The sequence below is a fragment of the Flexivirga sp. G2 genome, from assembly GCF_055397625.1.
The window spans coordinates 1-57,520 of record NZ_AP039675.1; the positions used below are offsets into that span (position 1 = coordinate 1).

Below are 57,520 nucleotides of genomic sequence, written 5' to 3' on the forward strand. Positions count from 1 at the left end.
GCCTGTGGATAACTATGTGGATGAACGGCGTAGCATGTCCGTCGGCGGCCATGTCTCGCCGAATCTGCATACTGCACACTGTCAGGGAGGACGCAGCGTTGTGAGCGATCCGGACATCGACCTCGCTCACGTTTGGCACGGCGCGATGCTGGGCATCGAGGACTCCGGCATCCCGGCGCGGGACCGCGCGTACCTGCGACTGGCCCGACTCGCCGGACTCGTCGGAGACACGGCACTGTTGGCGGTCCCCTTCCCGCAGACGAAGGTCTTCGTCGAAACCACGCTGAGCGACCCGATCTGCCGGGCGCTCGGCGAGCAGCTGAACACCGACATCCGACTCGCGGTCACGGTCGACGAGAGTCTGCAGCCGACGGACGACGACACCACCGACATCGCCCCCCGCCCGGCCGAGCCCGAGACTCCTTCCGACGTGGAGGAGGACCTCTTCACCAGCGCGGCCGCGCGGAACCGCCAGCCGGTCACGACCGAGCCGATCCAGGACGCTCGACTCAACCCGAAGTACACCTTCGACACGTTCGTCATCGGTGCCGGCAACCGGTTCGCTTGCGCCGCGGCGCAAGCGGTCGCCGAGACGCCGGCCCGGTCCTACAACCCACTCTTCGTGTATGGCGACAGCGGCCTCGGCAAGACCCACCTGTTGCACGCCATCGGCAACTACGTGCGCAACTACTACCCGCACATGCGGGTCCGCTACGTGAACTCCGAGGAGTTCACCAACGACTTCATCAACTCGATCCGCGACGACAAGGCGTCCAGCTTCCAGAAGCGCTACCGGGACAACGTCGACGTCCTGCTGATCGACGATGTGCAGTTCCTGCAGGGCAAGGACGGCACGCAGGAGGAGTTCTTCCACACGTTCAACGCGCTGCACAACAGCGAGAAGCAGATCGTGCTGACCTCCGATCAGCCGCCGAAGATGCTCTCCGGCCTCGAGGATCGGATGCGGTCCCGCTTCGAATGGGGGCTGACCACCGACGTCAAGCCGCCGGACCTCGAGACCCGCATCGCCATTCTGCGCAAGAAGGCGGTCGCCGACTCGATGCAGATGCCCGACCAGGTGCTCAGCCTGATCGCCAGCAAGGTGCCGAGCAACATCCGTGAACTGGAGGGCGCGCTGATCCGGGTGACCGCCTACGCGTCGGTCTCCAACCAGCACGTCACCGAGGAACTCGCCGGCCGCGTGCTGAAGGACCTCATGCCCAGCACCGGTTCCGGGCAGATCAGCGCCACCGCCATCATGCGGCAGACCGCGAAGTACTTCGGCCTGTCCGTCGAGGAGCTCTGTGGGTCGTCACGATCGCGGACGCTGGTCAACGCACGTCAGATCGCGATGTACCTCTGTCGAGAGCTGACCGACCTGTCCCTGCCGAAGATCGGCCAGCAGTTCGGCGGCCGCGACCACACCACGGTGATGCACGCCGATCGCAAGATCCGGCAGCTGATGGGTGAGCGAGCACACCTTTACGAGCAGATCAGCGAACTCACCACCCAGATCCGCCGCGCGACCGCCTGAGCGCCGTCGGCGCGTCCCCTTCCACACCGATTTCCACAGCTTCTGTGGAAATCGGTGTTCGTATGTCGCCCCTCAATTCCGTGACGGCAGCTCGCTGATCGTGCGACGCAGCACTTCGGGACATGTCGCACGCCGACCCCACAACGGTCGATTCTCCACAGCCTGTGGATAAAGGTGTGGGCAGACGGTCGGATGTGACGGGTGTGGTGACTGTCGTCATCCACATCGACCAGTGGGCGAAGCACCGCAATCTGTGCATAACTGCCCGTCGACCGCAGCACCCGACTGCGCACAACCTGTGGACAGATTCCGCCGTCCACCGTTGGCCATAGTTATCCACAGGCGCATGCCCAGGTCCGTCCACATCCCGAACCCGCCGTACGACGCCACTCACGACGGTTCTCCACAGAATCCACAGCAGTTACTACGACTACTTCCCGGAGAAAGATGGCGTTTTCGCCATTGCCGACTGGGGATCTCGTGTGGCATCCCAGCTCGAACCACGGTGGCGGCTCACGGCAGCGGGAGACTAGGGTCATCCTGCGCGCGCCGGTGTCGCTGCAGTCCACTGCCAGCGAGACGATCAATGGCGTGCCGAACACCCGCATCACCTCGCCGGGTATGACGTGCCGTCATACTTTGGCGAGCACCTCGAGTCTTTGTGCACACCGGCACAGGAGGACGTGCGATGCGTCGTACGACGCGCAGCTGCGCTGCCGCTCGTCGCGCCGTGTCGCAGGGCTCCCAGAACAAGGATGGTTAGTACGTGAAGCTCATCGTCGATCGCGATGTCCTGGCCGAAGCTGTGACCTGGGCCGTGCGCGGCCTGTCCAACCGGCCGCCCGTGCCAGTCCTCGCCGGTGTGCTGCTCGATGCGAGCACCGACGGACTCACACTGAGCGCCTTCGACTACGAGGTGTCCGCGAAGGTCACCGTCGATGCCCAGGTCGACGAGCCCGGCCAGGTGCTCGTGCTGGGCCGGCTGCTCGCGGAGATATCCCGGTCGCTGCCGAACAAGCCGGTCTCCATCACCGCCGACGAGCACAAGGTCGAGCTCACCTGCGGGTCCAGCCGCTTCTCGTTGCAGCAGATGCCGACCGCCGACTACCCGACCCTGCCCACCGCGCCCGAGCCCACCGGTGCGATCTCCGGTGACGTCTTCACCCAGGCCGTCTCGCAGGTGGCGATCGCCGCGGACCGCAGTGACACGCTGCCGATCCTGACCGGTGTCCGCCTGCAGATCGACGGCGACAAGGTGAGCCTGCTGGCCACCGACCGGTACCGCCTGGCCCTGCGCGAGCTCAGCTGGAACCCCACCGACGCGAGCGCCGAGCAGACCGCGCTCATCCCGGCCCGCACCCTGCTGGACACCGCCAAGGCGCTCGGTGCCTCCGGCTCCGTCCAGCTCGCCCTCGGCTCGGCCGCCGGCGGCGACGGGCTCGTCGGATTCGAGGCCGGCCAGCGACGCGCCACCACCCGTCTGCTCGACGGCGAATACCCGAAGGTCTCCTCGATCTTCCCCACCAGCGTCGACTCCGTCGCGGTCATCGAGACCGCCGCGCTGACCGAGGCCGTGAAGCGTGTATCGCTCGTCGCAGAGCGCAATACCCCTGTGCGACTTCGGTTCTCGGAGGGTCAGGTCGCGATCGAGGCCGGCCAGGGCGACGATGCGCAGGCCTCCGAGGCGGTCGAGGCGACACTCACCGGACCAGCCATCGAGATCGCGTTCAACCCGCAGTTCCTGCTCGACGGACTCGGCGCGCTCGGCACCCAGTTCGCTCGCATGTCGTTCACCCAGCCCAAGAGCCCGGCCGTGTTGTCGGGACAGCCCGAGGCCGACGGTGACGCCGACGAGTCCTACCGCTACGTCCTGATGCCGGTCCGTTTCGCGAGCTGACCGGGGGACGACCGTCCCCACGCATCCGGAGTAGCGTCAGAGCGAATCACGACATACACGAACGAAAGGCGCGGCATGCAACTCGGTTTGATCGGCCTGGGCAAGATGGGCGGCAACATGCGCGACCGCCTCAAAGCCGCAGGTCACGACGTCGTCGGCTACGACACCAACCCGGACATCTCCGATGTCAAGGACCTGAAAGAGCTGGTCAGCAAGCTCGACGCCCCCCGCAACGTGTGGGTGATGGTGCCGGCGGGCAAGGTGACCCAGTCGGTCATCGACGAGTTGAAGGGTCTGCTCGACAAGGGCGACCTGATCGTCGACGGTGGCAACAGCAAGTTCACCGATGACGCCAAGCACGAGGCCGAGCTCGCCGAGCAGGGCATCGAATTCGCCGAATGCGGCGTCTCCGGTGGTGTGTGGGGCAAGGACAACGGCTACGGCCTGATGGCCGGCGGCAGCAAGGCCAACATCGACCGCTTGATGCCGATCTTCGACGCGCTGCGCCCCGAGGGCCCGCGCGAGGAGGGCTTCGTGCACGCCGGCGACGTCGGCGCCGGGCACTACGTGAAGATGGTCCACAACGGCATCGAGTACGGCATGATGCAGGCCTACGCCGAGGGCTACGAACTGCTCGAGGCCAAGGAGATCGTCAAGGACGTCCCCGCCGCCTTCAAGGCGTGGACCCGCGGCACCGTCGTCCGCTCCTGGCTGCAGGAACTGACTGCCGATGCACTCGAGAAGGACCCCGGCCTCACCCAGATCGAGGGCTTCGTCAACGACTCCGGCGAGGGCCGGTGGACCGTTCAGGAGGGCGTCGAGTACGGCGTCCCGATGCCGGTCATCACCGCTTCGCTCTTCCAGCGGTTCTTCTCCCGCCAGGGCACCGAGTCCCCCGCCATGAAGGCCGTCGCCGCCATGCGCAACGAGTTCGGTGGGCACGCCGTCACCAAGAAGGGTGAGAAGGGCGTCGTCACCGACCACTGAATCCTTTGGCTTCGACTCCTCGCAAACACGGGGGCGGGCTACACCGAGCGAGCTCGGGTAGCCCGCCCCCGTGTTTGGTCGTCGTCGTATCCGCGGGCGTCCGCTTGTCGTGCGCTTGGCTTGTCGTGGCCGGTCGCCGGGGACTTGTCGTCCGGCTGACTGATCCAGGCCCCGTTCCGCATGCGCTCGGTCGTCGTCTCGCGTGGCGATTGCCCACCTAGACTCAGGCGTGTGTTCGTGCGGCATCTGACTCTGAAGGACTTCCGGTCCTACGAGTCCGCCGACCTCGAATTCACCGACGGAGTCAGCACATTCGTCGGTCTCAACGGGCAGGGCAAGACGAATGTCGTGGAAGCGATCGGCTACCTGGCGTCCTTGTCCTCGCACCGGGTCGCGCAGGACGCGCCGCTGGTCCGGGCCGGCACCGACCAGGCCATCGTGCGCGGCGCGGTCGTCCACGACGGTCGCGAGAAACAGATCGAGTTGGAGATCAACCCGGGCAAGGCCAACCGTGCCCGGCTCGGCAAATCGCCGGTGACCCGGCCGCGCGACGTCCTCGGCACGCTGCGCACGGTGCTCTTCGCCCCCGAGGACCTGGCGCTCGTCAAGGGCGACCCGAGTGAACGACGACGCTTCCTGGACGACCTGCTCGTGGCGCGGCAACCACGCTGGGCCGGCGCACGCGCGGACTACGACAAGATCCTCAAGCAACGCAATGCACTGCTGAAGACGGCCCGGACCGCTCCGGACCGGGCCGCAGCGCTCGCGACCCTCCCGGTCTGGGACAGTCACCTCTCCGCCGTGGGTGCCAACCTGGTCTACGCGCGACTGCGACTGTTGCGTGACCTGCAGCCGTACCTGCGGCTGGCGTACGACGAGGTCAGCGCCGGCCAGTCTGACGCGAAGGTCACCTACAAGAGCTCCCTGTATGACGAACTGGCCGACCAGCTCGCCGCCGGCGAGGTCCCCGACGTGGCCGACCTCGAGGCGGGCTTCGCCAAGAGCTTCGAGCAGCAGCACCGCGCAGAGGTCGAGCGCGGCCAGACCCTGGTCGGTCCGCACCGCGACGAGATGGTGCTGCGCCTGGGCACTCTCCCGGCGAAGGGCTACGCGAGCCACGGCGAGTCCTGGTCGTTCGCGCTGGCGCTGCGGATCGCCGCGTTCCAGCTGCTGCGGCACGACCTGGGCACCGATCCGGTGCTGGTGCTCGACGACGTCTTCGCCGAGCTGGACGCCGGACGGCGGCGCCGGCTGGCGCTGATGGTCGCCGACTGCGAGCAGGTACTGATCACCGCAGCGGTCGACGACGACGTACCGGACTCACTCACCGGCAAGCAGTTCAGCGTCACGCTCGGGCGGGTCGAGCCGACATGACCTCCTCACGAACTGTCGCCTGCCCTCCGGCGTCGTCCCACCCGGAGCGCGGATGAGCGACGAGACACCGGACCCGGAGACGCCGGACCCCGAGCCTGCGGACGCGTTGCCGGACCCGGCCGACGAGATCGACCCGATCGATGCCGTGCGGGACGCCATACGGCGGGCGCGAGTTTCGGCGCGGGAGAAGGGTTTTCGACCCGGAGCACCGGCGCAACGACGGCCCCGCAAGGCGGGCGACCTGGGCACCCGACGAGCGCGCGACGACGGCCGTGACCCGGCGATGATCGGAGACCAGCTCGACCGGTTGCTGTCCGACCGCGGCTGGCAGGTGGACGTCGCGGCGGGATCGGTCATGGGCCGGTGGGACGAGATCGTCGGTGCGGCGGTCGCGGCACACGCGCGGCCGGTTTCGTTCACCGACGGCGAACTGACGGTGCGGGCCGACTCGACCGCCTGGACCACCCAGCTGCGTTTGCTGACCTCCACCCTGCTCGGCAACTTCGAGCAGGCCGTCGGTGCCGATGTGGTGCAGTCGCTACGGATCGTCGGTCCGAACGCCCCGAGCTGGAAGAAGGGCCCGCGCACCGTCCGGGACGGCCGCGGACCACGTGACACCTACGGGTGATCGATTTCGCCCGGTGAGCATTTGGCCGCAGCCCGCCCTGCCCACGTACAGTGGGGCGAGTTTTTGCACAGCCATCGACCCCAACCGGCAGGAAGCAGTTCAAACGTGAGTCATGACCAACCAGGTCAGGGCGACCCGAGCGGGGGCCGGGACGAGTTCGACCATTTCTTCAGCGACCGCAACGGATCCACCTCCTCGCCGCGGGACCCGGACACCACTGCCTGGGCCGACCCGGCCGAGGCCGATGCGGACCGCACCCAGGCGACCGGCCACGCGCCGTACGTGCGCCCGCCGCAGCCGCAGCAGTACGACGAGTACGCCCCTGCGGAGCAGACCGGTTACTACCAGCCGGCGGCCTACTACGAGGAGCCGCCGCAGCGGCGCGGCGCCATCTGGGCACCGGTCGCAGTGATCGTCGCCTCGCTGGCCATCGTCGCCGTGGTGATCGCGATCATCCTGAACAACTCCAGCGGCAAGATGTCGGGTGGCGCCTTCACACCGACCCAGACGGTCACCCAGACCTCGTCTCCGCAGTCGTCGCAGTCCTCGGGGTCCTCCTCGGCGCGGAGTTCGAGTTCCAGCCCGTCCTCGTCGGCGAGCAGTTCGAGCTCGTCGAAGCCGGCCTCGAAACTGCCCTCCTCGGCGTCGGCCTGCCCGGGGACCGACTCCTACGGGACCGGCCCGAAGACGACCTGCAGCTTCGCCGGTGTCGTCTCGACGCTCTACAACGCGAAGAAGCACAAGGACGGCAGTGCGTCCTTCCGTGCCAAGTCGCCGGCGACGCACGACAATTACAAGGTCAGCTGTCAGTCGGGCTCCTACGTCACCTGCACCACCGAGACCGGAGCGGTCATCTACATCCTGAGCAAGTGACGGATGCGCGAACGAGTCACCAACGCGTCGTGGACGCGCTGACGGGCCGGGTCAGGTGTAGGGAGTCGCGATGCGGTCGGTTCGACCGCCACATTGCCGTTCACGGCACGGCAACAGTGTTTCTGCGGACCGGACAAGGTATGCTAAGAGGCAGATTCTGAGCACCTGATGGTGACGTGTGCGGCTCGCCTCCCGGCGGGCCGCAGGTGTGCCCGGCTCAGCTTCCATTGGCGTCCCATCGACGTCCACTCCGCGTCACCTCCGCACCACCTCGAGGAGCACTGTGTCCGACACCGCTGCGCAGCAATCACCTGACGAGCAGAACCCGGCGACCCCGCCGGCAGTGCAGGACAACGGCGGTTCGACATACGGTGCCGACGACATCCAGGTGCTCGAGGGCCTGGAGGCGGTCCGCAAGCGGCCCGGCATGTACATCGGGTCGACCGGTTCACGCGGTCTGCATCACCTGATCTGGGAGATCGTCGACAACGCGGTGGACGAGGCGATGGCCGGCTACGGCGATCACGCCGAGGTCACCCTCCTCGCCGACGGCGGTGTGCGCGTCAAGGACCACGCCCGCGGCATACCCGTCGAGATCAACAAGGCGTATGGCGTCTCCACCGTCGAGCTGGTGCTCACCCAGCTGCACGCCGGTGGCAAGTTCGGTGGCGGCGCCTACAAGGTGTCCGGCGGTCTGCACGGTGTCGGGTCCTCGGTGGTCAACGCGCTGTCGACCAAGCTGACCGCGGAGGTCCGCCAGGACGGCAAGATCCACTACATGGAGTTCGACCACGGCGAGCCGCAGGGCGCGCTGGAGGTCGTCGGCGAGACCGACAAGGACGACACCGGCACCACGATCACCTTCTGGGCCGACCCGGAGATCTTCGACACGGTCGACTACGACTTCGAGACGATCCGGGCCCGTTTCCAGCAGTACGCCTTCCTGAACAAGGGCCTGGCGATCACGCTGACCGACGAGCGGGTCCAGCAGATCGACGAGGGTGCCGAGGAGGAGGCACTCGCCGGCGCCACCGCCCAGGACGAGGTCGAGGACGCGTCGGGCAAAGCCAAGACCGTCACCTACCGGTATGACGACGGGCTCATCGACTACGTCAAGCACCTCAACGCCTCCAAGCGCAGCGAGCCGGTGCACGACGACATCATCGCCTTCGAGCACGAGGACGCCGACCGTCTGCTGTCGGTCGAGATCGCGATGCAGTGGACCACGGCATACAGCGAGTCGGTGCACACCTACGCCAACGCGATCAACACGCACGAGGGCGGCACCCACGAGGAGGGCTTCCGCACCGCGATGACCTCGCTGGTCAACAACTTCGCGCGAACCCAGAAGCTGCTCAAGGAGAAGGACGACAACCTCACCGGCGACGACATCCGCGAGGGTCTGACCGCCGTCGTGTCGGTCAAGCTCGGCGAGCCACAGTTCGAGGGCCAGACCAAGACCAAACTCGGCAACTCCGAGGTCAAGGGATTCGTGCAGAGCGCGGTCCGTGACGAGTTCGAGCACTGGCTGGCCCAGCACCCGCGCGAGGGCCAGGCGATCGTCCGCAAGTCGATCCAGTCGGCGGCCGCCCGGATGGCGGCGCGCAAGGCGCGCGAGGCGACCCGACGCAAGGGTCTGCTGGACTCCGCGGCGATGCCCGGCAAGCTCAAGGACTGCCAGAGCAACGACCCGACCGTCTCCGAGGTGTTCATCGTCGAGGGTGACTCGGCCGGCGGCTCCGCGGTCCAGGGACGCAACCCGTTCAACCAGGCGATCCTGCCGATCCGCGGCAAGATCCTGAATGTCGAGAAGGCACGCATCGACAAGGTGCTGGCCAACAACGAGGTGCAGTCGCTGATCTCGGCGTTCGGCACCGGTTTCGGTGAAGAGTTCGACATCGAGAAGGCGCGCTATCACAAGATCGTGCTGATGGCCGATGCCGACGTCGACGGCATGCACATCCGCACGCTGCTGCTGACCCTGCTGTTCCGCTTCATGCGTCCGCTGATCGAGGCCGGCTACGTCTACCTCGCGCAGCCACCGCTCTACCGGATCAAGTGGAGCAACCGCGACCACGAGTTCGCGTTCTCCGACAAGGAGCGCGACGGGCTGTTGAAGATCGGCCAGGAGAACGGCGGCCGGCTGCCCAAGGAGAACCCCTACCAGCGGTACAAGGGTCTCGGCGAGATGAACTACCAGGAGCTGTGGGAGACCACCATGGATCCCGACCACCGGACCCTGCTGCAGGTGACCCTGGACGACGCGGCCGCCGCCGACGAGATCTTCGCGGTGCTGATGGGTGAGGACGTGGAGAGCCGGCGTGGGTTCATCCAGCGCAACGCCAAGGATGTTCGTTTCCTCGACATCTGATCCCCCTGCGGATCGAGTAGCGACGAAGGAGCGTATCGAGATCCTGGTTTCGATACGGGCTCGTACCTCGCCCTACTCAACCCGCTTCGACTTCTGAACTGCAGTGAGAATGAAGGAAATTCATGACTGACGACACGACGCCTCCGGGTGGTCCCACCGACGGCGACGGGCCGCGTTCGAACGTCGACCCGATCGACCTCAACACGGAGATGCAGCGCAGCTACATCGACTACGCGATGGCGGTCATCGTCAGCCGAGCGCTGCCGGACGTGCGCGACGGCATGAAGCCGGTGCACCGTCGCATCGTCTACGCGATGTTCGACGGCGGCTACCGCCCGGACCGCGGCTACAACAAGTGCAGCCGGGTCGTCGGTGACGTCATGGGTCAGTACCACCCGCACGGCGACAGCGCGATCTACGACGCGATGGTCCGCCTCGTGCAGCCGTGGTCGATGCGTTATCCGCTGGTCGACGGGCAGGGCAACTTCGGCTCGCCCGGCAACGACGGTGCGGCCGCACCCCGATACACCGAGTGCCGGATGGCGCCGCTGGCCATGGAGCTGGTGCGCGACATCGAGAAGGAAACCGTCGACTTCGAGCCGAACTACGACGGCAAGACCATGCAGCCGACGGTGCTGCCGGCGCGCTTCCCGAACCTCCTGGTCAACGGCGCCTCCGGCATCGCGGTCGGTATGGCGACGCAGATCCCGCCGCACAACCTGCGCGAGGTCGCCGCGGGTGCCCAGTGGCTGCTGGAGCACCCGGAGTGCCCGCGTGAGGAGCTGCTGGAGAAGCTGCTCGAGATCATCCCCGGCCCGGACTTCCCGACCGGCGCGCTGATCATGGGTCGCAAGGGCATCGAGGACGCCTACCGCACCGGTCGCGGGTCGATCGTCATGCGTGCGGTCGTCAACGTCGAGGAGATCCAGGGCCGGCAGTGCCTGGTCGTCACCGAGCTGCCCTACCAGGTCAACCCGGACGCCCTCGCGGAGAAGATCGCCACCCTGGTGCGGGACGGCCGCATCGCGGGCATCGCCGACCTGCGCGACGAGACGTCCGGTCGCACCGGCCAGCGGCTGGTGATCGTGCTGAAGCGCGACGCCGTTGCCAAGGTCGTCCTGAACAACCTCTACAAGCACACCCAGCTGCAGCAGAGCTTCGGCGCCAACATGCTGGCGCTGGTCGACGGCGTGCCGCGCACGCTGCCGATCTCGGCATTCATCCGCTATTGGGTCGAGCACCAACTCGACGTCATCCAGCGCCGGACGACCTACCTGCTGCGCCGGGCCGAGGAACAGATCCACATCCTGCGCGGCTACCTCAAGGCGCTCGACGCGCTCGACGAGGTCATCGCGCTGATCCGGCGCAGCCCGTCGGCGGACGAGGCGCGTGGCGGCCTGATGTCGTTGCTGGACGTCGACGAGATCCAGGCGACCGCGATCCTCAACCTGCAGTTGCGCCGACTGGCCGCCCTCGAGCGTCAGAACATCGTCGACGAGCACGACAAGTTGCAGCGCGAGATCGAGGACTACCGGGACATCCTGGCCAAGCCGGAGCGGCAGCGGCAGATCGTCGGCGACGAGCTCAACGGCATCGTCGAGCGGTATGGCGACGACCGCCGCACCCAGATCGTGCCGTTCGACGGGGACATGTCCATGGAGGACCTGATCCCCGAGGAGGACGTCGTCGTCACGATCACCCGTGGCGGTTACGCCAAGCGCACCAAGACCAGCGAATACCGGTCGCAGCGGCGCGGCGGCAAGGGCGTGCGCGGTGCCAACCTGCGCGGTGACGACGTGGTGTCGCACTTCTTCACCACCACGACGCACCAGTGGCTGCTGTTCTTCACCAACGCCGGTCGCGTCTACCGGGCCAAGGCCTACGAGCTGCCGGAGGGCAGCCGGGACGCCAAGGGGCAGCACGTCGCCAACCTGCTGGCCTTCCAGCCGGACGAGCAGATCGCCCAGGTCATGGCGTTGCGCGACTACGACGCTGCGCCATACCTGCTGCTGGCGACGAAGCGCGGCCTGGTGAAGAAGACCAAGCTGACCGACTACGACTCGCCGCGCAGCGGCGGTCTGATCGCGGTCAACCTGCGCGACGGTGACGAACTCGTGGGAGCCGGTCTGGCCAGCTCCGACGACGATGTGCTGCTGGTCTCCCGCAAGGGTCAGTCCGTGCGCTTCCACGCGACCGACGACACGCTGCGCCCGATGGGCCGCTCGACCTCCGGTGTGACCGGCATGAAGTTCCGCGACGGCGACGAGCTGCTGTCGATGAACATCGTCGCCGAGGGCACCGACCCGGACGTCTTCGTCGTCTTCGAGAACGGCCTGGCCAAGCGCACCGCCGCCTCGGACTACCCGGTCAAGGGCCGGGCGACGCTGGGCGTGAAGGTCGCCTCGATCTCCGATCGTGGCGGCGACCTGGTGGGCGCGCTGACGGTCGACGAGACCGACGAGGTGCTCGTGGTGATGGAGAAGGGCAAGATCGTCCGCTCCCCCGTCATCGAGGTACGACGCACCGGCCGGTCCACCCAGGGCGTGCAGTTCGCGACCCCGGACAAGAAGGACTCGATCGTGGCGGTTGCGCGGAACGCCGAACGCGAAGTCGAAGAGGATCAGGATGATGGCGTACCGTCGGGCGAGTCGTCGACTGACGCACTGACCGACGACACGGACGCCGAGGCCCCGGTTCTCGACCAGCCGGTCGAGGGCCAGCCGGCCGACAGCGACCAGACTGGAAACGACCAGACTCCGGACGAGCCGGGAGACGATGAGTGAGCACTGACGGATCCGACGCCAACAAGGGCGCCGGGACGACCGCGACCGATGCCGGTGGTGCGGTCCGTCTTCCGGGCGCCGCCGCCGGCGGCAAGAAGCGCACGACACCGCCACGGCCGGCGCCCAGGGCCGGTGCCAAGGGCGGCACGGCCGGCGCGAAGGGTCGGCCGGTTTCGTCCGGCCAGCGACGCCCCGCTCCGCGGACCGGTGGCGCACCGGGCCGACGGCCCGGCGGCCGCAGCACCCCGCGCCGGGTGCGCCTGACGCTGTCCCGGGTCGATCCCTGGTCGGTCATGAAGATCGCCTTCCTGCTGTCCGTGGCGATCGGCATCGCCATGGTCGTGATGATCGCGATGCTGTGGATCGTGTTGCAGGGCATGGGCGTCTGGGACAACGTCAACGAGTTGCTGCGCACGCTCGAGACCAGCGGCAAGACGTTCGACATCATGGACTACGTCGGCTTCGGTCGGGTCGTGTCGCTGTCGGTCGTCATCGCCGTCGTCGACGTGCTGCTGATGACCGCACTGGCCACCCTCGGAGCGTTCCTCTACAACATCTGCTCCTCGCTCGTCGGCGGCGTGCAGATGACACTGTCCGACGAGTAGCCGCACGTGGCAGGCGCCATACTCCCTCGTTTTGGTGCTGCCCGCATTGGTGAGATAGTCTCGTCCGGCGCCTGCGGCATTCTGCTGCAGCCGCCGGACGGTGCACGGGCCTATAGCTCAGTCGGTTAGAGCGCTTCCCTGATAAGGAAGAGGTCACAGGTTCAAGTCCTGTTAGGCCCACCACCCGCCGTCCCGCAGTCGATCGGAGCAAACATGTTGAAGAAGCTCGTCCTGCTGGTCGGTCTCGCCGGCGCGGCCGTCGTGGCCAAGCAGAAGCTCGCCCAGAAGAACGACTCCAAGGACTTGTGGGCGCAGGCCGCCGACAAGCCGGCCGACACCAACAAGTGATCTGATCGGCCGCCCGCCGGCGGCCCTCAGCTCCGGGGACTTAGCTCAGCTGGTAGAGCACCGCCTTTGCAAGGCGGGGGTCAGGGGTTCGAGCCCCCTAGTCTCCACGTGAAGCGACCCAAGGTTCTTGGGTCGCTTTTTGCATGCCTGACGGCCGCCCGCCAACGCACCGCACCGGCCGGCCGTTGACCACCGAAATGCACCGCGCGTACTTTTGATGCGCGAGCCGGTCGACGGGCCCACCCGGATCCGGGCACGACTCACGACGCGTCGGCACCGGCCGGACGCCGAGGAGGTGCCTGCTGATGAGTGACCCCGGGGCTCCGAGTGCCTTCCACGTGAGCGGCACCTCGTATGACGACTTCATGGGCAGATACTCCAGCCTGCTGGCGCCCCGATTCGCCGACTTCGCACTACCCCGCTCGGACGCCCGCTTCCTGGACGTCGGGTGCGGCCCGGGCGCGCTCACCGCGGTCGCGGCGGCCCGGCTCGGCGCCGACCGGGTGGCCGCTGTCGATCCATCCCCCGAGTTCGTCAGCGCCTGTGGGCAGCGCTGTCCAGGTGCGGATGTGCGGCGTGCACCAGCTGAAGACCTGCCATTCGCGGACGCTGAATTCGATGCTGCCGCAGCGCAGTTGGTCTTCCACTTCGTCACCGACCCCATGCGTGCGGTCGCAGAGATGCGGCGGGTCGTGCGGTCGACGGGCACCGTGGCGGCGGCCGTGTGGGACTCCTCGGACGGAATGCAGCTCCTGCGTTCGTTCTGGGATGCCGTGGCGTCGGTCGACCCCGAGACTCCGTCGGAGACGCTGCGCTTCGGCGCGCCGGGTGAACTCACCGCGCTCTTCCTCGAGTCCGGACTCGGTGACGCCGAAGAGGCCAGTGTGGAAGTGGCTTCGACATACGACGGCTTCGACCAGCTGTGGAACACCTTGCTGGCCGGTGTCGGGCCGGCCGGCGCCTACACGGTCCGGCAGCCCGCACCGCAACGTGCCCGACTCCGTGCGGCCCTGCACCACCGGTTGGGCGAGCCGGACGGTCCGTTCACGCTGACGGCCGTTGCCCGCATGACGCGCGCTTACGTCCCGTGACGTCGCGAGAATTCGTATGACGCCTGCCGAGTGCCGCTGCTAGCGTCCGCATCATGAACCTCGACCGGCCGCTTGCGCCGAATCCCTATGACCTGCACCCCGCACCGGCCGACTTCACCGTCACCAGTGACGACCTGACCGAGGCCGCCGCGATGCCCCTGGAGAACGTCGCGGACGGGGCCGGTGGCCAGAACCGCAGTCCGCACCTGTCCTGGTCGGGCGCACCGGCGGAGACCAAGAGTTATGTGGTCACCTGCTTCGACCCGGATGCACCGACGGTCAGCGGGTTCTGGCACTGGATCGCGGGCGACATACCGGCGACCGTCACCGAACTGGCGGCCGGTGCGGGTGCGGCCGGTGGCGCCGCACTGCCGGACGGCGCGGTCCAGTTGCGCAACGACGGTGGATCCGACGGTTACATGGGTGCGGCGCCGCCTCCCGGCGATCGCGAGCACCGCTACATCTTCGCGGTGCACGCGCTGAGCGAGGCCGACCTCGAGCTGGCGGCCGACGACCCGGCAGCCGGCGTCAGCTTCGCGACCCTCGACAGTGAGCTGGCGCGTGCGACGTTGACCGTCACCTATCAGCGCTGACCCACTGCGCACCGCCCGGCGGAACCGTCACGCCGGGTGGTTGCCGTGGCGTCGCTGTCGAACGTCGACCTGCTTGTGCACCAGGGTGGAGATCGCCTCGCACAACACCGCGCGGGTCTCGCCGGGATCGATCACGTCGTCGACGAGTCCGCGCTCGGCCGCGTAGTACGGGTGCATCAGCTCGTCGCGGTAGCGCCCGATGTAGCGGGCCTCCTCCGCCTCTGGATCGGGCGCGGCCGCGATGTCCCGCCGGAAGACGACACGCGCGGCACCCTCCGCGCCCATCACGGCGATCTCGTTGATCGGCCAGGCATACGAGAGGTCGCACCCGATCGAGCGTGAGTCCATGACGATGTAGGCGCCGCCGTACGCCTTGCGCATCACGACCTGGATGCGGGGCACGGTGGCATTGCAGTAGGCATAGAGGAGTTTGGCGCCGTGCCGGATGATGCCGGCATGTTCCTGGCCGACACCCGGCAGGAATCCTGGCACGTCGACCAGCGTCACCAGCGGTATGCCGAAGGTGTCGCACATCGTGACGAAGCGCGCCGCCTTCTCCGAAGCGGAGATGTCCAGGGCACCGGCGAGCACCATCGGCTGATTGGCCACGATTCCCACGACGTGGCCGCCGATGCGACCGAGCGCACAGACGACGTTGCGGGCCCAGTGTTCGTGGACCTCGATGTAGTCCTCGTCATCGACGAGTGCGGACACGACCGCCGTGACGTCGTACGGGACCTTCGGGTCGGCCGGCACGAACGTGGTCAGTTCGTCGACCGACCGGTCGAGCGGGTCGATGCGTCCCTCGTCGTACGGCGGGGCCTCGTGATTGTTGGCGGGCAGCAGGGACAGGACGTAGCGGACGTCGGAGAAGCACGCCTCCTCGTCCTGGTGGATGAAGTGAGCGACGCCGGACACGGTCGCGTGCACGTCGGCACCGCCGAGTTCGTTCATCGTGACCTGCTCACCGGTGACGGTCCGGACGACGTCGGGACCGGTCACGAACATCTGGGAGACATCGGCGACGCTGAAGACGAGATCGGTCAGTGCCGGTGAGTATGCCGCGCCGCCGGCACACGGCCCGACCATCACACTGATCTGCGGTATGACGCCGGACGCGGCGACGTGACGGCGGAAGATCTCGCCATACCCGGCGAGCGCCGTGACACCTTCCTGGATGCGGGCTCCCGCACCGTCGTTGATGCCGACGACCGGGCAGCCGGATCGGGTGGCCAGGTCGAGCACCTTGCAGATCTTCTGGGCGTGCGCCTCACCGAGCGCGCCGCCGAAGATCCGGAAGTCATGGGCGTAGACGAACACCTTGCGCCCGTGCACCAGTCCCCACCCGGTGATCACGCCGTCGGTGGCCGGCCGCCGGTTCTCCAGTCCGAAGCCGGTCGCACGGTGTCGTCGGAAGCGTTCGATCTCGTGGAAGGTCCCCTCATCCACGAGCAGCTCGATGCGTTCGCGCGCGGTCAGCTTTCCCTTCGCGTGCTGCCGCTCCGTCGCGTCCTTGCCCGGCCCGTCGGCGATGCTCGCGCGCAGCCGGTGCAGCTCGGCCGTTCGTTCGGCCAGTGTCGGGCCGGCCGGCTCGACGAGGCACGCCTCGAGCGCGACGAGGGTGCGATCACTGATCTCGGTCATCGCTGCGCAGTCCTTCGGGTCGAACGATCGATGGTGGTGGGTTCGCGGTGGGTTCGCGGTGGTTCAGGCGACCGCGGGCACGACGCTGAGCGAGTTCAGCGCGCTCTGTCGGCGCAGCAGCTTCGGGTCGTGGGTGAGGATCGCCTGGTGCATGTGCCGCAGGCGCAGGCTCGGTTCGACGCCGAGTTCGTGGCGCAGGCGGTTGCGAACCCGGCGGAAGACGTCGAGTGCCTCGGTCTGTCGGCCGTCCAGGTAGAGCGCCACCATCAGCAGCTCGTTGAGGTGTTCGCGTTCCTGATGGATCTCGACCAGGTGGCTCAGATCGCAGATGGCGGACCGCAGCTCGCCCGCGGACAGCCGCATACCGGCCAGCAGCTCCAGCGCCGTCGTGCGGTGCTCCTCCAGCCGCACCCGCTCGGCACGCAGCTCCGGTGCGTCCGCGACACCGTCGAGGGCCGGACCGCGCCATACCTGCACGGCACTGGTGATCATCCGGGCGCCGCGCGCCGGGTCGGACTGGCCGATCGCCTCGGCGGTGCTGATCGCCGCCGTGAAGTCGAACGCGTCGACGTCGGCCGCGCAGATGTCGAGCAGGTAGCCCCCGTCGACCGTGCGCAGCAACTGGTCCTCCCGGCCGGCATCACCCATGCCGGCGCGCAGCGCGCGGCGCAGTCGGGTGACCGTCGCCTGCAGGGCATTGCGCGCGTTCGCCAGCTCGCTCTCCGGCCACAGTTGGTCGATGAGTCGCTCGGTGCTGACGGCGCGTCCCGGAGCGAGGGCCAGCAGGGCGAGCAAGGTGCGCGCCTGGCGGGACATCACCGGCACCGTCTTGCCGTCGTGGTGGATCTCGACCCACCCGAGGAGTTTGATCTCCATCGTCATTCCTTCGCTTGAGTGTGGTGGCCGTTCCGTCGTGTTCGCCACCGCTGATGGGTCAACTATGGGTGCCGCTCGACGCGAAACGAAGCAGATCTCGCGGGGCAGAAGCTGACATGGCAGCGTGTTCAGGGCGCCTCGCGGGAGGCTTCCGACGTGCTCGAGAACGCACGAAACCCCTGGTCAGAGGCCTGACCAGGGGTCACCCCCGTGCGTACCGAAATGTTGTGCCCGACACCGGCCGGCGGGGGTTGTGCCGCCCGGTGCCGGGTGTTTCAGGGCCCGCTGGTCAACATGCGGCGGCGAGCTCGGGAGCGTTCGCGCGTATGTCGGACAGCTCGGCACCGACCCAGTGCAGGTCGAGCGTGATCATCCGCGTGTCGACGACGGCGACCGCTCCGCGCGATCGGGCATCGACCGCGGCCAACGCCTCCTGCGGCACGTCACGGCATGCCACATGACCGGGGTCGAGACCGTCCGGGACCGAATCCGGATTCCAGGACAGCAGTTGCGCCGGCCGCCCGGCCGGGGACACCCGCAGATGCCGCATCGGGACCGACAGGCCGACCTTGGCCGCCTTGAGGATCGCCTCCTTGCGCACCCACCGCGTGAGCAGCGCGTGATGCCGATCGTCGGCGGCCTCGTCCTCGGCATACTCCTGCTCACCGCACAGCAGCGGTTTGATCCGGTCGATGGTCGCCAGATCGGCCACCTCGACGTCGATGCCGACCGGACGGTCTCCGGGGACGATCGCCACCGCGACCAGGTCTCCGCTGTGCGACACCGACAGCGACCAGGCGTCGGCGTGGGGACCGGCGGCCGAGAGCGGCCCGTGGTCGACGCCTGCACAGTCCGGACAGCGGCGGGCGATGTCGGCCTCGGCGTCATACGTGCGGTGCCGCAGGGCGAAGCGGGCCAAGGTCGCACCCGTGGTGAAACGCTGTCGATCCTCTTCCTGCTGGTACCTGTTGCGGCGCACCAGTTCGGTTGCGCTCAAACAGGATTCGTGGGCGCTCTCGCGGTGAGCCAGCCAGACGTGGGCGTTCATGAGGTTCCTCTCCTCTCCGACGGGAGGTTGGCGTGAGTCACGGCAGTCGTCGCACGTCGTGGTAGAAGTCCGGCACCTCTCGCAGCCGACCGCTCGTGGCCAGGTCGTCATAGATCTGTTTGGCGAGTGCCAGGTCCAGCACGCCGAGACCGAACGGGGAGAAGATCGTCGGCCGGTCGGCGCGCAACGTCACCGTGCCCCGCACCACCTGGGCGAGGGTGCCGGTCAGGAAGTCCCGGTTGCCCAGGTGCTGCTCGGCCAGATGCACCGACGTGTTCGCCTTCAGGCAGTGCTCGACGTCGTCGACCACGTTGTCGGCGGCCAGCACCATCGAGACGCCCAGGTCGCGCAACGACAGATTGAGCACCAACGGCCGATGGCCGAGCAGTGCCGGGTCGTCGAGATACGGCTCGGGTGCGACGGTCGTGAACACCACGAGATCGCTGGAGCCGATGGCCTCGGTGACGTCGTCGGTGAACCGCGCCGAGCTTCCCGGGTGCGTCCGTCGGAGGTGATCGACGAAGGACGCTCCGTGCTCCGCGGAGGTGTCGTGAACGACGATCTCCCCCGGGGCCACTCCCGCCGCGAGGAGATACCGCACGACATACCGGGCGATCAGTCCGCCCCCGACGATCGCGACCCGATCGAAGGACCGGCCGTCGCGCAACTCGACGGCCGCCAGGGCGGCCGAAGCAGCGGTCCGGGTCGCGCTGATGATCGCGGACTCCACACAGGCCAACGGGTATCCCGTCACGGGGTCGTTGATGATGGTCACCGCGGACGCTCGGGGAACGCCGTGGGCGACGTTGCCGGGCACGCTGGAGATCCACTTCACCCCGTCGATGCCGACGGACCCGCCGACCGAGGCGGGCAGCGCGATGATGCGGTTGTCCGGCCGGTCCGGGAAGCGCAGGAAGTATGACGGCGGGTTGACCGTCTCCCCGGCGTCGTGCAGCAGGTAGGTGCGACGGATCACGTCGATGGTCTCGGCCTCGCGACCCGCCAGGTGGTCGTCGACCTCGTGGCCGCCGATGACGGCGAACGTGGGGACCGCCACCTCGGTGATGGTGGAGTCGATCTCGGAAGTTGCCGGTGCGGTGAGTGTCATGGTGATGCTCCTTCAGGGGTCTCAGCTGCGGGTTTCGCGGTCCACGAACGCGGTCAGGGTCGCGACGGTTGCGAAGTCGCGCATGCGCAGCTGCTCGACGTCGAACTCGACTCCCAACTCGTCGGAGAGGCACATCAGCAGGTGCATCACCCCTGTGGAGTCGACTCCGATCTGGTGGAACAGGGAGGTCTCGGGAGTGATGTCGGTGAGCTCGTGGCCGCAGACGTCCTCCAACACTCGCAGGACCGTCTCGTACGTGGTTCCGGTTGTCGGAACGGGCGGTGCAACAGACATGGTGACTTGCCTTTCGAAGTAGTGGTGACGAACGCGGTTGTGTGACAAGCGATTTCAGGTGGTGGGCGACATGACGTTCTGCCGGTTCAGCAGATATTCCGTCGTGGCGGCCGATCGGATGGAGACCGCTCGGCCGTCCACGACCAGCACCTCGGCCGGCACGCCGTGGCTGAGGATGTGACCGACCGGCAGTGGCAGGTCGAGCAGGCCGGCGCCGGCGGTGGCGACGAGGTCTCCCAGGCGCAACTCCGCCGCATCGAGGTTCCGGGCGGTGCAGTCGTCCTCGTGTCGCCCGGTGTCCTGCTCGGCGAGGAGCGCGTACGGGCGAGCACCATCCGGCAACGGGCAGTCGAACCTCACGGGAGCCCCGCTGGGCGCGGTGTGCACCACTCGGGTCAAAAGGGTCGCTGCCTGCTGCAGTTGCGGATGACCGGTCGCGATGACGACACGGCCGAGGTCGGCCAACGACGCGACGCGCCCGACCTGCTCGGCCGCGTCCGGCTGCAACACCACCAGTCGGTCCTCCGGCGATGCGCCCGTGAGGTGGCCGAGCAGGCGCGTGAGCAGTTCGACGGTCTCGGAGGTGACCGCACCGCCCGGCACGCACACGCCGATCGGGCGGACCTGGTCGAACGGGCGATCGGTCAGCGCGGTCAGGAAGGCTTCCGCGCCGGCCGGCGCGGCCGGGTCGACCCTGGCGACGACGGCAGCCGGGCGGCCGGCGACAGCGGCGGCATCGTCGAGCAGCGCGACCTGCGCCATGTCGGAGACCGCGAAGGCACCGATGCCGGCGTGCAGGGCAGCATCCACCAGGTCGGCGGAGCTGAGCGGACCGTCGAGCACGATGGTGTCCGCGTCATACCCCGACAGCAACGCGCTGGTGAGCTCGGTGTGAGTCCCGACGACCGCCCCGGCGCACCAGGTGCGCGTGGTCGCGGTGATCGAGACGTTCGGGTTCGCCGACAGCAGGTATGCCGCCTCGATCGGCCCGGGGTGTGCCGCCTGCCAGGTGCGCCACTGGCGGCGCAGCTCGTCGGCGTCATACACGCACACGGGGGTGCCGAACCGCTCCGCGATCTCGTGCAACGGCACGCCTTGAACAGCTGTGGCGCAGTCGGCGTCCGCTGCTGCTCGGCTGTCGGGAATCGGCATGGAAGTGCTCCTCGGGGCAGATCGTTATTCGTCTGGCATCGACGCTAGGCAGCGCGCGTGACCGGCCGCTGACAGGACGCTGACGGGCGATACCGGGTACGAAAACGGCTTCCTATGCTCGGGATTCGACAACAGGACTGATGAAAGGTGACCTCGATGGGGACCGCAGAGTTGATCGTCGATCCGCGACGGCTGATCCAGCACGAGCGAGTGCAGCAGGAACGATTACGTCAGGTCGCCGCAGCATTGGCGAGGGACGGGATCCGCGTTCCGATCGCCGTCACACCGGTCGGTGAGGACCGCTATTTCGTACTCGACGGCGCTCACCGCTCGACCGCCGCGGCGCAACTGGGCATGGCCGGTGTCCCGTGCACGGTCGTCGAACTGGGCGAGGAACCACGGATCGAGGGCTGGACCCATCGCGTGGGTGGAGTCCGGCTGTCGGCCGCCGTCGAGACCTCCGTGCTGACCGGACGCGGAGACGGCCCGGTGGTGGCGACCGTCCGGGCGTTCGGACGGTGTTGGCGTGCGCGGGCCGCCGACGACTCGCCGATCGCCGTGCATCGTGCGTTCCATCAGGTGGGTGAGCTCTACCGGCACCTGCCCTATGAGCGTGAGCGGGTACCGGTCGCCGGGGCGTGGGGGCAGGTGACCTGGAGCATCCCCCGCTGGGACGACCTCGTCGAGTTGGTCAGCAGGTTCGGCCCGTTACCGGCCGGGGTCACCCGGTTCGAGATCGAGCGTCGGGTCGCCGAGCTGCCGATCGCCGCGTGAGATCGGATCAGAGGAAGCCGCGCTGCATCGCGCGGACCCCCATCTGGAAGCGCGACGACGTGTCGAGCTCCTCGCTGATCTTGGCGATGACGCGACGGACGGAGCGCAACGACATACCGACGCGGCGAGCGATGGACTCGTCCTTGTGACCGCCCGCGAGGAGGCGAAGCACTTCCGACTCCAGCACGCTGGGCGTCCAACCGTCCTCGGTGGATTCCTCGGCGCCGCTGCGGGAGGCGACATACTTCTGCAGCGGTTGGGAGGCGTTCTCCCAGGTCCGTTCGAAGGTCTGCACCAGCGCGTCGACGAGGCCGGGCAGCGTCGTCAGACAGGCACCGGTGCCGGGCGACAACGGATCCGTCGGCAGCAGCGCCGCCGACTTGTCCCAGAGCGACAGCCGGGTCGGCAGCGTCGAGGCCACATGGACGTAGGCTCCCGCCTCGACCATCTCCAACTGGTAGTCGAGCAGTTCACGGGACTTGCGCAGATGTCCCGCGAGCACGATCGTGCGCATCTGGATGCCGCGGCCGATGAGCGCCAGATCGCCGGCCCGCGCCGCCTGCAGCGCCTCGGGTGACTGCTCGGTGGTGACCATGGACGCGACGTCCGAGACGGTCGACCGCATCAGATCGTTGATCCGATCGATGACGGTGTGCCGGTCCTTGAGGATCTCGACGGCGTCGTCGCGGAAGACGCGGGTCCGGTCGAACTCCTGCGCGAGTCGCTCGGCGGCGGTCCGGCTGGTCTGCAGCTCGGCCCTGCGGCGGGCCAGCGACGCCTCCTCGTCCTCGATCCGCGCGATCAGTCCGGCACGCGGCGATTGCGGGTGCACGATGCCGGCGCTGACCTCGAGCAGGTCCTCCTCCAGCAGCTTGTCCAGCAGTGGCTGCGGTTCGCTGACGTTGAGCAGGGACCTGAGATCCCCGACCGGACACGCCCCTCGCCGGACGAGCGTCGCGTACGCCGACCACACCTGGGGCGAGAGTCCGGTGCCGGTCAGATCGGCGGGCAACTCGAGGTCGCCGTCGCACACGTCATCCGGATCGGTCATCGACATTCAGTTTCCTCCCGCACGATCAGCTGCCCCCCATCGCGCAGACTGCCGTCTGCAGCATAGGTCGGTCGCGAATAACGACGGGATAACTGGACGAAAAGGTTCCTCGACATTCTCCTCGAGTAGTCAGGCGCGGGACTCGGTGGAACGGACCACGGCCCGCCGGGCACCAACTCAGGGAGTAGCCATGACATCCACAGCTTCCGCCGCGATCGGCCGCTCGGCCGCGCTCGTGGCGGCGATCCTGGCCGTATCCATGGTCATGATCGACCAGACCATCGTCGCCATCTGCGGACCGGCCATCGAGACCGGCCTGCAGATCTCGCACGGATCCCTCGAATGGGGCATCAACTGCTATCTGCTGGCCACTGCGGCGACCTTCGCCCTCGGCGGCAAGCTCGCCGATCACGTCGGGCACAAGCGCATCGCCATGCTCGGCGTCGCTGGATTCCTCATCTCGTCGGTGCTGTGCGCGGTGACACCTTCGGGTGGCTCGGCGGGTACCTGGTTCATCGTCGCGCGCGTCCTGCAGGGGGCGAGCGGCGGATTGATGTTCCCCGCGGCCCTCGGTGTCGTCGTCGCCACGGTCGACCCCGCCCGCCGAGGTCGGGCGATGGCGACGTTCTTCGCGATCACGGGTGCGATGACGGCCATCGGACCGATCGCCGGTGGCTACCTGGCGGTGCACGATTGGCGAGCCGTCTTCCTCATCAATGTGCCGATCGCGCTGGTGTCGCTCGCGGTGTTCGCCGTCACGCCGGTGCACAGTGAGCGCCGCGTCGGGCGACTGGACGTGCCGGGAGCCGTGCTCGTCGCGGCGGGTATGACGCTGACCATCCTCGGTCTGCAGCAGTACAACAGCTGGGATCACTCGAAGGCGCTCGCCGTCGGTCTCGTCGGTGTGGCGCTGCTGATCGGTGCCGCTGCGCACATGATGCGGGCCGCAACGCCGCTCATCGAACTGCGTCGTTTCTTCGACCGCGGCTTCCTGGCGTCGGCGCTTGCCGCAACGGCGTGCTCCTTCGCGTTCCTGCCGTTGTTCTTCTTCCTCAGCGTCTACGGACAGGCGGCACAAGGCATCTCGGCACAGGACTCCGGTCTGGCGATGCTGAAGTTCTTCATCGGTTTCGTCGTCGGCAGCCGCTTCGGCGCACGCATCTTCGACCAGGCCGGCGCGAAGCGCCCCATCGTGCTCGGCGGTGCGATCGGTGCAGCCGGGTTCATCTGGTGGGCAAGCACCCTGACGGACCTGTCCATCGACGGCTCGGCGTTCTCCAACGGTCAGTTGTGGCCGGCGATCGTCGCCGGACTCGGGATCGGCCTGGTGCTGACACCGGTCAGCACGGACGGCCTGAACCGGGGCGACTCCGCGTCATACGGGGAGATCACCGGGACGTTCCAGACGCTGCGGAACTTCGGTGGCGCTCTCGGCCTCGCGGTCATGTCGACGGTCGTGTCCCAGCAGTTCGACGAGCGGATCACCGCCGGCTTCGCCCGACTCGGCGCGCCGCGCAGTGCCGCTGAGTGTGTCGTGAACAGCGTCGCCGGCGGCGAGTCGTGCGGACGCGGATCCGGCGGCACGAGCAGCCCGGACGAGCGCTTCACCCACGTGGTGCAGGTCGGCTACGCCGAGGCGGTGCAGCACGCGTTCTGGATCATGGCCGCCGCGATGATCCTGGTCGCCGTCATCGGTGTGGTGCTCCACCCCGGGGACCGCGGGCAGTTGGCCGGCCACGCCACCAAGGACACCGCGCCGGCGAAGGCACCGCGCGAAGGTCGTCGGGTCGGCGCACTGCTGAGGGCCATCGGTGGCACCACCCAGCGCGCACCCCGTGCCGCTCGCCTCAGCACGGTGCGGCGATGACCGGCGCCGGGACGACCGTGGTCGTCGCACCGGGCCAGGGCTCGCAGGCACCGCGCATGCTCACGCCGTGGCTGCGCGACCCGGAGCTGAGGGCACTCGTCGAGTCCTGGTCCCGGGACAGCGGCCTGGACCTCGTCGACCTCGGCACCAAGGCACCCGCAGCAACGATCGTCGACACCGAGATCGCCCAGCCGCTGCTCGTGACCGCCGGACTACTGGCGCTGCAGACCCGGTCCGCCGTCGACCTCGCCGGGGACGCCACCGCGCTCGTGACGGCCGGCCACTCGATCGGGGAGCTGGTCGCAGCGGTGGGAGCAGGAGTGTTGCGCCCGGAGCAGGCGGTACGGCTGGCCGCCGTGCGCGGCCGTGCGATGGCCGCGTCCTGCCGCCGCGCCGAAACGGGTATGACGGCACTGCTCGGCGGCGATCCGGATGAACTCACCTGTGTCATCGAGGGATTGGGCCTGCAGGTTGCCAATCGCAACGCTCCCGGTCAGCTCGTCGTCGCCGGCCCGGTCGCGGCCCTCGCGCAGGTCGAGCAGGTCGTCCCCGACCACGTGAAGGTGCGACCGCTGCAGGTGGCCGGCGCGTTCCACACCTCCGCGATGTCCGCCGCACAGGAGGAGTTCGCCGCTGCGGTGGCCGACGAGGATTTCGCGGACCCGATCTGCCCCTGGCTGTCGAATGCCGATGGTGAGCCGCTCGAAACCGGAACGGCAGCAGCAGACTCGCTGGTCCACCAGATCGTGTCACCCGTCCGCTGGGACCTCGTCACACGGGGTATCGCGGCCAGGGATCCTCGCGTGCTGATCGAGCTACCGCCGGCGGGAACGCTCACCGGCATCGCGAAACGGGAGTTGCCGCAGGTGCGCGCCATACCTGTCGCGTCGCCGGCGACACTCCGACGCGCCGGCGCAAAGGCCGCCTGACCGCACCGCACCACACGAATCTGACCGGGGCCATCGGCCCCGGTCAGATTCTTTTGTGTCCGCTTCGCCGGTGTTGAAAACGGCGATAACAGAACGGAATAGCCGTCGGTTCGACTGTATGCCGTGACAGATCAGACACAGCGCCCGAACGAGTTGGTGTCGGGCCCCGGTGCAGCGGAGGAGAACCACGTGGCGACCATCGACCATTTGCTGGACAGTGCGGTGTCCACCCGTCCGGATCACCCGGCGGTGATCGACAGCGAGGGAACCCTCTCGTATGCCGAGCTCGACCTGCTGGCGAGGCAACACCAGGCGGCACTGACTGCCGCTGGAGTTTTCGCCGGCGACCGCATCGTCGTCACGGCTCTGAGCGACCGGCACACGGTGGCCCTGGTCTTCGCTGCAGCGCGTGCCGGCGTGATCTGCGTCCCGGTGCACCTGGACCTGCAGGTCGCCCAGCTGGTGCAGATCGCGGGCAACGCGGAGGCGGCGATCGTGCTCGCGCAGGACCCCTCCGACGAGTTGCGGCACGCGGTCGGAGGTGTCATCGACCGCTCCACGTGGTGCGCTCAACTTCCGGTGGCGACCACGGCGACCGGTCCCGTCGGCACGCGGCCCGAGCCGGCCCTGTTGCTCTACACCTCCGGCACCACGTCCGCGCCGAAAGGCGTTGTCTGTCCGCACGATTCGATCCTTGCTGCGACCGACTCCATCGGGCAGGTGCTGGAATACCGCCCGGAGGACGTCGTCCTCGTGCGGCTGCCCCTCGCTTTCGACTACGGGCTCTACCAGATCTTCCTCACGGTGGCCGCCGGAGCGACACTCGTGCTGGCCGGCCGGGAGTCGGACACCTCACTCGTCGAGCTCATCATCGAGCGCGAGGTGACGGTCGCGCCACTGGTCCCGTCGCTCGCCCAGATGTTGCTGATGCTGACCGGCGGGCACGCCGTGGACAGCCGCCTGCGCCTGGTCACCAACACCGGCGCGCGCATGGGTGAGTCGACCTGGCGCGACATCCTGGCCGCGTTCCCCGGCGCCCACTACGCGTCGATGTACGGGATGACCGAGTGCAAACGGATCAGCATCCTGCACCCGCACGAACTCGCCGAGCGGCCCACATCGGTGGGACGGCCCATCCCCGGCAACACCGTCCGGATCGTCGACGAGAGCGGAGCGACGTTGGCATCGCACGAGATCGGCGACATCGTCGTCCGAGGCCGCACGATGATGAGCGGCTACTGGCAGGTGCCGCTGGATCAGCAACGACAGTACGTCGAGTACGACGGCGGGCTGGAATTGCACACCGGCGACCAGGGCTGGCTGGACGAGGAGGGCTACCTCTACTTCAGCGGCCGCGACGACGACATCGTCAAACGGCACGGCATCCGAGTCAGCCTGACCGAGATCGAGGCCGCGGCCGAACGCATCGACGGGGTGGACGAGGCCGTCGTGCTCAAGCCGGGCGCCGACGGGCGGTTGGTCCTGTGCGTCGTCGGCGACCGGCCGATCGGCGAGATCCGCGACGAGCTGACCCGGACGCTGGACCCGGCCCGCCGCCCCACCCATATCCGCACGATCGAGCGAATCCCGCTCACCCGCAACGGAAAGCCGGACCGCAAGGCCCTCGACGCAGCAGTGAAATCAACCGATCACAAGGAGAAGAACAATGGACACGAACTTCGCGCAGTTGCTGGCTGACCACCTCCCCGAGGAGCAGCAGTCCCCTCAGTCGTCCGCCCGCTTCCTCGAGCTCGGCATGGACTCGATGGCCACGCTCGGTCTCTACCTCGCGGTCGAGCGGCACTACGGGATCCGCTTGAATCCCCAGGACATCGCGAGCGGTCGGCTCGCCTCCATCGACGGCTTGTGGGAGGCGGTCCAAGAGGCAACGGCCGCCGCCTCGGTGGCATCGTGATCACCCGCGAGAAGGTTGCCGCCCCGGACCTGTTCAGTGAACAGTCGGGAGTCATCTCCTTCGCCGGCGGGATGCCGAACCTGTCCGTCATCCCGTGGCACCAACTGGCGGACGACACCGACCGTCTGCTCCGGCTGGGCGGCCCGACGGTGCTGCAGTACACGACACCGACGGTCAGCCGTGGGCTGCGCCGAGCGATCGACGCACTCATGGCGATGCGCGGTGTGCCGCGCGACCCGCGCTCGGTCATCACCACGGCCGGGTCGCAGATGGGCCTGGCCGCGGTCGCCCAGCTGCTGGTGCAGCCCGGTGACGTGGTGATCTGTGAAGCACCCACCTATCCCGGTGCCATCTCGGCGTTCACCGCCGCGGGTGCCCGGATCGTCCCGGTCGACATCACCGCCGGCCTCACCGTCGAGTCCGTCACCGCGGCGCTCGAAGGAGCCGGTGCACGGGTCGCGTTCTATTACACGAATCCGGTGCTGCACAACCCGACCGGACGCACCCTGACGGCGGACGAACGCGCCGCCGTGGTGTCGGTCTGCCGTTCCAAGGGCGTCCTGATCGTCGAGGACGATCCCTACGGCCTGCTCGGCTTCGATCCCGAGACAGCACAACCCGATTCGTATGTCGCGGTGGCACCCGACACGATCTACCTGGGCACCTTCTCCAAGGTCTTCGCACCGGGACTGCGGGTGGGCTGGATCAGCGCGCCGGACCACCTCTGCGACGACCTGTCCTTCGTCGTCGAGGCGATGACGCTGGCGCCGCCGACCCTCAATCACGCCATCGTAGCGGGGTTCTTCTCGCTGGGTGACTGGCGAGGACTCATCGACGATTACCGAGCGGCATACCGGCGGCAGGCGCAGGCGATGACCGACGGCCTGACCGAGCTGTTGGGCGCCGAATCGCCCTGGCACTGGGAGAAACCCAGCGGCGGCTTCTATGTGTGGCTGACCCATCGAGACGCCGATGCCGACACCCGGGACCTGCTGCCCGTGGCCACCTCCGCCGGCGCGAACTTCGTGCCGGGAGCCTTCTTCGGCGCCGACGGTGCGTACCGCAACTGCATCCGGCTGTGTTTCAGCGCCAACGACGAACAACAGACCGCCGAAGGTGTCCGGAGGCTGGCCCCGGTGCTGCGTGATTTCCAAGGAGCGACACGATGACCGACCTGCAGAATGCACCGGCGCGGACGCTGGGCGACGTACTGCCGCTCGGCGGGACCGACTGGCGCATCTGGAGCGACTACGTGGTGCGCAGCGCCGGCTTCGCCATCCAAGGTATGGCGCCGTTGGCAGCACCCGCGCTGGAGGAGGCCGATCGCGCGGTCGTTGCCGGGCGACTCTCCGAGCAGGATTTCGCGGCCCTGCATCGCGACGAAAGCGTGCGGTGCGGTGCGTTCCTGCAGGACGTGTGTCGCGACCCGGCCTTCCGCACGGCGATCGCCTGGCAGAACCGACCTTTCGTGGAGTATCTCGACAAGGTGGCGAATCGCCCTGTGGAGCAACGCAACGCCAAGGCGCGGTATCGCGAGCGCATGGTGGCCCGCTACTGGCAGCGGTACTGCACCAAGGCGGAGACCATCGGCTTCTTCGGGCCCGTGCACTGGAGCTCCATCGAGCCGGACCACGAGACCGTCACCTATCGGCCCGGGAAGTCACTGGTCGACGAGCGGCAGTGCGCACTCGAGACCTGGGCCGTCATCGAGATCGGGGAGGCGCTCGCCGCGCGGCCCGGTGTCCGACGGCACCTGCCCGCCCTCCTGCGTGCGGACCTGACGCTGCGGACCACTCCCGAGGGTGGCCAGATCGTCGTGTCCGGACGCCGGCCCGAGCGTCTGACTGCAGAGGAGACGCGAATCCTGGCTCTGTGCAACGGATCTCGCACAGCAGCAGATGTCGCGTCGATCATCGCGGACGACGACCGGCAGGAGAACCGGCAGGAAGCCACCGAGCGGATTGTGGCGCTCTTCGAGCGACTGTCCCGGAAACGGCTGTTGACCTGGGGTGCCAACATCCCGATCTTCGACGATGCCGAGGAGATGCTCGACACCCGTCTCCTGTCGATCAGTGACGCCCGGATCCGCGCGGAGTGCCTGGCCGCCTGGGACGAGATCAAGGCAGCTCGCGACGGCGTGGCCGCTGCCGGATCCGACACCGAACTCGTCGAGGCGCTGCGTGTCCTCGACGAGAAGTTCGAGACCCTCACCGGTTCGTCGTCCTCACACGGTGGCGGACGCGCCTATGCCGGTCGCGCTGTCTGTGTCGAGGACACGACACGGGACGGACAGCTCACTCTGGGTTCGTCGGCCTTCGACCAGATCGCGGAACCCCTTGCCATGCTTGCTGGTTCGGCGACGTGGTTCTCCCGCCGGCTGGCTGCGGAGTATGTCGCGGCGATCGGCGGGCTGGCCGCCAAGGCCCAGGGTCGTCATACCGACCGACCCGTGCCGCTGGCCCGCATCTGGGCGGAGTCGCTGCGCCTCTTCTGGGGTCCGGGTGAGCTCCCGCTGCACCGTGCGGCGGCCGCCCTCGCGGCGGCCTGGTCGGAGGTGCTCGACGTCACCGACACGGATCTGCAGCGAGCACGGCTCGACCTGTCGGTCGCCGCGTGCCGCGAACGATTCGAGCGCGTCTTCGGCACCGACCCGACCCCGGGCTGGCTGCAGGGTGGTGTGCACAGCCCCGACCTGCAGGTGATCGCCCGGGACATCGAGGCCTTCCGGTCCGGTGACTTCACCGTCGTCGCGGGCGAACTGCACGCGTGCATCGCGTCATTGGACACTCCGGCGATCGCCTGGCCCAAGGGCACGACCACGGTCCATTCGGCGGTCAACGAGAGTTTCGGATCCGGCCGCGTCGTTCCCGTCTTCCCGCTCGGGTGGCGCCGCAACACCGGGCGATTCGTCCCTGCCGTGGCCGGCGCGGGCGACACCCTGTTGGGGTTCAGCAAGGCTCCGGTCCGTGACCGCGACCAGTTGGTCGCGATCGATGACCTCGACCTGCACCGGGACGGCGACGACTGGACGGTGGTCGCCGGTGACGGTCGCCGCTGGGAGCTGGCGGAGTTCTTCGGTGTGCCACTGTCCATCGTCGCGGCCGACGCCTTCAAGGTCGGACTCGGCGGCGATCACATCCCCCGGGTGAGCCTGGACAAGCTGGTGATCTTCCGGCAGACGTGGCGGGTCCGGCCGACCGACATCGCACTGACCACACGCTCGAAGGACGAGGCCGACGACTACCGCGTCATCCGCCGCTGGGCGCGTGAAACCGGTCTACCTGCAAGGGTTTTCGTCAAGGCGCCGGGTGAGGACAAGCCGGTGTATGTCGACCTCACCAGCCCCGTCTACGTCGCGACCCTCGCCGGCCTCGTTCGCCGGCTGACCGACGACCAACTGCTCACCGTCGGCGAGATGCTTCCCGACGTCGACCAGACCTGGCTGCCCGGCGCCGCCGACAGCGACGACACCTATGTGAGCGAGCTGCGCGTGCAGCTGGTCCACGAGGCGAGCATCAGCCGCCCGCAACGAACCGACACCGACCACGAAGGAATGACGTCATGATCAAGTACGCCGAGGGAACCAAGGCGCTGGTGACCGGCGCCTCCAAGGGCATCGGAGCCGCCTGCGCGATCGCTCTCGCCGAGTGCGGGTGTGATGTGGCCGTTCACTACAACAGCGACAAGGAGGGGGCCCTCGAGACCGCCGACCGCGTGCGGGCGCTCGGCCGGGAGGCCTACGTGGTCCGGGCGGACATCGCGGTCGAGGAGGACGTCACGGCGATGTTCTCCGAGCTCTCGTCGAACTTCGGCCGCGTCGGCGTCTCGGTGCTCAACTCCGGTGTGACGGCCGACGGCTTCATCGCCGCGATGTCGTCCGCGAAGTGGTCCCAGGTCATCGACACCAATCTGACCGGCACGTTCCTGTGCGCTCGCGAGTCGATCAAGCACATGTACCGCACCGGCGGTGCCGTGGTGATGGTCGCCTCGACAAGCGGTGTCGCGGGCCGACCCGGCCAGCCGAACTACTCGGCCAGCAAGGGCGGCATCATCTCGCTCGCCAAGTCCATGGCCGGCGAGGTCGCGGCACGCGGCATCCGGGTGAACGTCGTCGCACCGGGGTTCATCCAGACCAAGATGACCCGCGCCGTGCCGAAGAAGGCGCTGGACCAGGCCCTCGGCGTGATCCCCCTCGGCCGCATCGGCGAGCCGGAGGACGTCGCGGCGGCTGCCGCCTTCCTGGCGTCCCCGCAGGCGGCATACATCACCGGCAAGGTGCTGACTGTTGACGGCGGAATGATCAACGGATAACGGTGCACGCCAGTCTTTTTCACGACCGGGCCGGCATTTCCTGACCGGCCGCAGAACCACGACACACCATCACTGAAGGAGAACCTGTCATGAGCTACGACACCATCAAGGCGACGGCGCAGAAGCGCTTCGACAACAGCTGGACGCTGAAGTCCCGGATCATCGACGGGCTCGGCCTGGAGACCTCCCCGGAACTGATCTCGGACAACCAGCCGCTCTTCGGCCGCGGTCTGGAGATGGACTCCCTGGACACCCTCGAGATCGTCGTCATGGTCGAGGAGGAGTTCGGCGTCGGCATCTCCGACAGCGACACCGCCGCCTTCGGCTCGATCAACGCGATGATGGACTTCATCGAGGCGAAGGCCGCCTGATGACCGCCCAGCCCCAGCCGGCCGTGCGGCGGTACGGCGCGGACGAGCTGCTCACCATGCTCCCGCACCGCTGGCCGATGCTGATGATCGACAAGGCGTATGACGTCGACCCGGGCCGCAGCGGCAAGGGTGTCAAGAACGTCACGATCTCCGAGCCGTACTTCGCCGGCCACTATCCGAACCACTCGATCATGCCCGGCGTGCTGATCGTCGAGGCCATGGCACAACTGGTCGCGGTCGTCTACATCGCCGAGCACCTCGAGCAAGCCAAAACCGGTGCGGCAGAAGATGTTTCGGAGAAGGTCGGCTACCTCGGAGCGATCAACAAGGTGAAGTTCGCCGCCTTGGTGCGCCCGGGCGACCGACTGGATCTCACGGCCAAGCTCGGCGAGCGCTTCGGCGCCCTGCGCTCGGTCCAGGTGCGTGCCGAGGTCGACGGCAAGGTCGTCGCCTCCGGCTCCCTCACCGTCACCGAACGCGTAGCCGAAGCAGCTGCCTGAACGAAAGGAAAACGCACCATGGCGACCCTCGTGCGTGACTATGTCCCCGCCGACGCCGAGGCCGTCGCAGCCTTGTTCAACCGGCACCGGGACGTCCCCAACCCGATCGACGGCGGCATCACCGCGGCCCAACTCGTGCAGGAGCTGCAGGACCGGGACACCCACACCTTCCTGGTCGCCGTCGAGGGCGACCGGCTCATCGGCACCTTCGGCCTCTTCCACTCCGACGGCCGGCGGGTTGCCGGTCCGGGCGAGCTGATCGCCGACATGTTCTTCGTGGCGCCCGCCCATCGCGGGGGCATGCTGACCGCCGAACTGTTCGGTGCTGCCGTCGAACGGATGGTGCACAGCCCCTACTCGGTGCTCCGGTTGACCGTGAACCCGGCGAACGGCCCGGCATACACGCTCTATCGGCGGGTGGGTTGCCTCGCGGTGCATCGCACCGTGCCGGGTGCCGACGGGAACGTGCAGTTGCACAACTTCCTTCCGCTCGTCCTGCGTCAGGTGCTCCCCGCCCTGCCGAAGGATCTGCTGGATGCCGTTGTGACGCAACGGACCACGTCGTTCATCCCGCGTGCATTGCCGAACGACATGGACCAGGACGTCACGGTCGTCGCCGGCCGCCGGGTCGTCGCCGTGCCCTTCGCCATCGGCACCGTCGAGATCGACACGGTGATCGACATCGACAACCGTGTCGTGCTCAGCGCGGAGCTACCGGGCTTCACCTACCGTCCGGAACCACACCTGGTGCCGCCCCCGATGCCGGTCGACGCGGCACAGCCCGCGCCGACCGTCCTGCGCGCCGGTGACCTCGAACTTCGAGCCGCCGTCGACGGGACCGTCGAGGTATGGCGGGAGGGACATCTCGGGCCGGTGTGGACCGCACTGTGGCCGACCGCGGGTCGCGGCCGAGTCACCGGGTGGCGGGCCGGCAACCCGCGCACCGTCGACGTCGCGCGGTGTGACGCCGACTCGCTGAAGCTGACCGAGGTCATCGACGACACCACCGTGACGGCGACGGTCACGCTCGACGCCTCGGGTCTGTCGCAACGGTTCCGGGTCGACGGAAGCGAGCAGCCGTTACTGCGCGCCTACCACCTGGTCGGCCTGCGCAGCGGCCGGTTGCGGATCGACGATGCGGACTCCCCGCTGGGAGACGGCCTGGGGGTGCGCGACGCCGGCCAGCTACCGGCCGCGCAGACTGTGCTCGACGAGGGAGCCCAGCTGTGCTGGTCCTCTCCCGGAGACACCGCGGTGACCGTGCAGTCCCCCGCCGGCTTCGGCCTGATCAGCGGCATCGTCGCCGAACATCGGAACCTCAAGAACGGCAGCGCTTTTCGAGTCGACATCGGAGCTGCCGAAGCCGACCTGAGGACTGGTCAGCAGTCGGCTGCCGACGCCCACCACGACGAGTCCGCCCGGCAGCCATCGGACGAGACGGTCCGGCTTGCCGCGGAGGCAGGCGGTGTCGTCGCCTGGAAGCCGTTCGGGCGTAACGTTTTTCGCGCGCCATACCCACGCACCCGTGCCTTCGCCAACAATCCGCGCTGGTCGGCCGGCCTCTGGGCCGGCGGTGAACTCGACAGGTTCGACCGTTGCTACGGACCCGGCTGGGGCGTCGCCACCCCGCAGAACTGGACGGCGACAGGTTCGGAACTCAGCTCGACAGCTCAGCGCCTGCGTGTCACGGAGGACAACGACGCCGGCACGGCTCGCCTGACCGTGCAGGTCGACGGGCACAGCGACCCGGAGACGGTCGTGTGGCTCACGCCGGACGCCGCCCCGTCCGGGTTGGTCACCTGCTTCTCCCCGTATGACGACACGGTCGACCAACACGACCTGAAGGAGCGCTGGCAGCGCTGGACCTCCGCGGTGTGCGTGCCGCTGCGTGGCAACCGCACCCTGACGGTGACCTCCGACCCGAGGTCGGCGGCACATCCCGAGATCCTCGTGCGCTGCACGGATTCCGGAGTGCTGATCGGGGCATTCGCCCGGACCGGTGCGACGGCTGCCACCTGGTCGCTGCAGGTCAGCGACCGCACGATCACCGCGTGGTCGCAGGTGCAGCAGGCCGGTGTGGCCGGCACTGCCGCGTGAAATCCCGGCGATATCGACGCCATACAGCAGGTCCGTAGAAATCAACCATCGGACCACTACTCAGGACGAACCCAGAACCAAGGAAGGCACCGATCATGACTTCGCAGATGACCATTGTCACCGAGAACGACACTGCCGCAGCTCCGGGCAACGCCCAGGCGGCTGCCGCCGACTACACCACGATCCGGGAGTCCGTCGGCTGCTACCAGCCCAGCGGTGTGCTGGTGCGGATCAGCGGCGCCGACCGACTGGACTACCTCGACTCGATCATGAGCAAGGGCACCGAATTCGTCGAGCCCGACCAGGTCCGCGAGGTCATCCTGCTCGCGGACGACGGCGCGCCGTTCGCCGTCGTCACCCACTTCGAGATGGAGGAGGAGTCCTGGCTGCTCACCCAGACGCCGACCACCGTCGAGGCGGTCGAGGACTACTTCGCCGGTGCCGAGGGCGCCGAGGTCGAGGTCGGTCCGGCCGGCTGGGCAGCCTTCGCGTTCGAGGGTCCGGCCGCCTGGCGGGTTGCGGAGGGCTACGTCGACTTCGACATCTCCGGCCTGATCCTGCACCAGAGCGCACCCGTCGAGCTCGACGGGATCGAGGGCACCCACTACATCGCCCGGGTGGGAACGACCGGCGAGTACGGCTACCTGTTCCTCACCGACGCCTTCGAGCCGGTTCGCCTCCGGGTGAGTGCCGACGTCGTCGAGGCCGGGGGTCGCCCGGTTGCCGAGTCGGGCCTGGCCCGTGTGCAGGCCGAGGTCGGAAACCCGCTCTACCACAACGGATTCAGCGCGCTGCAGGTGCACGATGCCGACCTCGCGTGGCTGGTCGACTGGGAGCGCATCGGCGAGTTCCGCGGCTCGGACAACCTGACCCGTCCCGAGGCCGGCGATGCCAAGCTCACTCCGGTCGTGCTCGACGGGGACGCGCAGATCGCGCCCGGCGATGAGGTTCTCGCCGGTGACACCGCGGTCGGCACCGTGCTCTTCGAGGCCAGCCCGGGCAACGCCGACGAGCGACTCGCCTTCGTGCGGGTCGAGGCACCGTTCTGGGTTCCCGGCACGCCGCTGCAGGTCGGCGCCACCGGCGCGACCACGGTCAGCATCCCGCGCAAGGTCGCCAAGTCGACCACCGAGAAGATGGGCTGAGCGGGCCATGTCACGAGTCGTCGTCACCGGCCTCGGCCTGATCTGCGACGCCGGCAGTTCGGTCGCCGAGTGCTGGGAGAACCTCACGGCCGGCCGGGCCGGCATCCGCACGAACACGCTCTTCGACACCACCGGTATGCCGACCGACCAGGTCGGCCGGGTGGAGATGGAGACCCCCGAGGGCACCGATCGGTGTTACGCACTCGGCGAGGTCGCGGTGGCCGAAGCGCTGCAGGACGCGGGTCTCGACCCGCGTGCTCTCGGCGAGCGGGCCGGGTTCATCGTCGGCAGCAGCCTCGGCGCGATGCCGTCCCTGCAGGCCTTCCACCGCAGCTACGTCCAGCAGGGCGCCGAGCAGGCGCCGGATGCGCAGGCCGCGACCTCGGTCATCCACGTGGTGGCCGACGCCTTGGCCGCGAAGTTCGGCGTCACCGGGCCGCGGTCGGTCACCTCGAACGCGTGCGCGGCCAGTGCCGTCGCGATCGGGTACGCCGCCGAGTTGCTCTGGAGCGGCGAGGTCGACGCGGTCGTCTGCGGCGGGGTCGACCCGCTGGCGTCCTTGTCGGCATACGGCTTCAGCAGCCTGGGCGCACTCGCGGACGGGCCGTGCTCGCCGCTGTCAGGTTCGGACGGACTCACCCTCGGCGAGGGCGCCGCCTTCCTGGTGCTGGAGACCGAGGAAGCGGCCGCCGCCCGCGGAGCCACGGTGTATGCCGAGATCAGCGGCTACGGGTTGACCTGCGACGGCTACCACCAGACCGCGCCGGATCCGTCCGGTGACGGCGCGGTCCGTTCGATGAGCGAGGCGCTGCGCAGCAGCGGACTGGAAGCGACCGACGTCGACTACATCAACATGCACGGCACCGGCACGCCCACCAACGATGCGGTCGAGCCCAAGGCGGTCAAGTTGCTGCTGGGTTCGAACCCGACGCCGCCGGCGAGCTCCACCAAGTCGATGACCGGACACACGCTGGGTGCGGCCGGCGCGGTGGAGGCGATCTGTTCGGTGCTGGCGATCCGCGACGACATGCTGCCGCCGACGACGAACGTGCGTCCCGCCGCGAAGGACAACGGCCTGGACATCGTTCCGGGCGTCGGCCGGAAGCACGACACGACCGTCGCCCTGTCGAACTCCTTCGCCTTCGGCGGAAACAACGCCTCACTCGTCGTCACCGCACCGGGGCGTTCGACGCCACCGGCCAGGCCGGCGCGCCAGGTGCTGGTGACCGGCGTCGGAGCGGTGTCGGCGGGATCGGCGAGCGCGGACGAGGTCATCGAGAGTCTGACCGGCGGTGCTCCGACCTTCGGTGCTCCGACCGACATCGACGGGTTCGGCACCGCCGCCTTCGGCCGGGCCGACACCAAGTCGCTCGCCCGGAAGATCAATCCCGCCAAGGCCCGTCGGATGGACGCGCTCAGTGTCCTGTCGGCCGCCGCGACGGCGGATCTCTACCGGCAGATCGGGAAGCCGTCCCGCGCGGTGGCGACCGGAACCGGTGTCGTCTTCGGCACCGGCTTCGGACCGCTCAGCACCGTCGCCGACTTCCACACCGACCTGGTGCACGAAGGTGTCTCCGGCGCGAATGCACTCGTCTTCCCGAACACGGTCGTGAATGCGGCGGCCGGGCACCTGGCCATGTTGCACCGCTTCCGGGGGTATGCCGCCACCATCACCACCGGTGGCACGAGTGCGCTCGACTGCATCCACCTGGCATCACGGGTGATCGAGCGGGGCGCCGCCGACCGGATCCTGGTCGTCGTCGCCGATGAGTTCCCGCAGGTGGCACTCGACGTGCAGGCCGGTTTGCAGGACTACGCCCGCGACGGTGTCGTCCGAGTTGGCGGCCAGACCGGTCTGGTGCTGGCCGACGGGGCTGTCGCCATACTGCTCGAAACGCCTGACGCCTCAGCCGAATCCGGCACCACATCGTTGGCTCGCTTCGAAGGTTTCGGCTCCGTGTCGGACCTCAGTGGTCCCGGTCGGCTGGACCACACCGGGGCGGCCTGGGCGCGATCCATGGAGCTGGCCCTTGCCGGTGCCGGTCGCACCGCGGGTGACGCCGACCTGATCGTGTCTGCCGGCAACGGCTGCGACCTCGTCGACTCCGCCGAGCAGCTGGCGCTCAAGGCGGGTGGGCTGGAGGGTGTCCGGACCATCGCGCCCAAGCAGCACGTCGGTGAATCCTATGGATCAGCAGGCGGATTCGGACTCCTGGCAGCGCTGCAGCAGTTCGCTGCCGGCGACGCCCAGCGAGCGCTGTTGAGCAGTTTCGCGTACGGCGCGAGCTACCACAGTGCTGTCGTCAGCGCGGCCTGAAGGACCCGGACATGACCATCACGGCGCAGCGGCCGGCGAGTGTCGAGCAGACGCTCGGCGCGCCGCTGCGCTGGTTGGTATGGCGCTGCGACGCGCCCGCCCGTGACGAATTCGGCCGACGGCTGTCGGTCAGCGGCCGAGTCCAGTTGCGGCAGGCGGCGGCTCGGCTGCTCGGTGACGACCCCGGTGCGCCGGCCCGAGACGAGCACGGCCGGTGGCTGTGGCCGCAACTATGCCTGCACGGCTCGGTGTCGACCGTTCCTGGACTCGTCTCGGTCGCCCTGTCCACGATCGGGCCGGTGGGCGTCGACATCCAGGACGAGCGGCACCGGCCGCACGCAATCACCTGGGCACGACGGAAGCTCGGCGCCGAAAGTGCTTCTCGCAGTGTCAATCTCGGCGACTTCAGTGAGATCGAGTCGCTGCTCAAGGGGGCCGGCCTCGTCGACCGGCAGCCGGAGACCGTGGCGTTGCCGATGTGGCGCCCCGGCTGGCGCTCCACGCCGGACGGCTGGTGGGTGCGTTCCTCCCGCTTGGACGACCTGGCTGCCTTCGCGTCGATCGTCGCAACCGCACCCCGACCCGTCTCGATCGAAGGACAACCATGACAACCACCACGACTCCGACACGCGATTACCGACGCCGCGTCTCCCACGTCGAGCGCTCCTACCTCAACGCACTCGCCCAGGGCAGTGCGGCCACCATCCAGCTCGTCCTCGAAGGACAGGGTCACCTCGACCCGACCGTCCTGCAGCACGCGGTCGACGTCGCATCCGCCGCGAACCGCGGCATGCACGTCGTGCGCCGCGGCGGCTGGTGGAAAGCCGGCGGCGAGAGCCCGACCGTGCAGGTGATCGATCCGTCGAAACAGTTGCAGGACAACGAATTCGACGACCCGCGGGTGCACTCCGGGTTCGACATCGTGCGCGGACCGGTCTGCGGTGTGCTGCTGCAGCACCATCCTGACGGCACCTCCACCCTGATCTTCCGCACCAGCCACGCCGTGTCCGACGGTCGAGGCCTCGAGCACTGGACCAAGGACGTGTTCCGGGTCCTGCGTGGTGAGGAGCCGCGCGGGTCGGACAGTGTGCTCACGGACAAGCACTTCGCGGACAAGGCCGCAGCTGCGACGGGACGCGCCGGCGAGTTCGAGCCGTATGACGTGGGCTCCTTCGCCTCGCCGTTCGCACCGCCGGCCCTGGTGCCGACCGAACTCGGGGCTCCCGTCTGGACCCGGCGCCGCGTCGACGGCAAGCCCCCGGCGGCGATGGCCGCACGACTCGCGGTCGCCGTCGCTCGCTCGGTGCGCCGCCGCAGCAACGGTGCCGACGCCCGCGTCGTCATACCGGTCGACATGCGCCGGCACGACAAGTCGGTGAGCTCGACGGCGAACCTCAGCGCGCCGATCTTCCTCGACGTCGACGGTGACTCGGACTGGTCCGCGGTGCACGGGGAACTGCTCCTGTCGCTGATGTCCGCGCGGGAGGCGGCTCCCCTGGTGTCCGGCTACCGCGGCAGCAACGGTTTCGCACAGACCCTCGACGACGCCGCGGGTGGCACCCAGGTGGTCGACGCGGCCGAATGGCACCCGTGCACCGCGGTCATCTCGGACCACGGGACGGTGCCGCTGGACGGCTACCGGTCCGCCGACTTCGCGGCCGACTCCATCTACACGCTGCCGATGCTGGTGCCGTACTCGGCACTGTTCGTCAGCGCCTTCGGCACCGCCGGACACACCAATCTGACCATCTGCCACCGGGATCGGCCGGACGCGGTGGCTACGGCCAACTCCATTCTCGACACGGTTCAGGAGCTCATGGCATGACACTCGAAGACACCAGACCGGACACCACGCCCGCAGCACCGACCGCCCCGGCGAGCGACGCACCGGCCAGGTCACGCGCGGTCCCGGCCACGGCGGTGGTCGCCATCGCCGGCTCGTTCCTTCCGCTGCTCGACAGCACCGTCGTCAATGTCTCGCTCGACGCGACGGCACGGCAGCTCGGCGCACTCAGCGACGTGCAATGGGTGGTCACGGCATACCTGTTGGCGCTCGCGGCGACGATGCCGCTGGTCGGCTGGCTGACCCGCCGGTGGGGTGTGCGGAATGTCTTCGTCGGGTCGGTGCTGGGGTTCGGAATCGGTTCCGCCGTCTGCGCGTTCGCGCCGACGCTGCCGGTGCTGATCGGCGGACGCGTGCTCGCCGGATTCGCGGGCGGCGTGCTCGCACCCGTGTCGACCGTCGTCCTCGTGCGCAGCGTCCCCAAGGAGCGCATCGCCAAGGTCCAGGCCATGAGCGGGTCGGTCATGCTGATCGGGCCGCTGCTGGGACCGACGGTCGGCGGGCTGCTGATCGAAGCCGGCGGCTGGCCGGCCATCTACTGGATCAACCTGCCGCTCTGCGCGGTCGTCGCCGTCCTCGCCGCCCGCAACGTTCGCGGCGGCGGTGGTGAACCGGGCGCCGTGCTGGACAAGCTGGGTGCGGTGACCGGGCCGATGGCGGCCGTGCTGCTCGTGTTCGGCATACACCTCGCCGGGGTGGCCCAGGGCGTCACACCTGGCGCGGCACTGGCCGTCATCGGGGCCGTGCTGAGCGGAGCCGTCTTCGTGCGGGTCGAGTTGCGGCACCGGGCGCCGCTGACGGATCTGCGGTTGTGGTCCAACCGGATCTACCGACTGTCGGCGATGAACGTCTTCATGCTCGGTTTCGTGCTCTACGGACCAATGGTCGCGATGCCGCTCTACCTGCAGGTCGGTCGCGGCAACTCCGCCGTGTCGACCGGGCTGCTCATGTCCGTCGGAGGTCTCGGGGTCCTCGGGTCGGGAGTGTTGTCGAGCCGGGCGATCAAGCGTTTCGGCTGCGGCCCGCTGATGATCGTCGGCATCGTGCTCACCCTGGCTTCGACCGGCCCGCTGCTGTTGCTGCGGTCGGACACGCCCTACTGGTGGGTGCTGACCTGCCTGATCGTGCGCGGTGCCGGCGTCGGGCTGACCATCGTCCCCGCGATGACCAGCGCCTTCGCATCGATCAGCTCGAACGCGGTGGCGGATGCATCGCCGCAACTGAACCTGCTGCAGCGGATCGGCGGCGCCATCTCGGCCACGCTCATCACCGTGGTCGTGCAGCAGGCGCTGTCCCACCCGCACACGCAGCCGGGCAACGCGTTCGGCACGCCCTTCGCATGGGTCTTCGTCACCTCACTGGCGACCCTGGTGCCGGCGGTCGTCCTGGCCCGGGCGGAATTCTCCGGACGGCGGCAGAGCGCGGAGGCTGCGGCGCACGCCTGAACACCCCGTGCATGACCCGTCGGCGACAGCGCGCCGTCACCGCACTGACGAGCGGCTGACAGCGCGCTGACGGCCGCCCCTCCAGGGTCAGTGTTGGTCACATCGCGAATCACGGCATCCCCCGGCGCCGACGGCTCGCGGATCACCACGAGACCTGGAGGGGACATGATCGAACTCGGAGTGTTGGGACCGCTGCGGGCGACCGCCGGCGGAGGTGAGCTCTCGCTCGGCGGCCGACGCCAGCAAACCGTGCTCGCCGTGCTGGCGATGGCCGGCGGCGACGTCGTCGGCGTCGACCACCTGGGCGATGTGCTGTGGGGTGAGACGCCACCGTCGACCTTCCGCACGCAGGTCGCCATCTGTGTCGCCAATCTGCGCAAGCTGCTGGCGCCGCACGCGGAGGGCCCGACGATCCGGACCCTCAGCCCGGGCTACGCGCTGGTCCCCGAGGCGTTCGACATCGACGCCGACCTGTTCCGGTCCCTCGTCGAACGGGCTCGCGCCGTCCACCGCGACGGCGACGTCGCGGGCGCCGTTCGAACGATGGGCGACGCGCTCGCGCTCTGGCGCGGCGAGCCGCTGGCCGGCATCGACTCGGTCGAGGTGTCCGCCGCCGTGCAGGGCCTCCAGGAGCGCAGTCTCGATGCGGCCGAGGATCGCTTCGAATGGATGGCGGGACAGGACACCGATCGCGAACTGCTGCCCGAGCTGCGTGACTTCGTGGAACGGCACCCGACCAGGGAACGGTCGCGATGGCTGCTGGTCAATGCGCTGGCCCGAGCCGGCCGTCGCGTCGACGCGCTCGCGGACCTGCGGGCCTACCGGGAGTTCCTGCACGATCAGCTGGGCATCGACCCGCCCGAGGAGTTCGGGGCACTCGAGCGATCGCTGCTCGGGAGTCAGCCGGCGGCTCCGGGTCCGACCCCGATCGCCGAGGACGACCGGCAGAGCGCATCACCCGCGGACACCCTCGTCGAACCGGCGACCGTGCGCGCCTTCGGCCGAGAGGACGAGCTGGCCCTCCTCGACGAGGTATGGCGCGAGCGGGACCGCGACATGCGTCCCGTGGTGATCAGCGGGAAACCGCTCGTCGGCAAGTCCACCCTCGTGCGCGCGTGGTTGTCGCGTGCGGCCCAGCTCGGGGTGGGCGCCGTACACCGAGTGACGGCAACGGATTCCGGGCCCGACGTGCCGCGCCGTCTCCTGCTCGACGCGTTGCGGTCGATGACGCCCGAGCCCGTCGACGACACCGAGACGGAGATCGAGCTGCAGGACCGGCTGACCGGCGTGCTCGCGCGAACCGGCGGCGTGCTGGTCCTGGACGACATACCGACCGGGATGGTGGGGTTGCTCCCGGCGTCCGGACCGGACTCGGTCGTCATCGCCACCTGCCGCGGTCGGCGTGCCGGCACCGACGTGCGCTGCGTGCCGCTCTCGCCGTGGAGTCGCGGTGTCGCCGCGGAATACCTGTGCCGCCGGCTGTCGCCGGAGCGGGTCACCGACGATGTCGCGCTCGACCTGCTGTTGGCGACGACCGGAGGCGCGCCGGCGGTGGTTGTCGGTGTCGCCAATCTGTTGCGCAACCGCCCCCATTGGACGATCGGCGACCTCGCCGTGCACACCGAGGCGCTGCTGCGCGAGGTGTCGGAGGTGGACGCCGACGCGGCCGCCGCCATGCGATCGGTGCGCAGTCACCTGCGACCCGGATCGGTCCGCGCCTTGGTGGCGATGTCGTGGGGCACCTCGCGTCGCGCGACCGCGTCGGAGATCGCGCGCCGGTTGAACCGGCCCGCCGGCGAGACCCGCCGCGCCCTGGAACTGCTGGTCGACGAATGCGTCCTGCACGTGGCCGGGCGGGCCGACGACGGATCGTTCCGGTACGGCATCAGCGAGATGATGCTGGCCTGCGCGCGGCTGCTGGATGACGCCGATCACGCGTCATACCAACTGGTTCCGGCCTGACGTACCGGCGTTCGTCCCTGTCGCTCCCCTGTCACTCGCTGTCGCCGCCCGTCCTCGATGACGGGCTGATAACCGGTCGATGACACCGCTTCCTAACGTCACGCCCATAACCCGTCCATCAGGGCCGGGGCTCACGGTGGAGGAAGCGATGAATTGCTTGTCGCAGGGAGGGTGCACAACGGGTGCGATGCCGACGGGGTGGTCCACGTGCCTGTGGTGACCTCGCCGGAGCAGTTTCACGAGGACGCGCTGTTCGTCGACGTGCAGCGACAGACCGGTCGTCGAGTCCTGGTGAAGACCGAGGGGTTGAACTTCGCCGGCTCGATCAAGTTGAAGGCCGCGCTGTCGATGATCGATGCCGCGTTGGAGAAGGGGGAACTTCGACCGGGTATGACGATCGTCGAGTCGTCGTCCGGCAATCTCGGCGTCGCGATCAGTCTGATCGCCGCCAACCGGGGGCTGAACTTCATCTGCGTCACCGACGACCGCTGCAACCCGGCGACGGTTCGGCTGATGCGTGCCGTGGGGACGACCGTGCACATCGTGACCGAGCCGGACCCGGTCGAGGGCTACCTGGGCGCGCGGCTGCGCTTCGTGCGCAACCTCGCACAGCACGCAGATGTTCTCTGGCTGAATCAGTATGCGAATGAGGCGAATTGGGGGGCGCACTACCGGCGGACGGCGCCGGCGATCCTGCGTGAGGTGCCCGACGTCGACGTCCTCTTCGTCGGTGCCGGCACCACCGGGACACTGATGGGCTGCGCCCGTTACATGCGCGACGCCACGGCGGGTCGGGTGCGAGTCGTCGGCGTGGACAGTGTCGGCAGCGTCACCTTCGGGACGGATGCCGGACCGCGGCACGTTCCCGGCCTCGGTGCGGGGGTACGCCCGGCGATGTTCGACGGCACCGTGCTCGATGACACGGTGCTGGTGCCGGAGCGGGACGGCGTCCGCTTCTGCCGGCAGCTGGCGCGGACGGGGTTTCTCTTCGGTGGATCGACCGGGACGGTGCTCGCCGGTGCCGTGTCCTGGCTGACCGAGCACGACCCGGAGGGGGATCTGACCTCCGTGGCGATCGGGCCCGACCTCGGCGAGCGCTACCTCGAGACGGTGTATGACGACTCGTGGGTGGCCGAGCACTTCGGTGATCTGGCGACGTCCGCGGTCGACGAGTCCTCGCCCGGTCCTGCTCTCCTGGCGCGGAGTGCGTGATGGCGAGTCTCGAAGGAGAGCCGGTCGCAGTTGCGGACGGCCGTCGACGCGATCCGCGGATCAGTCGCCGGGCGAGTTCGGCCGGGCACGAGGTCTTCGTGGTCGACGTGCCGGGGCCGCCCGCCGCGGCCACCGTCGAAGTCCTGGACAGGGCACTCGTCGGTGCCGGAGCTTCGGACTCGCGGTGCCGGCTCGCACAGCGGGTGCAGGTCGACGATGCGTTCTTCGAGTTGACGGTGGACGAGCTCGTCGACGACTCGCGACCGGATGACGCGCTGGTGGTGAGCAGCAGATCCCAGCTGGCCGGGATCCGGACGCTCCCGGAAACGGCCGACTCCATGGCGGCGGGTGACCGCGAGGAGTCACGACTGCGGACGGTCCTGTGCGGGCAGACGTGAGGGCCGCCCGCCATACCGGCGAACGGCCCTCACGAGAAGTTTGTGATCAGTGGATCACCAGCAGCCGACGCACGGCGGAATCTCGCTGGTGTGGTCGCTGCCCACGGTCGTCGCACTCGCAGTGGCAGCTGCGTTGTGCGGAGCCGGTGCGGCCATCGCGGGTCCGGCGACGACGAGCGTGCTCGAGGTCATGGTGAGGACGATCGCGACTTTCTTGATGGCGTTCATTTCTTGGTAACCCCTCTTGTGATTGTCGTATCGGTCGAACTGTGCGTCCGAAGTTCCGATGACTTCACTCTGCCCACCCGCAAGCACTTTTGCACTGGTTATGTGCGGGGCGGAAAGAGCCATGGCAGCTTGTTACCCACACAACTCGGCAGTAGGAACTCGTTGCCACCCGCCTCCGACGTGTGCGTGCGGCGAACGGATCCGCGATCTGCCGAACGGCGCGAATCAACTTACGTAGCAGTAGCTTTCGCGCGGGTGAGCTCCCGCTCGCCGAGAGCGACGTGCGGTATGCCGGAAGTGGTCCGCTCCTGCACGCCATACGAACGCCCCCACCGGAGCAGGTCCGGTGGGGGCGTTCCGGTCGGCGGCTACTTGTTGTCGGCGAATGCCTTCAGTGCGGTCGCCGATCCGTTGAACTTGTTCTGGTCGATGCCGCCCGAGACGGCGTACTGCCAGATCGTCTGCTTGCCCCAGCCGCCGGGCAGCGTGCCGACCGAGGTCGGGTGGGCGAACCAGAGCGCGCTGCTGTGGAATGCCGTGCTGTTGCCGGTGCAGTCCTGCCACCACGAGCGGTTGGTGTAGATCATCGGCGTGCGACCCTCCTTCAGCTTGTACTCCGCGACGAAGGCCTTGATCCAGCTGACCATCGCCGCATCGGTCTTGCCGTAGCAGGAGCCTTCGACGTCCAGTGCGCCCGGCATGGTGTAGCCGTCGGCCTTCCAGGCACCGCCGTGCGCGATGAAGTAGTCGGCCTGCGCCTTGCCGGACGCGCCGGCCGGGTTGGCGAAGTGGTAGGCCCCGCGAATGATGCCGGCCTTGCGGGCTCCGCTGTAGTTGCGGGAGAACGTCGGGTCGGTCCAGGTGCTGCCCTCGGTCGCCTTGGCGTAGGCGAACTTCACGCCGGCGCTGTGCTGGGCTGCCCAGTCGATGGTGCTGTTGTTGTTGCTGACGTCGATGCCGCGCACGCTCGCCGGCGCCGCTCCGATGCGGTGCCCGGCGTTGTTGTTCTTCAGGGTCGCGTCCAGGTTTCCCTTGGCGCCGGCTGCGAACGGCTGTGCGTGCCCGGCATACCCGGAGTTGTAGTAGACGGTGACCGGCTTGCTGGTGCGGTTCCACACCGAGGCCGCGTGGTTCTTCACGCACAGACCCTTGCCGGCTCCGGCGCCCTTGAACTCGTAGCAGCCCGGCTGCGTCGCACCGTAGTCACTCACCGACGTGCTGAAGTCCGACACCGACCCGGCCTCGCCGGAGTTGTAGTAGAGGCAGAACTCGCCGGACTCGCAGACGCCGTTGCGTGCTGTCGCCGCATGCGCCGTCGGCGCGGCGAGGCCGCCGATCCCGACGAGCATGGTGGGCGCCGCGATGAGAGCGGCGGTGAGGGTGAACTTCGTCCTGCGCATGGTGGTCTCCTCCTGGTCCGGTGTGAACAGGAAGCAGCCTGCCGGGGCGCGCTGCGATGCCACTGCGATGGCGCTGCGAGTCCTTCGCAGCGGTACGCGGGTCGAGTAGGGCGGGTCGAGCACGCGAGGGGAGCACGCGGGTCGAGTAGGGCGAGGTACGAGCCCGTATCGAGACCTAGGCTCATCCTTTGCTCGGCCGATTCCAGTTGCGCTTCTTGGAAAGGCTGGGAAGCAGATCGAACCGGCCCGCGATGAGCGCCTCGCGTTTAGCACGACTCCATCCCTGGACCTTCTTCTCGAGTTCGTAGGCGATCCCTATGTGCTCAGCCTCTTGTGCCCACACAAGCTGGACCGGAAGCCGCTTGCGCGTGTAGTCGCCGCCTTCGCCCGCCGCGTGCTGCATCATCCGGAAATCGAGATCTCGTGTGCTGCCGACGTAGTAGGAGCCATCGCCGCATTGAAGGATGTAGGTCCATGCCATCACTGAAATATGGGCGATCCCGAAACGGAAGCGGCAGAGGATTTCGTCGACCTGTGGATGGACGATCGCCGGTGCGGAGGATGGGGACCTGGGTTTCGATACGTTCCCCCGCTTCGCTCCTCCACTACTCAACCCGCGTTGGTGGCTTACTCGTAGACGTACTTCTGCGGGCCGGGGTAGATCCAGGACAGGCCGTCGCGCAGCCGGTCCCGCCAGTCCTCCCACGAGTGCCCGTCCCGGGCCTCGACATACCGGATCCGCATCCCGGCTCGCTCGAAGACCGGCACCATCGACCGGTTGGGGACGATCAGCGGCTCGTAGGTTCCACATGAAACGAACATCCGGTCGGCGACCTTGCGGGGCGTGGCGCGGTAGCGGTTCATGAACCGCACGACCGGGTCGAAGACGTCACCGCCGCCGTGGTCGCTGCCGATGTCGGTGAAGACGAAGGACCCGGACTGCACGAGCAGCGAACCGAACAGGTCGGGATAGCGGTATGCCGTGGACAGGCTCGCGACGCCGCCGAACGACGCGCCCATCAGGCAACGCCCGGAAGGCTTTGCCAGCAAAGGAAATTGGTCCTCCAGGGTGGGCAGCAGCTCCTTGGCGATGAAGCGTGCGTGCTGCACCGAGTTGGCGTATTCCTTGTTGCGGTCGCCGGGGTTGGAGAAGACGACGATCGTCTCGGCGACGTCGAGCCGATGGATCAGGTTGTCCAGGACGGTCTGCATCGCCGCGTAGTGCAGGTAGTCGTCACCGTCGTGCACGATCAGCAGCGGATAGGTGTGGGTGGTGCGGAACCTGGCGGGCAGGTAGACCCGGCACTCGCTCTGTCGGCGCAGTGCGGCGGATTGCACTGTCAGATCGACGATTTCGCCCGGGCGTGCGTCGGGATCCGGGTGCACCCAGTCAGGCACGACGTATCCCGTCGCCTGGCAGACCGACGACGAACCGACCGGACTGTTGGCGACGTGCGGGTTCAGCGGGTCGTTGCCCTCCTCGTGGTGGTCGCCGCGGCGCACCTCGAGCTGGTATTCGACGCGGGACCCCGCGGGCAGTTCGAGGATGACGAACCACAGCGCCGTTCCGGGCAGTCGGCGCATCGGCACCCGCTGGGGCTGGCCGACGATCCGGTGCCGCACCCACACCTCGTCGGCGTCACCGCGGTAGAGGAAGGTGCACTTCTCGCCTTCGACGATCGGCACAGTGTGCTGCTGGAGGAACCGGTCGATCGCGTTGTCGTCCAACGGTTTCCGCGCCCGCAGCCGGTGTATGGCGAGCTGGTCAGGCATGATCCACCCCAGCGGTCGATGCAGCACCGAATGTGCGCACCACGCCGGACGTGTCGATCACCGGTGCGTCCGAGGGCAACGAACCGTCCGCGGTCAGCTGCACCCTTGCTCCCGGGTCCAGCGGCACGCACGCGGCCGGCGCGAAGCGTCGCGCCAGCAGCCCCATCCGGGCGGTCTCCTGCATCTGCAGCCGCTGCCGGGCGGACGGCAGCACGACGGCATCCGGCACCAGGCCGAGCCCGTCGTCATACACCTCGGGCGCTCGCGGCCCGCGAGAAGCGTTGTCGTTGAAGAGAACAACGCGTTCGGTCAGCACCATCGCACCCGCTGACCAGGCGATCACCGGCAACCGGTCCAGACCCGCCGGCACCACGTTGAAGAGGTGCAGGGCGTCCAGCAGCTCACCGACGTGTCCGCCGGTGATGACCACGGCGCCGGCCGCCGCGAGCAGCTGCGCCACTTCGGCACGGTGTGCCGCGATCAGCGGGTGCTCGTGCGGCCGGGTCGCCTCGTAGAACGTCGCGTTGATCTCGCGCACCCGCTCCAGGTGTCGGCGGTCCAGCGACCGGAGCACCTCCTCGGCATCGCTGAGCGCGAATCGCTGTGCGCGCTCGGAGCGTTCGACCTGCGAGCGCAGCTCGGTCAACGCCCGGGAGGTATGCCGGACACCGATCAGGTAGAGCTCCTGCAGATCGGTCAGCTCGACCGTCCGGCGCCGGTGTGCTGCAGCGAAATCCGGGTCGCGGTCCAGCACGTCCTGACGACGGGACCACAGCGCGAGATTGGTGGCGTGATCGCCGAGGTGCCGGCCGAGTTCGGCGTCGGCGAGCTCGCGTTCCTGCCAACCCGCGGTGACGGTGGCAAACGGTCCGTCGAGACCGAGCTCGGCCACGACCTTGTCCAGACCCGGTCGTCGCTGCGGACCGAGCAACACGATCGGTGCCGCGGACCTGCTCACTCCGCGTGGACCTGCACCGTGCGTCCGACGTCGTCGAGCATGCCGCGCAGGGCGTCGTAGTCGGGGTGCTTCATCCGGATCCAGGCATTGGCCATGTAGCCGGCCTCGATCGGTTGGGTCGCGGCGCCGACCGGCAGGTGGGAGTCCAGAATCCATTCGCCATACCGGGCGTTGATCTCGTCGAACCCGTCGATCGAGGTGATGGTGCCGTCGCGATCGGGGCGCAGCGCGATGATGCCGGCGGCATACGCCCGGGTCGGGACGTGCCACACCCGGTGGTGCACGATCGCGTCCGCCCAGGCGCGGTAGATGTCGATGTCGTTGCCCGCGGAGTAGAGGTCCCAGCAGCCGACGCCGGGCGGTCGGGCGCCGATCTCGCTGAACCGCAAGCCCTTCGGGCTGACGAAATACTCCATGTGGGTGGGTGCGGTGTGTATGCCGAGCACCTCGTTGACCCGCTCGCCGAGCTCGCGCAGCTCCGCGTAGAACGGTGCGGAGTCGACCCGGTTGGTGGAGATGTACTGCGGACTGACCCAGCGGGTGCGCATCGCCTCGAGCACGCCCGGGTAGTAGTGCGAGGCGAAGTCGAGCGCGACATGGCCGTCGACGCTCAGGGTGTCGTAGAAGCCTTCGTGACCCTCGACGAACTCTTCGATCGCGATCGAGTCGGTGGCGCCGAATGTCGCTGCGGTGTCGACGAGTTCGCGGAAGTTGTCGACGCGTGTGGTGCCGCTGGCTCCGGCGCCGGCCCGCGGTTTGAGGATGACCGGGTAGCCGTGCTCGTCGACGAAGTCACGCAGGTCGTCGAGATTGTGCGCGGCCGCGGAGGCGGCGGTCGGCACGTCGGCCGCGCGCAACGCCTCCTTCATCGCCGGCTTGTCGCGGCACAACCAGGTGGTGCGCACCGACGTGCCCGGTATGCCGAGCGCCTCCCGCACGATCGCTGCCGGCAGCGTGTGCGACTCGATCGTCGCCTCCATGCCGTCGATCCAGGCGATCGACTGGAAGTGCTCCACCGCGATCCGCAGCTGGTCGACGTCGGTGACCGAGCCGATCTGGTAGTAGTGATCGATCCAGGACTGCAGCTCCTCGTCGAGCCACTCCCAGGGCGTCTCCCCGACCGCGAAGACAGTCGCTCCCACCTCGTGCAGCGCACGCGCGAACTCGCGCTGATTGCGCGGGAAGTTCGGCTCGACGAAGACGATGTTCATGAGACGTCAGGCTAACGGCATTCCGGCGTCCCGCACCACGACGGAAACTGCGCGCTGGCCATGCCGAGCGTCTCGGTGCGCCGTGCCTCGCACCGGCGGAGAACTTCAACCCGGAGGATCGGGTCGGCCCAGTTGGCGCGCTGCGCGAACGCGACGCGTCTATCCGCCCAGATTGACACAGCCCCTTGCCGCAAGAACTGGCCCGGAAGCGCTGATGGCGTGATACTTGCTACCCGTGGACGCTTTTGCCTTCGGACGGACCCCAGAGACGCTGCGTGCCCCCTTTCAAGGTGACGGCGTACTGGTTGCAGGTCAGCTTGCCGATGACATCGAGATGCATCGGCCCAATTTCTCGAATAGCACGTTCGCGAACGTCAGCTTCCTCCGCGCCGACGTGAAAGCTGGCTCGTTCCGTAATTGCGTCTTCATCGAGTGCTATTTTCGAAAGGCCGAGCTCAGGGATACGACGTTCGTTGGTTGCAAATTTGTTAACTGCAACTTCACCCATATCTCAATTCGCGGCTGCGACTTCCGCTATGCCGATTTTCGAGACACGGCTCCCCCTTTCCAAGAAATGCTGCATTCTGCACCTCAGCAGGCAAACTTGCGAAACGAACTATTCGACGCTCTCGCGCGAGTCGCGCAGTCGTCAGGAGATCCGGCCGAATCGCGGAGATACAAGGTCGCCGCGATTAAGGCACTCGATCTTCACCTCCGCGCGGCCGTCCGCGGAGACTCGGTTTGGTACCGCGAGCACTTCGACTTGGCGGCCAGAGCGCAGGCTGTCCTCCGGCTCGGATGGCACCGCGTGAACCATCTATTGTGGGGGCATGGTGAGTCCGCGTGGCGCCTCCTATCGAGCGCCGCTGTTGCCGCGCTGATCATCTTCCCAGTCCTCTTTCTTGCGCTTCATTCCGGCGTTCAGGTTCCCCACGGACAGGCGACGGCCAGCGACTATCTGTGGCTCTCCCTGAGTAACTTCCTGCTTATTGACCGCATATCTATTGTCGATTTGACTACTTGGCCCACCCAGAGTTTGGCCGCTATCGAGGCGTTGTTCGGGGTTGTTTTCGCCGGTATGTACGTAACCCTGCTCGTGAAAGCGCTTCTGAGGCGATGACGGAGTACTCGTCGTCATCCGTGGCGCCAGAGCTGACATCTTCCGCAACCGAGATCTGGGTGTACGGGTCCGTCGCTCGTGGCACTCACTCGCACTCCAGTGACCTAGACGTGCTGGTCATAGCCGACGCCTCCCCAGATCCGTCGCTCGTCGAGTCAACGGTCGTCGGGCTTCCCCAGGCGCAACATCTCTCCGTAAGACGATACTCGTGGCGTGAGGTAGCCCAAATGGCCAGCTATGGCTCGCTATTCCTTCTGCACCTCAAACTCGAAGGTCAACTAATACATACCACCGAACCCACCGACGGGCTGGCGAACCTACTGGCCTGCCTTCCGCAGTACACGAACGGCGCCCGTGATATTCGCGGCTTCGCTCAAGCGTTAGAGGATGTCCGTTGGGCATTGGACGACGTAATCGACGAGGACGAAATCCTGTTTGAACTCGGAGCCACCGCAACCGTAATTCGGCACTGCAGTATCTTGGCTTGCCACAAGATTGGCGACCCCCGATTTCACTTGGCCGATTCGATTCGAATTTCCTTCGCTGCGGTCGGTATGTCCGAGCTTGCAGATGCCGCTCTAGACCTGTACCAATTCCGGCTTGCCACTGCTCGGCAGATTCCACCGCCATCGAGACCCAGTTTTTCCGCGGCCAAGCTCTGGCTTGACCACGCACAGACATTCGTTAAAAGAGTCGGCAACTTGTGATGACATCTGTTAACCATGCTCTCCGTCGGATCGATAGGGTTCTGGCATCCGACTTCGAGCCACAAGCCGCATATCCTCTGCGCGCCAGGCTGGGCCGGGCCACGTTGAGCGCATCCCGAGCAGCTTCGGGTCTCGCTAACGACGAGGAAGTCACGCCGTTGATCAACCGTCTGGACGCTGCAACGAAACACATCATGCAGCCGAGCGAGCCGTTCGATGCTCACTGGCGACGGCAATGGGGTGAAGTACTCGACGATCTCCGAACTCTCCGTGCGCTACTTCAACTACACGAGGAAGTGGCGTCAGACGACGCATAGTCGTGCCTGCCGCTCCCCAAGGTTCGACGGCTGCCTCGCATCCGCACATCAGTATGCCTCGCTACGACCCGCGATAGATGTTCCCCGGCGGGTTGGTGCGCCCACGAAACTTTGCCGGGAGAACATACGGCCAGACCGTCTGCGGGACGTCATCGATGTCCCAGCAACGGATACGTGTTCGGGTCTGATCGTCGATGCGCACCAAGGGTCTGTCAGGAATTTATGTAACTGACTCCTCCTGATCGCGCGCCGTTTCGGCGGGGTTGGAAGAAGCCTGTCGTCGTGGACGGGAGTAGCTTTTCGACACTGTCCCTGCTCAGCGCAGCTGCCTGCGGATCGGCGCTTACCTGCGTTCAGTGCAGCCGACGGATTCTGGACAAGATGGCTGGACTCGCCGCATTCACCGCGAAGACGATCAGCCTTTCATTCGCCGCCAAGACGCTGTACGTCTACTCTGATCACCCGCTCGATAGCAATGGGATCGAGCAGACCGTTCTGGACGCCACCTTGGTGGACGGCATCGATACTAATCTCATGGAGTACGCCAAAGTGGGTGGCATAGTCGACGTCGAGGCGAACGCTTGTGCGAACCGGCAGTAGCGGCCCAGCGTCGATGGCGGCAAAACGACGGAAGGTCTCAGAGCGTTGGAGGCTGGACATTCGGTGTCCCAACTCGACGACGGGTGACAAGTGACTATTCGTCGCCGAAGGCCATGTCTGACGAACGAACCCAGGCTGTGCTCTCGCCGTTGAGATAGTCAACCAGCTCTTCCTGTATCGCTTCTTGCTCATCGCCGAACAGGTACGCCACAGAGTCTTCGGTGTCCCACTCATCGACGATCCATACATACTCACCGCTATCGACGGGCAAGCAGTTCGCTGGGTCTTCGAATGTCTGGCGGAACTGCTCCAAGAGCGCTTCGACATGTTGCTCCAGAGAGGGAAGGGATGCAGCTACGACGGTGTAAGAGTCCGGGTGCCCGTAGATGCCTTCGACGGGGAGTTCGTCGACACCCTCGGGCGTGATGACGACGGCTACATCGGTAAGGGCGAAGATCAAGTCGTTCTGCACTCGCCACTCCCGCTCCCAGTCCCAGACGTAGCCCTTACTGGGCATCACGAGGTCTATGAAAGGCGTGAGATCCCACAGCGAGTGGGTCCAGTCGCAGGTGGATTTGAGAGTCTGTAACTGCTGGCTCAGGTTCGCTGCCTGGCTGGACTTCTCATCGACGTACCAAACTCGGGCACCTTGGCGTGAACGGATGAAGTCCTTCGTGAAGCCAACGCCGTATTGCCCGTGCCGCTTCGTCAACTGATGAAGTTGGTCGAGTGGGATCTCACTCAAGCACACCGACTGATGGCGAGCGGTCACCTCGGGAATCGTCCGATAGAAGCTAAACCCGAAGGGTCCGGAGGCCCGAAGACAGCCACTCGTCAGTATCGCACCAAGCGTCCTCTCGCTCTTGGTGAAATGGACGAGGTAATCGCTCATGTCACCCGCAGTGGGATGCAGGAGGTGCCCTGGAACATGAAACGGTGTCATCACGTGCCCGATGTTAGGGGCTTCTCAACTGGTCGAGGGAACCTCGGCGAGAACGCCTGCTCGGGCGCATCGGACAACCACTCGCTCCTGTTTCAGTGGCCCAACCCCAGCTGCGTCACTTTGCCGCGGGCAGGGTAGCCCTGCTCCTCGCTCGCGCCGTAGCTCGGACCACGGAGACGGCGGTGTGACACGCCTTGACCAGGCCCGGCGAGACCTGAGCGCGCTACGCCGTCGGCTGAATCGGAGAAGCATCCAGCTTCTCGACTTCGGCTATCAACTCCTTTACTGCTTGGTAGCGCTGGCCGACGTCGTTGACGGCGCATCGATGGATGATGCGGCCGACTTCGTCTGTTGCCGGCGGAAGAGATTCTCGGCCAGTGAAGATGTAGGCGAGGACGTGCCCGATGGCGTAAATCTCGTTCACCACCCCGTAGTCCTTGAAGCTGCTGAGCGTGGGATCGCGAACGGTGCCCTTCATCTCGGTCTGCGTCCGAGTGAACTCGCTCGTCTGGTCCTTCACCAGTCCGAAGTCCGAAAGCTTCACCAGGAGCGCACCAGAGTCAAAGACCTTCAACAGGATGTTCTGAAGGCTGACGTCACGGTGAAGCAGGCCCTCGCGGTGGAGGTAGTTCACACCGTAGAGGAACTGCAACGCGATGCGCTTCCGCGCCGCGAAGGACATGGTGCCGTTCTTTCTGCGCATGTAGTCGCGGAGCGTGGTGTCGCAGTACTCCATGCGGTACTCGTTGCGGGCCTCGTCGTAGCGATAGACCTCCACCACGTAGGGGAAGCTCAGCTTCCTTAGAACCTCGAATTCCTGCTTGAAGCGTTCGAGGTCTCGTGCGTCAAGGTCCTTCTTGGCCCGCTTCACAGCAAAGTTGATGCCGTAGTCAGGGTCGAGGTATGAGTACACGTGGGCAAAGGACCCGCTGCCCACCATCTTCAGCGCCACGGGCTCCTGTTGCTTCCTCAGCTTGACGTGCCTGGCCGCATGGACGAAGACCGGCTCGTATGCGATGACCTCGATGGGTGAGAAGTCGTCAGGCACGGCGCTGCCGCCGCTCGGGGAAAGCCAGGGCCGACAGCGCTCCAGCGCATCCTGGTACCTGTCGGCAAACTCGACCTCCACCTCAGCGCGCCGCAGAGTATGGAGATCAGCCTTGATCTCCTGGATGAGGGCGAGGAGGGCGCGGCTGTTGTCAGCCCAATAGTGGTGGGTGGTCTCGGCCCGCCCGTTGATATCGGTGAAGTGCTCGTTCAGCCGTTCGTGGAGAACCGCGAACATGTGACCCCACTCCGGGTCGTCATAGAGGCGATCGAAAGCTCGAGACGAGGGCACCGCCTCATACTTCTCGCGAAGATCGGTCAGCATGAATTCGACCGGATTTGCCATAGGGTCCCCCTTTCCGGAGAGACCCTATGGTCTCACCCGACCGCGACACGACGACTTGACGAGTGGCCCAAAGTGCCACCGTGTCTGACCAATAACCCTTCCGTTGATACCTCATTACCGGTGATGGGACACCGCGCCGCATCCGAATGCACGCAGACGGCGGTGCTTCCTGAGGACCCGCGTCATTCCGCCGCGAATGCGTCGTCTATGGGACCCGTCTCCAGGTGCGGTAGACCATCGCAACCGGAGTGCGGGGTGGCGTGATCTACGCCTGACGCGAAGCACAGTCGAGGCACGTGCGAGCGGTCGGTCTCGCTTCGAGACGGCCTGGAGCGATCGGCTGCCCGCACCGTTCGCAGGTTCCGTACGTTCCGGCGACCAGTCGTTCCAGGGCGGCGTCGATCTCGGCCAGGTGACCTCGCACTTGTGACACGAGCGCCGACACCTGCGCCCGTTCGAAGGCGATGGTGGCGCCCTCGGGGTCGTGCTCGTCGTCGTTGTTGGCGTCCCGCGAGGCTTCGACGACATTGTTGAAGTCACCGGTGAGGTAGGTCAGTCGCTGCTCGGCTTGGCCTCTCTCCGCTTCGAGTCGTTCTCGTGCCCCTTCCATTCGTTCATGGTGTCACCGGAGGGGGTCTCGATACGCGCGCTCGTTCCTCACGCGCTACTCGACCCGCATACGTCGGGTCTCGATAAGCGCGCTCGTTCCTCACGCGCTACTCGACCCGCACATGTCCGCTCGTTCCTCACGCGCTACTCGACCCGCATACACGCGCTACTCGACCGGCATACGCGCGCTACCGACCACCTTGGGCTGTCAGTAGCGGATGCGAACATGTGTTCGTGGCAGAGGGCAACTTCCTGCACGCTGATCTCGACTCGTTCTATGCCAGCGTCGCGCAGCGTGACGACCCCGCGCTGCGTGGGCGGCCGGTCGCGGTGGGCGGCGGCATCGTGCTCGCGGCCAGCTACGAGGCCAAGGCGATGGGCGTGCGGACCGCGATGTCCGGCCGGATCGCGCGGCGCCTGTGCCCCGGGCTCATCGAGGTGCCACCGACATTCACCGCGTATGTCGACGCCTCGCACGCGGTCTTCGAGATCTTCCGCGACATCACGCCCGTGGTCGAGGGCGTGTCGATCGACGAGGCATTTCTCGACGTCGGTGGGCTGCGCCGGGTCAGCGGCACTCCGTCGACGGTGGGCGCCACGCTGCGCCGCCGGGTGAAGGAGGAGGTCGGGCTGCCGATCTCGGTCGGCATCGCGAGCAGCAAGTTCCTCGCCAAGGTCGCAAGTGCCGCGAGCAAACCCGACGGCCTGCTCAGCGTGCCGGTCGGTGGCGAGCTGGACTTCCTGCACCCGTTGCCGATCGAGGCGCTCTGGGGAGTCGGCAAGGTGACCTCCGGCAAGCTGCACGCGCACGGGATCGGCACCGTCGGCCGGCTCGCCGCCCTGCAGGAGGACGCCCTGATCGCCATCCTCGGCCCGGGGAGCGGCCACCACCTGCACGCACTCGCGCACGGCCGCGAC

At 67.6% G+C, this 57,520-nt stretch carries 51 protein-coding genes, 2 tRNA genes and 1 pseudogene (1 of these 54 cut by a window edge); 38 read left to right on the forward strand and 16 right to left on the reverse strand.

Annotation, left to right across the window (positions count from 1 at the left end; all coding sequences use genetic code 11):
* Positions 1-100: 100 nt before the first annotated feature.
* The 14 genes from dnaA (at position 101) to ACZ50J_RS00070 (ending at position 15,084) form a co-directional block, all read left to right on the forward strand.
* Positions 101-1,534 (forward strand): chromosomal replication initiator protein DnaA, encoded by a 1,434-nt coding sequence (dnaA, locus tag ACZ50J_RS00005; RefSeq protein WP_464299233.1) that lies wholly within the window; start codon positions 101-103, stop codon positions 1,532-1,534.
* A 766-nt stretch (positions 1,535-2,300) separates the two neighbouring features.
* Entirely contained in the window at positions 2,301-3,431 is a 1,131-nt protein-coding gene (gene dnaN / locus ACZ50J_RS00010) for a DNA polymerase III subunit beta (protein WP_464299234.1), read from the forward strand.
* A gap of 75 nt (positions 3,432-3,506) precedes the next feature.
* The gene (gnd, locus tag ACZ50J_RS00015) at positions 3,507-4,418 is read left to right on the forward strand and encodes a phosphogluconate dehydrogenase (NAD(+)-dependent, decarboxylating) (RefSeq protein ID WP_464299235.1); all 912 of its coding nucleotides are present in this window, start codon (positions 3,507-3,509) and stop codon (positions 4,416-4,418) included.
* A 231-nt stretch (positions 4,419-4,649) separates the two neighbouring features.
* Entirely contained in the window at positions 4,650-5,792 is a 1,143-nt protein-coding gene (gene recF / locus ACZ50J_RS00020) for a DNA replication/repair protein RecF (protein WP_464299236.1), read from the forward strand.
* 52 nt (positions 5,793-5,844) lie between these two features.
* Positions 5,845-6,420, forward strand: a complete 576-nt coding sequence (locus ACZ50J_RS00025; RefSeq protein WP_464299237.1) for a DciA family protein — start codon at positions 5,845-5,847, stop codon at positions 6,418-6,420.
* 105 nt (positions 6,421-6,525) lie between these two features.
* Positions 6,526-7,293 (forward strand): hypothetical protein, encoded by a 768-nt coding sequence (locus tag ACZ50J_RS00030; protein WP_464299238.1) that lies wholly within the window; start codon positions 6,526-6,528, stop codon positions 7,291-7,293.
* Between the two features lie 283 nt (positions 7,294-7,576).
* Positions 7,577-9,664 carry a DNA topoisomerase (ATP-hydrolyzing) subunit B gene (gene gyrB, locus ACZ50J_RS00035; protein ID WP_464299239.1) on the forward strand — a complete coding sequence of 696 codons (2,088 nt, stop codon included), beginning with the start codon at positions 7,577-7,579 and terminating at the stop codon, positions 9,662-9,664.
* A gap of 209 nt (positions 9,665-9,873) precedes the next feature.
* Entirely contained in the window at positions 9,874-12,447 is a 2,574-nt protein-coding gene (gene gyrA, locus ACZ50J_RS00040; protein ID WP_464301385.1) for a DNA gyrase subunit A, read from the forward strand.
* Positions 12,444-13,052, forward strand: coding sequence for a DUF3566 domain-containing protein (locus tag ACZ50J_RS00045; protein ID WP_464299240.1), 609 nt, complete (start codon positions 12,444-12,446; stop codon positions 13,050-13,052). The genes gyrA and ACZ50J_RS00045 overlap by 4 nt, the downstream gene beginning before the upstream one ends.
* 106 nt (positions 13,053-13,158) lie before the next feature.
* Positions 13,159-13,235, forward strand: a tRNA-Ile gene (locus ACZ50J_RS00050).
* Between the two features lie 30 nt (positions 13,236-13,265).
* Positions 13,266-13,400: a DLW-39 family protein gene (locus ACZ50J_RS00055; RefSeq protein ID WP_464299241.1), complete on the forward strand. Its 135-nt coding sequence runs from the start codon at positions 13,266-13,268 to the stop codon at positions 13,398-13,400.
* Between the two features lie 34 nt (positions 13,401-13,434).
* Positions 13,435-13,507 (forward strand) — tRNA-Ala (locus ACZ50J_RS00060).
* Between the two features lie 198 nt (positions 13,508-13,705).
* The gene (locus ACZ50J_RS00065; protein WP_464299242.1) at positions 13,706-14,491 is read left to right on the forward strand and encodes a class I SAM-dependent methyltransferase; all 786 of its coding nucleotides are present in this window, start codon (positions 13,706-13,708) and stop codon (positions 14,489-14,491) included.
* A 53-nt stretch (positions 14,492-14,544) separates the two neighbouring features.
* The gene (locus tag ACZ50J_RS00070; protein ID WP_464299243.1) at positions 14,545-15,084 is read left to right on the forward strand and encodes a YbhB/YbcL family Raf kinase inhibitor-like protein; all 540 of its coding nucleotides are present in this window, start codon (positions 14,545-14,547) and stop codon (positions 15,082-15,084) included.
* A gap of 27 nt (positions 15,085-15,111) precedes the next feature.
* Here ACZ50J_RS00070 and ACZ50J_RS00075 read toward each other — a convergent pair whose 3' ends face one another.
* The 6 genes from ACZ50J_RS00075 to ACZ50J_RS00100 form a co-directional block, all read right to left on the reverse strand.
* Positions 15,112-16,728 carry an acyl-CoA carboxylase subunit beta gene (locus ACZ50J_RS00075; protein WP_464299244.1) on the reverse strand — a complete coding sequence of 539 codons (1,617 nt, stop codon included), beginning with the start codon at positions 16,726-16,728 and terminating at the stop codon, positions 15,112-15,114.
* Positions 16,729-16,791: 63 nt separating this feature from the next.
* Complete coding sequence (locus ACZ50J_RS00080; protein ID WP_464299245.1) at positions 16,792-17,604, reverse strand: AfsR/SARP family transcriptional regulator; 813 nt, start codon at positions 17,602-17,604, stop codon at positions 16,792-16,794.
* A gap of 289 nt (positions 17,605-17,893) precedes the next feature.
* Positions 17,894-18,601, reverse strand: a complete 708-nt coding sequence (locus ACZ50J_RS00085; protein ID WP_464299246.1) for a 4'-phosphopantetheinyl transferase family protein — start codon at positions 18,599-18,601, stop codon at positions 17,894-17,896.
* An 88-nt stretch (positions 18,602-18,689) separates the two neighbouring features.
* Positions 18,690-19,760, reverse strand: coding sequence for a 2,3-diaminopropionate biosynthesis protein SbnB (sbnB, locus tag ACZ50J_RS00090; protein WP_464299247.1), 1,071 nt, complete (start codon positions 19,758-19,760; stop codon positions 18,690-18,692).
* A 21-nt stretch (positions 19,761-19,781) separates the two neighbouring features.
* Positions 19,782-20,054 carry an acyl carrier protein gene (locus tag ACZ50J_RS00095; protein ID WP_464299248.1) on the reverse strand — a complete coding sequence of 91 codons (273 nt, stop codon included), beginning with the start codon at positions 20,052-20,054 and terminating at the stop codon, positions 19,782-19,784.
* Positions 20,055-20,108: 54 nt separating this feature from the next.
* Positions 20,109-21,206 (reverse strand): type III PLP-dependent enzyme domain-containing protein, encoded by a 1,098-nt coding sequence (locus ACZ50J_RS00100; protein WP_464299249.1) that lies wholly within the window; start codon positions 21,204-21,206, stop codon positions 20,109-20,111.
* A gap of 156 nt (positions 21,207-21,362) precedes the next feature.
* Between ACZ50J_RS00100 and ACZ50J_RS00105 the strand changes: the two genes are divergently transcribed.
* Positions 21,363-21,980: a ParB N-terminal domain-containing protein gene (locus ACZ50J_RS00105; protein WP_464299250.1), complete on the forward strand. Its 618-nt coding sequence runs from the start codon at positions 21,363-21,365 to the stop codon at positions 21,978-21,980.
* A gap of 7 nt (positions 21,981-21,987) precedes the next feature.
* Here the strand turns inward: ACZ50J_RS00105 and ACZ50J_RS00110 are convergent, their stop codons facing one another.
* A complete protein-coding gene (locus ACZ50J_RS00110; RefSeq protein WP_464299251.1) occupies positions 21,988-23,031 on the reverse strand; it encodes a hypothetical protein in 1,044 nt (347 codons plus the stop codon).
* A 190-nt stretch (positions 23,032-23,221) separates the two neighbouring features.
* Between ACZ50J_RS00110 and ACZ50J_RS00115 the strand changes: the two genes are divergently transcribed.
* The 18 genes from ACZ50J_RS00115 to ACZ50J_RS00200 all read left to right on the forward strand — a co-directional run bounded on the left by ACZ50J_RS00115 (position 23,222) and on the right by ACZ50J_RS00200 (position 45,343).
* A complete protein-coding gene (locus tag ACZ50J_RS00115; protein ID WP_464299252.1) occupies positions 23,222-24,898 on the forward strand; it encodes an MFS transporter in 1,677 nt (558 codons plus the stop codon).
* Entirely contained in the window at positions 24,895-25,827 is a 933-nt protein-coding gene (locus ACZ50J_RS00120) for an ACP S-malonyltransferase (RefSeq protein WP_464299253.1), read from the forward strand. Before ACZ50J_RS00115 ends, ACZ50J_RS00120 begins: the two co-directional genes overlap by 4 nt.
* A gap of 123 nt (positions 25,828-25,950) precedes the next feature.
* On the forward strand, positions 25,951-27,525 hold the full coding sequence (locus tag ACZ50J_RS00125; RefSeq protein ID WP_464299254.1) for a class I adenylate-forming enzyme family protein: 1,575 nt from the start codon (positions 25,951-25,953) through the stop codon (positions 27,523-27,525).
* Positions 27,494-27,742, forward strand: coding sequence for an acyl carrier protein (locus tag ACZ50J_RS00130; protein ID WP_464299255.1), 249 nt, complete (start codon positions 27,494-27,496; stop codon positions 27,740-27,742). The genes ACZ50J_RS00125 and ACZ50J_RS00130 overlap by 32 nt, the downstream gene beginning before the upstream one ends.
* The gene (locus ACZ50J_RS00135) at positions 27,739-28,911 is read left to right on the forward strand and encodes an aminotransferase-like domain-containing protein (RefSeq protein ID WP_464299256.1); all 1,173 of its coding nucleotides are present in this window, start codon (positions 27,739-27,741) and stop codon (positions 28,909-28,911) included. Before ACZ50J_RS00130 ends, ACZ50J_RS00135 begins: the two co-directional genes overlap by 4 nt.
* A complete protein-coding gene (locus ACZ50J_RS00140) occupies positions 28,908-31,307 on the forward strand; it encodes a lantibiotic dehydratase (protein WP_464299257.1) in 2,400 nt (799 codons plus the stop codon). The genes ACZ50J_RS00135 and ACZ50J_RS00140 overlap by 4 nt, the downstream gene beginning before the upstream one ends.
* Positions 31,304-32,053, forward strand: coding sequence for a 3-oxoacyl-ACP reductase FabG (fabG, locus tag ACZ50J_RS00145; protein ID WP_464299258.1), 750 nt, complete (start codon positions 31,304-31,306; stop codon positions 32,051-32,053). The genes ACZ50J_RS00140 and fabG overlap by 4 nt, the downstream gene beginning before the upstream one ends.
* Positions 32,054-32,142: 89 nt before the next feature.
* Positions 32,143-32,424 carry an acyl carrier protein gene (locus ACZ50J_RS00150; protein ID WP_464299259.1) on the forward strand — a complete coding sequence of 94 codons (282 nt, stop codon included), beginning with the start codon at positions 32,143-32,145 and terminating at the stop codon, positions 32,422-32,424.
* Positions 32,424-32,924, forward strand: a complete 501-nt coding sequence (gene fabZ, locus ACZ50J_RS00155; protein WP_464299260.1) for a 3-hydroxyacyl-ACP dehydratase FabZ — start codon at positions 32,424-32,426, stop codon at positions 32,922-32,924. The genes ACZ50J_RS00150 and fabZ overlap by 1 nt, the downstream gene beginning before the upstream one ends.
* A gap of 18 nt (positions 32,925-32,942) precedes the next feature.
* Positions 32,943-35,021, forward strand: a complete 2,079-nt coding sequence (locus tag ACZ50J_RS00160; protein ID WP_464299261.1) for a GNAT family N-acetyltransferase — start codon at positions 32,943-32,945, stop codon at positions 35,019-35,021.
* Between the two features lie 95 nt (positions 35,022-35,116).
* Positions 35,117-36,166 (forward strand): hypothetical protein, encoded by a 1,050-nt coding sequence (locus tag ACZ50J_RS00165; RefSeq protein WP_464299262.1) that lies wholly within the window; start codon positions 35,117-35,119, stop codon positions 36,164-36,166.
* A gap of 7 nt (positions 36,167-36,173) precedes the next feature.
* Positions 36,174-38,483, forward strand: a complete 2,310-nt coding sequence (locus ACZ50J_RS00170) for a beta-ketoacyl synthase N-terminal-like domain-containing protein (protein WP_464299263.1) — start codon at positions 36,174-36,176, stop codon at positions 38,481-38,483.
* An 11-nt stretch (positions 38,484-38,494) separates the two neighbouring features.
* Positions 38,495-39,091 (forward strand): 4'-phosphopantetheinyl transferase family protein, encoded by a 597-nt coding sequence (locus ACZ50J_RS00175; protein WP_464299264.1) that lies wholly within the window; start codon positions 38,495-38,497, stop codon positions 39,089-39,091.
* The gene (locus tag ACZ50J_RS00180) at positions 39,088-40,308 is read left to right on the forward strand and encodes a hypothetical protein (protein ID WP_464299265.1); all 1,221 of its coding nucleotides are present in this window, start codon (positions 39,088-39,090) and stop codon (positions 40,306-40,308) included. Before ACZ50J_RS00175 ends, ACZ50J_RS00180 begins: the two co-directional genes overlap by 4 nt.
* Complete coding sequence (locus tag ACZ50J_RS00185) at positions 40,305-41,771, forward strand: DHA2 family efflux MFS transporter permease subunit (RefSeq protein WP_464299266.1); 1,467 nt, start codon at positions 40,305-40,307, stop codon at positions 41,769-41,771. Before ACZ50J_RS00180 ends, ACZ50J_RS00185 begins: the two co-directional genes overlap by 4 nt.
* 165 nt (positions 41,772-41,936) lie before the next feature.
* Positions 41,937-43,733: a BTAD domain-containing putative transcriptional regulator gene (locus ACZ50J_RS00190; protein ID WP_464299267.1), complete on the forward strand. Its 1,797-nt coding sequence runs from the start codon at positions 41,937-41,939 to the stop codon at positions 43,731-43,733.
* A gap of 207 nt (positions 43,734-43,940) precedes the next feature.
* Entirely contained in the window at positions 43,941-44,945 is a 1,005-nt protein-coding gene (sbnA, locus tag ACZ50J_RS00195) for a 2,3-diaminopropionate biosynthesis protein SbnA (RefSeq protein ID WP_464299268.1), read from the forward strand.
* Positions 44,945-45,343: a hypothetical protein gene (locus ACZ50J_RS00200; protein ID WP_464299269.1), complete on the forward strand. Its 399-nt coding sequence runs from the start codon at positions 44,945-44,947 to the stop codon at positions 45,341-45,343. The genes sbnA and ACZ50J_RS00200 overlap by 1 nt, the downstream gene beginning before the upstream one ends.
* Positions 45,344-45,397: 54 nt before the next feature.
* On the opposite strand, the gene ACZ50J_RS00205 is transcribed toward ACZ50J_RS00200, so the two are convergent.
* From ACZ50J_RS00205 to ACZ50J_RS00230, 6 genes are all read right to left on the reverse strand, one after another.
* Complete coding sequence (locus ACZ50J_RS00205) at positions 45,398-45,571, reverse strand: hypothetical protein (RefSeq protein ID WP_464299270.1); 174 nt, start codon at positions 45,569-45,571, stop codon at positions 45,398-45,400.
* A 368-nt stretch (positions 45,572-45,939) separates the two neighbouring features.
* On the reverse strand, positions 45,940-46,971 hold the full coding sequence (locus ACZ50J_RS00210) for a GH25 family lysozyme (RefSeq protein WP_464299271.1): 1,032 nt from the start codon (positions 46,969-46,971) through the stop codon (positions 45,940-45,942).
* Between the two features lie 181 nt (positions 46,972-47,152).
* Positions 47,153-47,452: a GIY-YIG nuclease family protein gene (locus ACZ50J_RS00215; RefSeq protein WP_464299272.1), complete on the reverse strand. Its 300-nt coding sequence runs from the start codon at positions 47,450-47,452 to the stop codon at positions 47,153-47,155.
* A 146-nt stretch (positions 47,453-47,598) separates the two neighbouring features.
* Positions 47,599-48,744, reverse strand: coding sequence for an alpha/beta hydrolase-fold protein (locus ACZ50J_RS00220; RefSeq protein ID WP_464299273.1), 1,146 nt, complete (start codon positions 48,742-48,744; stop codon positions 47,599-47,601).
* Positions 48,737-49,702 (reverse strand): Type 1 glutamine amidotransferase-like domain-containing protein, encoded by a 966-nt coding sequence (locus ACZ50J_RS00225; RefSeq protein ID WP_464299274.1) that lies wholly within the window; start codon positions 49,700-49,702, stop codon positions 48,737-48,739. Before ACZ50J_RS00225 ends, ACZ50J_RS00220 begins: the two co-directional genes overlap by 8 nt.
* The gene (locus ACZ50J_RS00230) at positions 49,699-50,913 is read right to left on the reverse strand and encodes an ATP-grasp domain-containing protein (protein ID WP_464299275.1); all 1,215 of its coding nucleotides are present in this window, start codon (positions 50,911-50,913) and stop codon (positions 49,699-49,701) included. The genes ACZ50J_RS00225 and ACZ50J_RS00230 overlap by 4 nt, the downstream gene beginning before the upstream one ends.
* Positions 50,914-51,148: 235 nt before the next feature.
* Here ACZ50J_RS00230 and ACZ50J_RS00235 point away from each other — a divergent pair, with 235 nt between their 5' ends.
* From ACZ50J_RS00235 to ACZ50J_RS00250, 4 genes and pseudogenes are all read left to right on the forward strand, one after another.
* The gene (locus ACZ50J_RS00235; protein WP_464299276.1) at positions 51,149-52,033 is read left to right on the forward strand and encodes a pentapeptide repeat-containing protein; all 885 of its coding nucleotides are present in this window, start codon (positions 51,149-51,151) and stop codon (positions 52,031-52,033) included.
* Positions 52,030-52,158, forward strand: a pseudogene (locus ACZ50J_RS00240) (nucleotidyltransferase domain-containing protein); the annotation flags it as partial. The gene ACZ50J_RS00235 and the pseudogene ACZ50J_RS00240, both read left to right, overlap by 4 nt.
* A gap of 102 nt (positions 52,159-52,260) precedes the next feature.
* Complete coding sequence (locus tag ACZ50J_RS00245) at positions 52,261-52,740, forward strand: hypothetical protein (RefSeq protein WP_464301396.1); 480 nt, start codon at positions 52,261-52,263, stop codon at positions 52,738-52,740.
* A gap of 698 nt (positions 52,741-53,438) precedes the next feature.
* Positions 53,439-53,657: a hypothetical protein gene (locus ACZ50J_RS00250; protein ID WP_464299277.1), complete on the forward strand. Its 219-nt coding sequence runs from the start codon at positions 53,439-53,441 to the stop codon at positions 53,655-53,657.
* Positions 53,658-53,751: 94 nt separating this feature from the next.
* On the opposite strand, the gene ACZ50J_RS00255 is transcribed toward ACZ50J_RS00250, so the two are convergent.
* From ACZ50J_RS00255 to ACZ50J_RS00265, 3 genes are all read right to left on the reverse strand, one after another.
* Positions 53,752-54,549: an abortive infection system antitoxin AbiGi family protein gene (locus ACZ50J_RS00255; protein ID WP_464299278.1), complete on the reverse strand. Its 798-nt coding sequence runs from the start codon at positions 54,547-54,549 to the stop codon at positions 53,752-53,754.
* Between the two features lie 274 nt (positions 54,550-54,823).
* Complete coding sequence (locus ACZ50J_RS00260) at positions 54,824-55,993, reverse strand: protein kinase family protein (protein WP_464299279.1); 1,170 nt, start codon at positions 55,991-55,993, stop codon at positions 54,824-54,826.
* Positions 55,994-56,258: 265 nt separating this feature from the next.
* Entirely contained in the window at positions 56,259-56,603 is a 345-nt protein-coding gene (locus ACZ50J_RS00265) for a TraR/DksA family transcriptional regulator (protein WP_464299280.1), read from the reverse strand.
* Positions 56,604-56,830: 227 nt separating this feature from the next.
* Here ACZ50J_RS00265 and dinB point away from each other — a divergent pair, with 227 nt between their 5' ends.
* Positions 56,831-57,520: the 5' portion of a DNA polymerase IV gene (gene dinB, locus ACZ50J_RS00270; RefSeq protein ID WP_464299281.1), read on the forward strand. Its footprint extends 510 nt past the window's final position; 690 of the gene's 1,200 nt are visible here — the first part of the coding sequence; it begins with the start codon at positions 56,831-56,833; the stop codon falls past the right edge of the window.

Bases quoted from the DNA above. Each gene is read 5' to 3' on its own strand.
- gnd (WP_464299235.1), top strand. From the start codon at position 3,507: ATGCAACTCGGTTTGATCGGCCTGGGCAAGATGGGCGGCAACATGCGC.
- ACZ50J_RS00025 (WP_464299237.1), top strand. From the start codon at position 5,845: ATGAGCGACGAGACACCGGACCCGGAGACGCCGGACCCCGAGCCTGCG.
- gyrA (WP_464301385.1), top strand. From the start codon at position 9,874: ATGCAGCGCAGCTACATCGACTACGCGATGGCGGTCATCGTCAGCCGA.
- ACZ50J_RS00055 (WP_464299241.1), top strand. From the start codon at position 13,266: ATGTTGAAGAAGCTCGTCCTGCTGGTCGGTCTCGCCGGCGCGGCCGTC.
- ACZ50J_RS00065 (WP_464299242.1), top strand. From the start codon at position 13,706: ATGAGTGACCCCGGGGCTCCGAGTGCCTTCCACGTGAGCGGCACCTCG.
- ACZ50J_RS00070 (WP_464299243.1), top strand. From the start codon at position 14,545: ATGAACCTCGACCGGCCGCTTGCGCCGAATCCCTATGACCTGCACCCC.
- ACZ50J_RS00075 (WP_464299244.1), bottom strand. From the start codon at position 16,728: ATGACCGAGATCAGTGATCGCACCCTCGTCGCGCTCGAGGCGTGCCTC.
- ACZ50J_RS00080 (WP_464299245.1), bottom strand. From the start codon at position 17,604: ATGGAGATCAAACTCCTCGGGTGGGTCGAGATCCACCACGACGGCAAG.
- sbnB (WP_464299247.1), bottom strand. From the start codon at position 19,760: ATGACACTCACCGCACCGGCAACTTCCGAGATCGACTCCACCATCACC.
- ACZ50J_RS00095 (WP_464299248.1), bottom strand. From the start codon at position 20,054: ATGTCTGTTGCACCGCCCGTTCCGACAACCGGAACCACGTACGAGACG.
- ACZ50J_RS00100 (WP_464299249.1), bottom strand. From the start codon at position 21,206: ATGCCGATTCCCGACAGCCGAGCAGCAGCGGACGCCGACTGCGCCACA.
- ACZ50J_RS00105 (WP_464299250.1), top strand. From the start codon at position 21,363: ATGGGGACCGCAGAGTTGATCGTCGATCCGCGACGGCTGATCCAGCAC.
- ACZ50J_RS00110 (WP_464299251.1), bottom strand. From the start codon at position 23,031: ATGACCGATCCGGATGACGTGTGCGACGGCGACCTCGAGTTGCCCGCC.
- ACZ50J_RS00115 (WP_464299252.1), top strand. From the start codon at position 23,222: ATGACATCCACAGCTTCCGCCGCGATCGGCCGCTCGGCCGCGCTCGTG.
- ACZ50J_RS00120 (WP_464299253.1), top strand. From the start codon at position 24,895: ATGACCGGCGCCGGGACGACCGTGGTCGTCGCACCGGGCCAGGGCTCG.
- ACZ50J_RS00130 (WP_464299255.1), top strand. From the start codon at position 27,494: ATGGACACGAACTTCGCGCAGTTGCTGGCTGACCACCTCCCCGAGGAG.
- ACZ50J_RS00140 (WP_464299257.1), top strand. From the start codon at position 28,908: ATGACCGACCTGCAGAATGCACCGGCGCGGACGCTGGGCGACGTACTG.
- fabG (WP_464299258.1), top strand. From the start codon at position 31,304: ATGATCAAGTACGCCGAGGGAACCAAGGCGCTGGTGACCGGCGCCTCC.
- ACZ50J_RS00150 (WP_464299259.1), top strand. From the start codon at position 32,143: ATGAGCTACGACACCATCAAGGCGACGGCGCAGAAGCGCTTCGACAAC.
- fabZ (WP_464299260.1), top strand. From the start codon at position 32,424: ATGACCGCCCAGCCCCAGCCGGCCGTGCGGCGGTACGGCGCGGACGAG.
- ACZ50J_RS00160 (WP_464299261.1), top strand. From the start codon at position 32,943: ATGGCGACCCTCGTGCGTGACTATGTCCCCGCCGACGCCGAGGCCGTC.
- ACZ50J_RS00165 (WP_464299262.1), top strand. From the start codon at position 35,117: ATGACTTCGCAGATGACCATTGTCACCGAGAACGACACTGCCGCAGCT.
- ACZ50J_RS00170 (WP_464299263.1), top strand. From the start codon at position 36,174: ATGTCACGAGTCGTCGTCACCGGCCTCGGCCTGATCTGCGACGCCGGC.
- ACZ50J_RS00175 (WP_464299264.1), top strand. From the start codon at position 38,495: ATGACCATCACGGCGCAGCGGCCGGCGAGTGTCGAGCAGACGCTCGGC.
- ACZ50J_RS00180 (WP_464299265.1), top strand. From the start codon at position 39,088: ATGACAACCACCACGACTCCGACACGCGATTACCGACGCCGCGTCTCC.
- ACZ50J_RS00185 (WP_464299266.1), top strand. From the start codon at position 40,305: ATGACACTCGAAGACACCAGACCGGACACCACGCCCGCAGCACCGACC.
- ACZ50J_RS00190 (WP_464299267.1), top strand. From the start codon at position 41,937: ATGATCGAACTCGGAGTGTTGGGACCGCTGCGGGCGACCGCCGGCGGA.
- ACZ50J_RS00200 (WP_464299269.1), top strand. From the start codon at position 44,945: ATGGCGAGTCTCGAAGGAGAGCCGGTCGCAGTTGCGGACGGCCGTCGA.
- ACZ50J_RS00205 (WP_464299270.1), bottom strand. From the start codon at position 45,571: ATGAACGCCATCAAGAAAGTCGCGATCGTCCTCACCATGACCTCGAGC.
- ACZ50J_RS00210 (WP_464299271.1), bottom strand. From the start codon at position 46,971: ATGCGCAGGACGAAGTTCACCCTCACCGCCGCTCTCATCGCGGCGCCC.
- ACZ50J_RS00215 (WP_464299272.1), bottom strand. From the start codon at position 47,452: ATGGCATGGACCTACATCCTTCAATGCGGCGATGGCTCCTACTACGTC.
- ACZ50J_RS00220 (WP_464299273.1), bottom strand. From the start codon at position 48,744: ATGCCTGACCAGCTCGCCATACACCGGCTGCGGGCGCGGAAACCGTTG.
- ACZ50J_RS00230 (WP_464299275.1), bottom strand. From the start codon at position 50,913: ATGAACATCGTCTTCGTCGAGCCGAACTTCCCGCGCAATCAGCGCGAG.
- ACZ50J_RS00245 (WP_464301396.1), top strand. From the start codon at position 52,261: ATGGCCAGCTATGGCTCGCTATTCCTTCTGCACCTCAAACTCGAAGGT.
- ACZ50J_RS00250 (WP_464299277.1), top strand. From the start codon at position 53,439: ATGGCTGGACTCGCCGCATTCACCGCGAAGACGATCAGCCTTTCATTC.
- ACZ50J_RS00255 (WP_464299278.1), bottom strand. From the start codon at position 54,549: ATGAGCGATTACCTCGTCCATTTCACCAAGAGCGAGAGGACGCTTGGT.
- ACZ50J_RS00260 (WP_464299279.1), bottom strand. From the start codon at position 55,993: ATGGCAAATCCGGTCGAATTCATGCTGACCGATCTTCGCGAGAAGTAT.
- ACZ50J_RS00265 (WP_464299280.1), bottom strand. From the start codon at position 56,603: ATGGAAGGGGCACGAGAACGACTCGAAGCGGAGAGAGGCCAAGCCGAG.